This is a genomic window from Sebaldella sp. S0638 (genome assembly GCF_024158605.1).
Lineage (GTDB): Bacteria > Fusobacteriota > Fusobacteriia > Fusobacteriales > Leptotrichiaceae > Sebaldella.
The window spans coordinates 1-57671 of sequence record NZ_JAMZGM010000015.1 but is presented as its reverse complement, the minus strand read 5'-3'; the positions used below and the strand labels follow the sequence as shown (position 1 = coordinate 57671).

Below are 57671 nucleotides of genomic sequence, written 5' to 3'. Positions count from 1 at the left end.
TTATCAGGAATAAATCCAGGATATCTACATAAGCATAATTGAACTGCAAATCCTAATCGATTAGAATTACGCCTTTTAGATAAAATAATTTTCAAATCTTTTTTGCTTAGCATATAAAATGCACCTAATTCATACATATTCATAGTAAATAAAGAATTGATAAATTCTTCCCGTTGAAATTTATTTAATAATTCCCCTGAACGTTTATACATCAGCTTTTTTCCTTTAGAGATTTGAGATTTCTATATAAAACTGATTTACTTACTCCTGTCATCTCTTTTATTTCTTTGATACTATATTCTTTTCCTTCATAAAGTTTAATAGCACGTTTTATTTTTTCCATCTTTGTTTTGGGTCTACCACCAACACGTCCTCTTAAACGTGCAGAAGATAGTCCTGCTTGTGTTCTTTCAATTAAAATATCTCGTTCTAATTCAGCAATACTTGCCATAACGTGAAAGAAGAAACGCCCAGTTGGAGTAGAGGTATCTATAAAATCAGTTATTGATACAAATTGAATTCCATTTTTTTCAAAATATTCCGCTAATTCTATTAAATGCCTTGTTGATCTAGATATTCTGTCTAATTTATATACAACAATCGTATCACTTGAACTTGCCGCTTTTAAAAGTGCAGTTAGCTCAGGTCGGTTTGTATTTTTTCCTGAATTTTTCTCTTCATATATTACTTGTGCACCATAATTTAAAATAGAATCTTTTTGTAAATCTAAATTTTGATCTGTTTTAGAAATTCTAGCGTATCCAAAAATTTTTCCCATAAAAATTTCCTTTCTTTCCCAATACTTAACTATACTATATCATACTGGTACTTTGATTAAAAGAAAAGTTTTGGGAAAATATGTAAAACTAATGACATCAGATTTTATACTATGTTAGTAGAAAGCTAAAATTATTAAGCTTGATGAAGAAAATTTTCCCAAAAACGTTCGTTTCTGGGAAAGCTTAAAGTAGAAAATTTATAAAATTTTTCTTTTACAATTCCTTACCGTATATTTTCGTCAATTTTCTGTTCCTACCCCTATAAAGAGTTGTTACAGGAGCAATTCAAAGCAAGACTGTCCATCGTTCTGCGCAAGAGAGGCGGATACAAGGACGGGGACGGATTTTTCGACCATATGACCGATGATATACGCTCAATGTTTCCTGATACGCCGCTATCCTTTGATTATGACGATATAGATAATAAGTACTATCAAGGTATCAACTTCAAGATTTATATGGTAACAGAAGATGATAAGATTGAAATTGGTGACGGAGGGTTCGTCGATTGGATGGGGCAAATGCTGGGTAGTAAAAAGGAACGCTGTTTAATTAGCGGCATTGGTTTAGACCGATTTCTTATGTTTGGCGAATGAAAGGAGAACAATAATGGAACTTAAAAAATGGTCGTATGACTATACTGGCGGGTTAGCACAATTCGCCAACAACAAAAATATTGCAGATAACCTGCTTAATATTTTCCCACACCCCTATACTGAAGAAAACGCACGTCAGTTTATTGAATTCTGTTTAAACACCTCGGAAGATGAGCAAATCAACCGTGCAATCCTTTATGACAACATGGTAGTTGGGAGTATCAGTCTTACACTCGGCAAGGACGCTTACGCAAAGAGTGCTGAAATTGGCTATTGGTTGTCTGAGGAATACTGGGGTCGAGGAATCATTTCAGAGGCTGTTAAAGAAATCTGCAAGATAGGGTTTGAAGTACATGGTCTTGCAAGAATCTATGGCAATGTCTTTTCTTACAATAAAAGCTCTTGTAAAGTCCTTGAAAAGTGTGGTTTTGAATTAGAAGGCACATTGAGAAAGTCAATATTTAAGAATGGTGAGTTTTTCGATTCTTATAAGTATAGCCTGATAAACTAATTTCCACTTTTTGTACAAACTAAGTGAATAGAGGCACTTTGCAAAATATTTCAACATACAAGCAGGAAAGGTTTATTTAATTTTAGCCTTCTCCTGCTTTGTGTAGTTAGTAGTCATATTTTGAATAAATTATGATTGATATGTTCCCACGAACTACCGAACGTATGAAAATTGTGTTATCTTTTCTGTCTACTCACCCTATCCATAAAATTATGGATTTTTTACCAGTGGATATGTTTCCGAACAATAAAAAAAGCGGCAGGATCAGTTTTCAAACCAATCTTGCCGCTTCGCTATGTTCTCATAAACGCCCTAAAATCAAGACTTTAGGCTATCTTTCTTTGTGAGCAATGCAACACTCTCGACATGAGGAGTATTCGGAAACATATCTACAGCTGTACTTTTTGATATTTTGAATCCGGCATTCATAAGTATTTCCATATCCTGAATAAAAGTTCTCGGATTACACGATACATAAATTATATCATTCATATCAAATTCCAGTATTTTTTCAAGAGCTTTCTGTCCCACTCCCGGTCTCGGCGGATCTAAAATGATTATGTCAGGTTTTATCCCCTCTTCTCTCAGCTCCTCCACTTTCTTAAACACATCTCCTGCGATAAACTTGCAATTCTTAATATTATTAAGCCCGGCATTTTCATTAGCCTTTTCCACAGCTTCCTCTATCAGCTCTATTCCATACACATATCCGGCATTTTTCGCTATTATCTGTCCTATTGTTCCTGTGCCGCTGAAAAGGTCAAATATTACCTTATTTTCAGTGTCCGGTAAAAATTCAAGAACCTTCGAGTACAGCAGCTCTGCCCCTGATGAATTAGTCTGGAAAAACGAATACGGACTTATTTTAAAGTCATAACCCAGAAGTTTTTCGTGAAAATCCTTCTCTCCGTATAGTATTTCTTCTCTTTCAGAATTTACCATATCAGATATATTATCATTAATCGTCCATAAAAGTCCGATAATCTTTTTACTAAGTTTCAAATTTAGAATTCCATTCTTCCATTCAGTAATATCATAGTCTAATTGTGAAGTTGTAATCAGATTTATAAGCAGTTCTCCGGTAAATTCACCTTTTCTTATTACCAGGTTTCTAAGAAAACCTTCATGTTTCATCTTATGGTAAAAATTCAGATTTTCCTTTTTAAAAAATTCAATGGTAAAATTAGTTATTTTATTAAAATCTTCATCCATTAACTTGCATTCACTTATCGTGATTATATCATAAAAGCTTCCTCTCTTATGCAGCCCTAATGTGAGCGGACCGTCTTTTTCCGCATTTCCAAATGTAAGCTCCATTTTATTTCTGTAGCCGAATTGGTGACTGCTAGGAACTATTCCGGTAAAATTCCCGGAATCAATATGATTATCACTAAAAAGCTTTCTAATCTGCCCTTCTTTCAAAGCAAGCTGGTCATTGTATGACAAATGCTGGTAAGTACATCCTCCGCACATCTCAAAATGAATACACTCAGGCTCTGTCTGATTTTCTGCTTTTTTTATTACTTCTATATTTCCGATTTCAATTTTATCTTTTTTCAATCTTTTTATTATCCCAGTTACTATCTGACCTGGTATACAGTTTGATTTTGGATAAACTTTTCTATTTTCAAAAAAACCATACGGCTTATTTGGAAATTTTACGTCAATTATTTCTACTGTGAGTTGATCTCCTTTTCTCATTTTCTCTCCTAATATTTTAATTACTTTCCAATATTTTTTCCAAATCCAGATACGGTTTTATCTCTTCCTCTTTTATCAGATTCAAATCCACATGGCAGTACCCGCCGGGATTCTTTATAAGATAATTCTGATGATATTCTTCTGCATCCCAGAATCTGCTCTCCCTTTTTACATCTACCACTATTGGTCTCTTATAGTCTTTCGCTTTAGACAGAATAAATTTCTCGGTAATTTCTTTATCCTCGTCAGTTTTGTAATATACACCTGTTCTGTATTGTGTTCCTATATCATGTCCCTGTCTGTTTAAAGATGTGGGATCTATTATTCTAAAAAAATGTTCAAGTATCTTTTCCAATGTTATTATATTTTCATCATATATTATTTTACATGCTTCGGCATGATTCGTAGTACCGCTGCAGACTTCCTTATATGTAGGACTTTCGCTGATACCGTCTGTATATCCTACTTCTGTTTTTATAACACCGTTTAATCTTTGGAAATATGCTTCCACACCCCAGAAACATCCCCCTGCCAGTATAATCTCTTTCATCTTTTATCACCTCGTGTAAATAAGATACCATACTTTAAGATATTTTTCCATATTTTATATTTTTTTCTGCTATTTTTGAAAAAATGTATTATAATATATTATAAGAGGTGATATTAGATGATATTAAAAGTTAATTCTTCAGCAAAGAATGAATTTATTGAAGTAACATCCCTGATTAGAGATACCATACTGGAAAATAAGTGGAGAAACGGTGTACTTTTCCTAAATGTACTCCACACTACCGCTGCTCTCACCATTAATGAAAATGCAGACGACGACGTAAAAGCCGACCTTATTAATGCCCTGAATGATCTGGTTCCTGATATCAGATATTACCATAGTGAAGGAAACAGCGATTCACATCTGAAAGCTTCACTTATAGGTTCTGATCTCACGGTACAGGTCGTAAACGGTGTTCCTGTTTTGGGAAGATGGCAGGGAATCTACTTTTGTGAATTTGACGGTCCCAGATCAAACAGAGAGATAAAAATACTCTTTATAGAGAAATAATACTTTATATATGGAAGCAGAAATGCTTCCTTTTATATTTTTCTGAAATTCAGATAAGTTTATATTTCTTCAAAGCATTATATATTCCGTTATTACTCACATTATCAGTTGTCATATAGGCTATGTCCTTGATCTCTGCCACTGCATTTCCCATTGCTGTGCTGTATTTTACCAGTTCCATCATTTCTCTGTCATTTTTACCGTCTCCGAATGCATATGTCTTTTCATATGGTATTCCTAAATATTCATACAGGTATTTCACAGCTGTTCCCTTTGAAAATCCGGGAAGATAGATATCCATATGAGTATTGGGACTTTCATAAATATGATAGACCCAGTCTGACGGCAGATTTTCTATAGTATTGTACAGATCTTTTTTATCATGAAAAAGTGCTGTTACCGCATTAATTTTTTCATTAACGGGAATTCCCGGTCTGTAATCAGGTTTTCCATATATTTTATCATGTTCATGTATAAGAAAATCATTGGCATCACTGACTAATATGTCATGATATCCGCCCATTATATATGCTCCGTTAAACTTTTTTACCATATCCATGAGATTAATCAGCTGTTCCTGTGAAAAAAACCTGCTGTGTATCTCATTTCCAAGAAATTCAATATAATTACCGTTTGATAAAACCATTCCTGAAAAAGGAAGTTTTTTTAGTTCTTCTGTAAGATTGGTTCTTGCAGTGGCAACCACACAATAATTCCCGGTCTTATCCAAAAGGTCTATTGCCTCTTTTGTCTGCTCTGGGATATTATCCATCCCTATTGAGTGATCCAGAAGTGTTCCGTCTACATCAAAAAAAATTATATTTTTCATGGTTATCTCCTTTTCTTATATTTGAATGTTTTTCTAAAATTATTTAATCTATAATATTATTTATATTTATCACTTAAATTTTTTTCACTGCTCTGCGTTTTTTGAATAAATATACTTGTTCTAGTACCACACCTAAAACCGATCCGGCTATCAGCCCGTTTCCTGCAAAAGCCGAAACCACAGAAGGCAGCTTATTTAACGCTGAATGCGGTAAAAATAATATTCCCACACCTGTTAAGAGGCTGATTCCGATTATTGTGTATGAATGCTCTGCATCAATAATCTTTTTCAATTCAAATAACGCCATGCTTATCATTTTCGAAAAAAGTACAAAAGTGACAGAATAGCCAATTGCAGCAGGTAAGGCCGCCATAATGTTTATAAACTTCGGGAATAATGAAACAAAGCTCACAAATATACATCCCAGCAAATAAGGAATCATTGATTTTTCGCCGATTTGAGCTACAAAACCTGCCGAACTGGAAATCGGCACTGTTCCTACAGTATTAAATGTACCGCCCAAAATCTGATTTATTCCTGAGACAAAACCTGATCTTTTATATTTCTTCATTAACTTCTGCTCGTTATCGCCTGTTATGTTTCCCATAATATTTATAGAGGCAAGCATATTCATTATTAATAAAAATGTTATAAAAAAAGCTGTAGACGCCATTCCCATATCAAATTTCGGAATACCGAATGCCAGCGGTCTGGGAATATTCATTATTTTATCCTCAAATATAACTGTTCCGTTTTTATGAAAAATTATGAATATGATCCACCCAATTCCTATACTTAATAAAACTGAAAACTGTCTTATCTTTCTATTCTTTGAACTGCCGAGAATAAATGTCAGCATAATTACCGCTATGCTCAAAACTGCCGTTAATATATCTATTTCCTGATTCTGTGCATTTATTCCCGCAATGCCTTTTACAAATGTTCCGCTCAGCTGTAGTGTAAGTAAAATAAGATATATAAAAGTTACTGTAGGAGTAAAAATAACAGAACTCTTCTCGATTAAACCCGTAGCTGAAAAAATTACAAATAATACTCCGCTGAATATCATACCACCCGAAAAAATCTGTAGAACTTCCACATTTGTAGCATAACCTGCTGCTATAACACCGCTGTAAATACTCAAAACACTCCACCACAAACCGGCCGGACTTTCCGATATGGGCATTTTATGCCCGAAAAACCCCTGTATACACCCCGCTACACCCAGGATAAAAAGTGTATTTTGCATTAATGTAAGTGTTTCCTGCTGATTCAGTGCAAATAAGTCAGATATTGAAATTGGAACTGCTATTGATGCCGCTATTATAAAAAGCATCCATTGCAGTCCCAAAATAAAGTTTTTCATACTTCTCCCCTTTCAAAGCAAATATATCAGTATTTAGTTTCTATTTATAATTTAAACCCAAAAGGGGTTATTGTCAACTTTTTTTATTAGTTTCTTAATCAAAGCAATATTATAATATTTCTAAGACATCAACTGTTTCATGACAAAATTATACCGTCTGAAGAAATTAAATATATTGATCTAGCTTTACTTAATGTGATATAATCTCAATATTTAAATTATAAAATTTATGTCAGGTGATAAAAATGGAATCTATTATAAAATATCTGAAGGAAAGACGAAGTTCTCTTCTTATGGAGATTAAATCAGGGGATAATACTAAAATAAAAGACAAAATAGAAACAGACACAGCAGTTGCATGGCTTGAAAAGATAAATGAATTAGGACTTGAACATCCTAAAGAATATGATTTTATCAAACTGCCGGATATGAAGACCGGCTATTCCGAATATCATATAATGAATGATTGCGAATCCGGTGATGTCAATAATTGGATTGAACTAAAAGATGAAACAGGTTATCCTGTAACATTGATATTTGATGATATTCTGATCAGCCGTAAACCAAAATAATTCTTTTTGTTAAAAATGAAAAGCTGTATCAAAAAATTTTGATACAGCTTATTTTTATCTTATTCTGCTGCCTGCTTTATTATATCAGCAGGATAGTTTCCCAGTTTTTTTATTTAAAGAAAATTTCTAATAACCAAATATCTCTTCAAGCTTTAATTCTTTTAAAGTACCATATTTTTCAAGATCCGATTTCAGAATATTTTCCTTTTTTCCTATAATTATCATATTATATTTTTGATTAGAAATATTCTGCTCAAAGAAAGTCTTAAATTCTTGGTAAGTCATGCTTTTTACCTTGCTGTATACATATTTTCTCGGATCATCTTTAAGTCCAAGTCTTTTATTACCCAGATATGCCTGATATACATCATCTTTTATTATTCTCTGGTTTTCTATATTTTTAAGGATCAGTTCTTTAGCTTCATTAAATTGACCTTCTGTTACTACAAAATTATCAAGAAGCCCCTTAAATGAACTAATCGCATCATCTGTTTTATCAGACTGTGTTCCTATGTAAGATATCAGATAAAATGAATTATCTCTTTTATCCGGTGACTTTATATATGAATAAGCACTGTAAGCAAGGGCTTTTCCTTCTCTCAGTTTCTGAAAAGGTATAGATGAAAGACCTTCAGAATATAATGTGCTGTAAACCATAGAATACGGCAGTGTTTCCAGTGTAAATTTACCTTCTTTACTCAGAATCATAATATCATTCTGGATACTGTCATAATCAGCATAATAAATCTTATTACCTGTTATATTCTGTTCTTTATATTTATCAGGAGCTTTTTCTGTTTTTGGATTTTTCACTTCAAGATTATTATTCAACGGCGTTTTCAGCGTATTCATTTCTCTTGGGCCGAAATAAAAAACCTCATGTTTATAATTAAATAAATCTCTTATTTTTTTAACAAGTTCTTCAGGGTTCATATTTTTTATATCTTCATTCGACGGAACATCATTAAAAGGATTTTTTGCCCCGTACATGATATAGTTGCTTATACCGTTAATTGTTACATTTTTATTTTTCTTTACCTCATTTTTTCCTGTAATAAGGTCATCAGCATAATTTTTGTATATTTCGCTGTCAGCCTTGGCATTCAGCAGATAGTTCTGAAGAATATCCACACCGTTTTCAAATGACTTGTCCAAACCGCTGAGTACAATTATTACATTTTCCGAATTCATGTCCACAGATATATTTAAAGCATTTTTATAAAGCTCTTCCCCGAATTCTTCCGGTGTATATTTATCAGTTCCAAGATAATTCAGATAATCCAATGCTATTTTCAGGTCTCTGTCATTGTAAGAACCCCTGTCAATAACATATGCCAGCTTAAATATATCTGATGTTGTATTTTTTATATAAAAGACATCATTTTTATTTGGAAGCTTGAAACTCTGCATATCTTTTTTGAAATCAAGAAATTTTGGTGAGATATCCGTTGATTTTTCACTCATCAATTCTTTTGCAAATTCTGATCTGTTATTATTATTCAGATCCAGCGGAGTAATCTTCGGTTTATCCACAGAAACTTTCAGCTTATTTTCTCCAGTTCTTTTATAAACCACTACATAATTATCCTTAAATTTTTCATTTGAAAACTTTACCATATCGTCTTTTGTAAGTGAATCAAACTGCGTTTCAGCAGTAATCATTGAATCCATACTTTTATTATTTATAAACAGATTCTTGAATCTTTCCACAAGATAGCCGTTATTGTCCTTTGCCTGTTCACGCCCGAGTTCTACGTTATTTTTTACTGACTGAATTAATTCGTCACTGTAATTCCCTTTTTTCAGATTATCTATCTCTTCCAAAATAATATTTTTCACATCCTCAAGACTTTGTCCTGCTTTCGGAATACCTATAAGCATAAATGTAGTATAATCTTTAGATGATAAAACCACTTTATCCAAAGACAGCACTTTTTGCTTTTGAAGTACATTAAGATCTATCAGCCCGGCTTTATCATTCTGGATCAATTCAGCAAGAAGCCCCAGCTTCACGCTTTCCGGCTGATTTATTTCACCGTCAAATCTGTAAGCTACAGCCACGAAATCTGTCTGTCTTCCCTGCACTGTGTCTACTGCAATTTTGTTAAAATCCTTTGCAGTATACTCTTTATATTCCAGAGAATCATTCTTTCTGAAGTCTCCCCAGTAATTTGTAATAAGCTTTATGGTATTATCATAATCAAAATCACCTGACAGAATTATAGCCATGTTATTAGCTACATAATATTTATTATAAAAATCCATAATCGCAGCCATCGAAGGATTTTTCAAATCCTCTGCACGTCCTATTGTAGTTTTCTCACCATATGGATGCCCGTTATAAAGCCTTTTATTTATATCATTTATTACCCAGAAAAAGTCATTATCCTGATTCTGGTTGAACTCTTCATATACAGTTTCCAGCTCTGTATGAAACAATCTCAGTACCAGTCCGCCGAATCTTGTTCTTTCCAGTTCTACCCATTTTTTCAGTTCATTGGATGGAATCTCAAGTACATAAACAGTTTCATCATTATTAGTAAAAGCATTATATTTCTTCCCGCCCATACTTTTGACTATTACATCCAACTCATTTGGAGCGGCATATTTCGCAGCTTCATATGATAATTTATCAATTTTCGCATATATTTCATTTTTTTCTTTCTGGGTTTTTGCTTTTTTATGCTGTTCATACAGATTAGTTATTTCATCAATATAGGGTTTTTCTGCCTCCCAGTTTACAGTTCCTATTTTTTCATTCCCTTTAAATAACATATGTTCCAGATAATGTGCTAAACCTGTGTTGTCGCTCGGATCATATTTAGAACCTGTTCCTACCACTATTCTCGTCTCTATAACCGGTTTTAGTTTATTTTGTACCATATAAACTTTTAATCCGTTCGGCAGTGTGTAGAAACGTCCCAGATTTTCATTTTCTTTAACTGTTTCATATGTATAGCCGTTCTTATCAGTTTTCAGTTCTACATCAGCTCTTAACAGCGAAAATAAAAAGATATTTAATATTAATCCCAGTAACACCCATGAAAATTTCTTACTTTTTATCAACTTTATTACCTCCTTTTTCTCTTAAGTATTTTACGATATTTTATTTAATAGTTCAAGAATTATAAAAAAATACTTTTCATAAAAAAAATTCATAATGAACTAACAGGATAAAACTGCTTGGTTCAATTATGAATTTTCCAAATTTTAGATATAATATTAATAATTTGTGTTATTTAGTTCAAAGTATCCTTGATCATGCAGGCATGCAGGACATTTAACAGGTGCTTTGTCTCCTGTATGAACATATCCGCATTTAGTACATTTCCACTCTACTACTTCTGATTTTTGGAATACAGTGTTAGTTTCTATGTTTTCAATTAATTTTCTGTAACGCTTCTCATGTCTTGCTTCTACTTCTGAAATTTTGTCAAAAGCTGCTGCAATTGCTCCGAATCCCTCTTCACGAGCTACTTTGGCAAATTCAGGATAAAGATCTGTCCACTCTTCATTTTCTCCTGCTGCTGCCGCTTTTAAGTTCTCCAGTGTTTCTTCAAATAATGCCACAGGATATTCAGCAGTTATTCCTAGCATCTCTCCTTGTAATTCTTTATCTTCATTTAAAAATGAGAAAAAACGCTTTGCGTGCATACTTTCCTGATCTGCTGTTTCCTCAAAAATATCTGCTATTTGAACATATCCTTGCTTTCTTGCTACTTTTGCATAATATGTGTATCTTCTGTTAGCCTGAGATTCCCCGGCAAATGCTTTTAATAAATTTTCCGCTGTTTTAGTTCCTTTTAGTTTCATTATCCTACCTCCGTTTTATATACAATCATATATAAAACAATATACCTTTTCACCAATAAAGTCAAGGAATAATTAACCTTCTATTCACTAAAAAATTTACGCTCATATTATTTGAAAACCTAACTAAAATTCGGTATACAGCCAGCAAAATAAAGCTGTTTGACCAAAAACACCATGTTTTTATACACTATGCACTGAAACAAAGCAGTTATTATTCCAAAATCAGTTGTATAATTTTTAGTTGTCTTCTATTTTTTCAATAATCGCTTTTTTAAAATTTTCAGTTATTAATAAAGTTCTAAATAAATAATTGGCCTGCTCATGAGAAATTGAGCTCAACTCTTTTAATAATTCAAAATCTTCCACTGCTGTGGCATATGTAATATATTTATCTCTTATTATTCTGTAAAATCTATTAAACTCCATTTTCCCTCCTATTACGAACAGTATTTTTACCCCCGAAATATGTCAACAAATTCAATAAAAACAGCACTTCCATAACATTAAAAGTTACGAAGACTGTGTTCGTTATTTTTTATGAAATTCCAGAATTTCTATTACATCTTCCAGATTTTTTATTTCTTTATATATTAGTTCTGATATTTCGTCATTAGATTCAAGAAGATCAGGAATCATAACCGGTATCATATCCGCACTTTTAGCTGCTCTAAGCCCGTTATAAGAATCTTCCAGAACTATTGTATTTCTAACATCAGCTTTTAGTCTTTCTGCTGCTTTCAGGAATATTTCCGGATCCGGTTTCCCTCTCTTTACTTCATCGCTGCATACAAGAAAATCAAATCTATGAAGTATTTCAGCATTTTTCAGCATAAATTCAGCTTTTTCCCTTTTGGAAGATGTAGCTACTACCTTTTTAATATTATTTTTCTCCAGATAATCAGCCAGTTCAAAAAATCCCTTTTTGATTCCTATCTCTTTGTTTATTGATGCTGACAGCAGCTTTTCATCTATTGCCTGAAATACTCCTTCGAAATTAACGGGTTTTCCCAGATATTCCGTGTAATAAGCTTTTGTAGATTCTTCGTTTAGTCCTACAGTGCCCAGAATTGCCTCCTCTGTTACATTATATCCAAAATCTTTGAATACTTCCAGCCCGAATTCCAGATAAAGCTTTTCTGTGTCCAAAATCAGACCATCCATATCAAATATAACTAATTCTATTTTCTGCATTTTTCCACCTATTCCTTATTAAAAATTTTAATTGCATCATCAAGGCTGTCACATTTTTTGTATATAAGTTTAGTAATTTCTTCTGTTGGTTCTATCATATCGGGTATCATCACCGGAAGCATACCTGCTCTGTGTGCTGCTTTTATTCCGTTTAACGAGTCTTCAAAAACAAGACATTTTCCATATTCTGTTTTAAGATTATCGGCAGTTTTCAAAAATATCTCCGGATCCGGCTTTCCGTTCAGGACTTCATCACCATACATTGTAAGGGAAAAATATTTCATTGCCCCTGATTCATTCAGCAGTCTTTCTGCTTTTACCCGACGGCTTGATGTTGCTACCGCCATTTTCATATTAATGCTTTTGAGAAATTCCAGCATATTGAACAGTCCTTTTTTCACAGGAACTCCATATTCATCAAAGTAAGCCGAATATTTTTTATCCAATATTTTCCAAAATTCAACAAACGGAAAATCAGGGAATCCTTCTGCTTTAAAAATCTCATATGCCCATTTATGATTAGTTCCCACTGTTTTTCTCAGAATCTCTTCTTTTACATCATAGCCAAGTTCTTTTGCGGTACCTGGCGCAAATTTCAGGTACATCATTTCAGTATCAAACATAAGTCCGTCCATGTCAAATATTACCAATTCCACACTTTCCATCATTTTTTCGCCCTCTCCTGCTTATTTTTTTTGTAATTATTAGATATATTATACACCATTACTGTAAAAATTCTTACTATTAATTTTTTTAATTTATATATTATATATATTTTGCACCTACTTGTACTTAATAAATGCATATGTTATTATAAAATAAAAAAGAAATTGTGAGGTGTCTATGAACTACAAAAGTACAAGAAATAATGAAAAGACTGTAAAGTCCAGCTATGCAGTTCTTCATGGTCTTGCCGGCGACGGCGGACTTTATATTCCTGATGCCCTTCCTTCGGTTAATCTGGATTATGAAATTCTAAAGGATATGTCTTATCAGGAGACTGCTCTCTATGTGTTAAAAGAATTTTTTCCTGATCTCGGAGAAGAAGAATTAAAAACGTCAATAAATAATGCTTATAGCAGTACCACATTTAATACACCGGAAATAGCCCCTGTAGTTAATCTTAATCAGGGTGTAAGTCTGACGGAACTTTTTCACGGGAGAACACTGGCATTCAAGGACCTTGCTCTTTCACTTTTCCCATACCTGCTCACAGCTTCCAAAAAGGTTGAAAATGAGCAAAAAGATATCCTTATACTTACTGCCACTTCAGGTGATACCGGAAAAGCTGCTCTTGAAGGATTTCGTGATATTGAAGGGATAAAAATTATTGTGTTCTATCCTAAAAACGGTGTTAGTCCCATGCAGGAAGACCAGATGAGAAAACAACTCGGCAATAACGTTGATATTGTTGCCATAGAAGGAAACTTTGATGATGCACAGTCTGCTGTGAAAAATATTTTTTCCAGCGATGATTTCAAAAAATTATGTCAGGAAAATAACATGACTTTTTCAAGTGCAAATTCCATCAATATAGGACGTCTTTTTCCTCAGATAGTTTATTATGTTACTACTTATGTAAATTTGAGAAATAAAGGAATTATAAAAGAAGGTGAAAAGTTCAATGTAGTAGTTCCCACGGGAAACTTCGGGAATATACTGGCCGGCTTTATAGCAAAAAAATTAGGCATCCCTATTAACAGATTTATTTCAGCATCAAATGAAAATAATGTTCTTTCAGATTTTTTCAATACAGGGACATATAATAAAGAGCGTCCGTTTTATACGACTAACTCCCCTTCAATGGACATACTTCTTTCTTCGAATTTTGAAAGATATCTTTATTATGTTACAGGTGAAAATTCTGGACGTTTATCTGAACTAATGGATAATCTCACGAAAAATAATACTCTTTCAGTAACAAAAGAAGAACTGGCAGAAATACAGAAAGAGTTCTGCGGAGATTTTGCCACTGAAGCTGAAACTGTGGCTTCTATTAAAAAAGTTTATTCAGAATCTGCTTACTTAATGGATCCTCATACTGCCGTAGGCTATGCTGTACTGGAAAAATATCTGGAGAAAAGCGGGGATAAGACACACTCAGTTGTTATTTCCACTGCCCATCCTTATAAATTCCCATATGCTGCAGCACAGGCACTGGATATGACAGAAAAAGAAAATCCTTATGAAATGCTGGATGATTTGTCGGCAGTTACAGGGATTAAACTTCCAAAGCAGCTTACCGAGCTGAAAACTCTTCCGTTGAGATTTTCTGTTATTATAGATAAAAGTGAAATTTCTGAATATGTTAAGGATAAAATTACAGGTAAAAAATAATATACGGGGATAAAATTATTAAAATATAATGATTTTATCCCGTTTTTATAATTTTATCATATTTATATTACCTGATTCTTTGTTCTATACTCCCTTTTATGCACTGCAAGCGTACAAAAAAACTAGACTCACATTATGAGCCTAGCACTTAAGGGGGTTTTTAATGAAGAAAACAAAGTTTCTTATAAAAACACTTACAAATTATCACTGTCGACTTATTTTTTACTTTGAATATACTTTGTTTAATCTTAGAGGTATAACACAGAAAGAAAAATATTTTATATTTGTTTCAATTTAGCGTATTATATACTATAATAAATTAAATAATAAATTTAGGAGGAAAGATGAAGAAGCTTTGGGAAGGTCGTTTCAAAAAAGAGACAAACAAACTGCTTGAAAAATTCAATGCATCTATTCTGTTTGACAGCAGAATGTCAGATGAAGATATCAAAGGAAGTATTATACATTCTAGAATGCTGGCAAAGCAGGACATTATTTCCGCAGAAGAGCAAAAAGAAATAGAAAACGGTCTGCTTCAAATAAAAGAAGAAATCCAAAACGGTAATTTTGAATTCAGAATTGAAGATGAAGACATACATATGGCTGTGGAAAAACGCCTCACTGAACTAATCGGTTCTGCTGCGGGAAAGCTTCATACAGCAAGAAGCAGAAATGATCAGGTTGCTCTTGATATAAGAATGTATACACGTAATAAAGCACACTATATCATAGAACTGCTTATTTCTCTTGAAAAAACACTTATTGATCTGGCAGAGAAGAATATCGATGTGATAATACCGGGTTATACTCATCTTCAAAGAGCTCAGCCTATACTATTTTCTCATCATCTCATGGCTTATTTTCAGATGTTCAGAAGAGATATCACAAGACTTCTGGATTATCTTGACAGAAGTGATGAAATGCCGCTGGGAGCCGGTGCTCTCGCAGGGACTACATTTAACATCGACAGACATTATGTGGCACAGGAACTGGGCTTTTCTGGAGTTACGCAAAACAGCCTTGATTCTGTAAGTGACAGAGATTTTATAATAGAATTATCTTCTGCTATTTCTATTATCTCCATGCATTTATCCAGATTTTCCGAAGAAATAATAATCTGGTGTACTTCAGAATTTAATTTTATAAAACTTGATGATGCATTTTCGACAGGTTCCTCTATTATGCCTCAGAAAAAGAATCCTGATATACCAGAGCTGATTCGTGGGAAAACTGGAAGAATATACGGTAATCTTATGGCAATTCTTACTACAATGAAGGCTTTACCTCTGGCATACAATAAAGATATGCAGGAAGATAAAGAAGGAATATTTGACTCTATTGACAATATAGAAATTTCTCTTGAAATTTTTAGTGAAATGCTTGCCACTACCACTATCAATGATGAAGAAATACTAAAATCCATGAAATACGGCTTTCTGAATGCTACTGATGTGGCTGACTATCTTGCCAAAAAAGGAATTCCATTTAGAAATGCACATAAAATTGTCGGCGAGATTGTAAGCAGCTGTGAAGAAAAGAAAATTGCAATTGATGATATGACTCTGGAAGATTTTAGAGAGTTTTCACCTGCATTTGAATCAGATATCACAGAAATAATAAAAACAGAAAACTGTGTTAATGAAAGAAAATCTTTTGGCGGTACATCAAAAGACAATGTTTTAATGCAGATAAAAAATGGAAATGATTTTTTAAACTCACTTTTGCCTTAGTTTTTCTGTTATAACAAGTTATAAATAACTTAAGTATATATATTATTTATTTTTCATAAACTTAATTATATACTTAGGTTATTGACATTATTATAAAATTATGGTAAATTCTATTTATAAATAAGCTATAGGAGGATAACTGATGAAAAAGAATTTTAGGATAATGAATTTAGACAATTTTATTCAATAAATTCCTATTACTGTTTTTCATTATATTTCTGTTAGTTTTAGTTTAATAGTATTTAATCAGTCAATGGGTGTCCATTGATTTTTATTTTTAAAAATTTTTAGGAGGTTAAAATGGCAAAAGATAAGGTAGTACTGGCTTATTCAGGAGGACTTGATACATCTATTATTATCCCGTGGCTCAAAGAAAACTATGATTTGGATGTAATAGCCTGCTGTGTAGATGTCGGTCAGGAGGATGATATGGAAGAAGTAAGAATAAAAGCTGTGGAATCAGGAGCTGCTAAAGTTTATGTAGAAGATAAAAGGGAAGAATTCGTAAGAGACTATGCTTTCAGAGGACTAAAAGCCGGAGCTGTTTATGAACATAAATATCTTTTAGGTACTGCTTTTGCCCGTCCGCTCATTGCTAAAACACTTGTAGATGTGGCTCATAAAGAAAATGCAAAATATATATGTCACGGGGCTACTGGGAAAGGGAACGATCAGGTAAGATTTGAAACAGGCATTGCTTCTTTTGATCCTGATCTGAAAATAATCGCTCCTTGGAGAATGTGGGATATCAGTTCACGTGAAGATGCTATTGATTATGCTAATAAACATGGAATAAGCGTACCGGTTACCAAAGAAAAAATATATTCGCGTGATCAGAATCTGTGGCATATTTCACATGAGGGCGGAGATATTGAAGATCTTACTACAGAACATCAGGAAGATGTTTTATATCTAATGACTACTTCTCCGGAAAAGGCTAAAAATGAACCTTCTTATGTAGAAATTTCATTTGACAAGGGATGGCCTGTTAAAGTAGACGGAAAGGCTCTTCCGCCGGTAGTACTACTTGAAACATTAAATAAAATTGCCGGGGAAAACGGTGTAGGAATTACTGACATTGTAGAAAACAGAGTTGTTGGTATGAAATCACGTGGTATCTATGAAACTCCGGGAGGAACTCTTCTGATGGAAGCTCTGCAGGAATTGGAATGTATTATTTTTGACAAAGATACACTTAATTTCAAAAAACTAATTTCACAAAAATATGCGGATATTACTTATTCAGGTCAGTGGTTTACACCATTAAGAGAAGCTCTTGATGCTTTCGTCGATAAAATACACGAAAATGCTACAGGGACTATAAAATTAAAATTATATAAAGGAAATATAAAAGTAGCTGGAAGATATTCAGACTACGCGCTTTACAGTGAAAAAATCTCATCTTTCGGTGACAGCGGCGAATTATACAGTCACAAAGATGCTGAAGGATTTATAAAACTTTTTTCTCTGCCAAACAAAATAAGAGCATCAAAAAAATAATAAAATTAAAAGAACTGCCTCTCTCTGAAGCAGTTCTTCTTTTATTTTTTTGTACTACGTAATTTTAATAATCTTATTATCTCATTTTTTACTTCTATTGACTTATCTTGCAGTTTATCTCCGCTTACTATTATTTTCCCTTTCTCATCTATGTATCTGATAAGATTTTTATTTGAATCAAAGTAGTATCTTTCCTGATATACTTTCGTTTTTTTCTCATTGAATTTTTTATCAGCTATATGAGCGTTATACTCTGATCTTTCTTTATACACAAATATCGGGTAGTTATCCCCAAAATATACTTCTTCGTGTAATTTTCCCGTTTCTCCGAAATAATCACCCACAATTACCTTTAACCTTTTATTTTCGTAATGATAAACTACTGTACCGCCTTCTGTACTGTTATTATCATCAGTAACAGTCACTTTCTCATATTTAGGCATATCTTTTTGTATAAGCTCATACTCTGCTCTTACATCCTCTACTGTTAAAAATTGCTTTGAATATGATAAAGTAAATAAAAAACACATTGCTATCAAAAAATACTTTTTCATTTTCCCTCCTTCATTTCTTTTATTAATTATTATTCCACATTAAACATTTCATTAGGATCAGAATTACCCTTTTTTGGCTCCTGAGGTACGTTATAGTCCACTTTGACACTCGGATTCTGAGTCTGAGTCTGATTTTGTCCATTTTTAACTATATTAACAGTTGTTTCAGGAGTATTTGTTTTTGATTTTTCAGGTGTTCCTCCTGTTAAACTTGGACGGCTGCTATCAAATTGTGATTGAAATAACGGTGTATTATCAAAATTCGATTTCGAAGTTGTTGAAGAATTAAGTGATGCCAGAGCTTTTTTAGCATCTTTATTTCCATTTGCAGCAGCTATACCATACCATTTTTTCATGCCTTCCATATCTTTCTGTCTTCTGTATGTTTCTACTATAGCCATTGCTGCCTGTTTATCACCGGCATTATAGCCTTTTATAAGATATGATCTGGCTTCTGTATTTTTGTTTTGATCCAGATATATATACCCTATATATGTATTAGCCTTTGTTTCACCACGAGCCACGACTTTTTTGTACCACTTCAGTGCTTCTGACATGTTTTTCTGACTTGCATTTATCTGGGCTATATTTATGTCTACTCTTTTTTCTCCGGCATTATATGCTCTTTCAAACCATTTTTTAGCTTCTGAATAATTTTTTTCATTCATATATGTTCCGCCTATTGCTGCGAGCATATTCTTATCATTCGTGTTTAATGCATATTTTTGTGACCATTTTAGATAATCTTTCTCATTCCCCATCTCTTTACTTATTATCGCAAGATTTCTTATTGCATCGTTATTTCCTTTTTCTGCTGCCATTTCCAGCCATTTTTTAGACTCTTCTTTTTCATTGCTCTGATAGTAAAAAGCTGAAAGAGCCAGCATTGCCTGAACATCACCGTTTTTAGCAGCCTCTTTAGCCTGTTCTATTTTAGCCTGATCAACATTCTGATCAGAATTCATTTTATTATCATCAATCATACTCTGTCCAAGTGCTGTTATTCCAGAAGTATCCTGATTTCCATTATTAATATTTTCTGATGTTTGTGTATCTTTTTTCTCTTCCGTATTATCTATGTTTTTCTTTTCACCGCAAGAAAGTACTAATAATAAAGAAAACAATATTATAATTCTTTTCATACTTACCATCTACCTCTTTTTAATCAAAATATTTAAAATGACCCAATTTCTGTAAATCTTTCTATATGAAATAAAGTATCCCTAAAAAATCCTGTTGTCGGTTCATCTTCATAATTAAGTGTGTATATTCCATCTTCGTTATTCCATAATCTTTTGAAATAATCGTTCATTTCCAAGTTAATCGGAGCTTCTGAATCGGTTACTATTCTCAGATTAGCATCCATTATGAATCCCCTTATGTTTTTTCTTATAAAGTTCGACGAACCTCCATTTACAATTACTGTTCCGTCTTTCTTTTCTATTTTCATATATTTTGTGTGAAATTGTTCTCCATTTGTAAAATACCATTTTATTTGTACTTTATTTTTTGTTTTCTTCATAATTTCTTTAGCCACAGGCTTATTCGGAAGCCCGTTTGTATCCATTCCAAAAGCATCTTTGTTTCTGTCGAGGATCATTTGTATTTCTACTCCTCTGTTAGCTGCATCTATCAGATGTTTTATTACTTCTTTATCAGATAAAAAATACATTCCTATCTGAATTTTATCACCCGCCCTTGTAGCTTTTATGTCCCTGTCCAGTGTCTCTCCTACTTTCAGTTCTGTTATCATCTTCACCTTATATCTGGAGTCTTCATAGTCAGGATACTCATAATCAGGTTCTACATCTATTTTTTTATTTGAAAATTCTCCTACTAATCTTGCATTTTCTATAGATTCATTAATAATATTTCCGTTTACCTCAAAAGATGTATTACTATTATAAAAACTTGCATCGTGTATATTAGCAGAAGTTAATATCAGTGATTTTTCAGTAGTAAAAATTTTTCTGTGATCAGCCTTTACATTTACTGCTCTTAATATATTTCTTATTGCCATATCGGGATACTGTTTTCCGTAAAAATTCGGAATCCATCCTTTTTCTATAGGATTTCCCAATGGTTCTATAAAAGTTCTCCAAATGGGAGAATACCATGGATATATATCCTTAAGTTTGTATATTTCTACCATTGTCACATCAATTCCGTTTTGTTCCAGCTTTTTAAATATAGGATTATCGTAAGAGCCGTACAAACGGTTATTTTCATCAGTAAGAAGATATATTTTAAAATCTTCGTTTTCCTTTTTCTTATCAATCAGCTTTTGGGAAAACTGTTCGGAAAATTCGGGAAATTTCCCAAAATTTCTGTCATATATCTGATTATATAAAAATATATCAATTATCAAAAATTCCTCTGCTTCATCTATATTTTTATATACTTTGTTGAAAATATGTGTATCATATGCAGCATCTCCGTCTTTAGTGAGATATGACAGATCATACCTGAATTCTGCTATATCACTGTGATATTCCTTACTTTCAAAGTCTACTCCCGGAGGAGGCGTCTTAATACTGCTGCATGATAGAAATAATAAACATAATACTGCTATTAGTATGTAGCTATTTTTCTTCATTTATTACCTCTCGTTTATATTCTGTATCATATTGTATCATAAAATTGTTATTAAAAAAAGAATATTCATACTTCTTTTTTTAATTCTCCTTTTGCTTAAATAATTTTATATATAAATATTTCATAAAATAAAAACTACTTTTCTGTAAAATCTTTTTTATTTTATGAGCGAAGTATTTCCTGCATAGAAGTGTTGATCTCTATATAAATAGGAAGATGATCCGATATATATGATTTTATCTCTTCATAATTATTTTTTATATAATTATATACTCCGTATCTTCCTGTAAACTCCTTAGTTTGTTTCCTGCTTATAAAAAAATTATCATATGGATTTACCAGTGATTTTTTACCCAATGTAGTAAGGTCAACATCCGGATTCAAGATATATTCTATCTGCTCTGGATGTCTTAAAAGCTTGCCGAATCCTCTGTTATCCGCAGGCAGATTAAAGTCTCCTGCTATTATTACATCATTTTCTAACGGAACCTTATTCTGAAAAAACTCATATACCAAAATGTATCTCGCTGCCTCAAGAATACGTTCCCTTTCACGTTTTCCATATACTGAATGAGCCAGTACATATATAAAATCAAATTCTCCTGCTTTGAACCATACACCGTAAGGTTCTCTTTCAAAGTCCGCTGACTTTTCTTTTTGGTAATAACCAACGGCTTCCTTTATACTCACTTTTTCTTTCTGCCATATATAGGCAAAATATTCTTTGTATTCACCTCTGCCTGCTGGTTTTTCAGATATATGATATTCCCATTTTTTCCCTGTTATTTTTTCCAGATTACCTTTTATTATTTTCAGACTATTTTCATTCATTACTTCCTGTAGCCCTATCAGTTCAAATTTTGACAGTATCTTTGAAAACTGGTAATAATCTTTTTTGTTTTTCCCCAGTCTCAGTGTATTAAAACTTGCGACTAATATCGTGTCTTCCGGAAATAATAAAGAAAACAAGACGAAAAATAAAACAAAATACCTCATAACTCCCCCTAATGTTTTATTTATTAATCGTTTGCTCTTTCCATATATTCACCGGTTCTTGTATCTATTTTTATTTTATCACCGATTTTTATAAACAGCGGAACCTGTAAAGTATAACCTGTAGATACTGTGGCAGGTTTAGTTGCTTTCCCGATCGTATCTCCTTTTAGTCCCGGTTCAGTGTATGTTACTTCTCTTATTACAGTGTTAGGAAGTTCCACTCCTACCGGAGTCCCTTCATACATAAGCACTTGAATTACCATTTCTTCAACAAGAAAATCCACTGCATCTCCCAAATCATCTTTTGAAAGTGTTATCTGATCAAATGTTTCCTGATCCATAAAAAAATATTCCTCATCCATAGCATATAAAAACTGCATCTGGTTTCTGTCCAGTATAATATCATCCATCATTTCAGTTGATAATACTGTGATTTCCTGTACTTTTCCAGAAATAAGATCTTTTATTTTGAATTTCATCTCAGCTGCTCTTGCTTTTTTCCCAGATGTAGACTGGTGTCTGTCTGCCTTAACAATCAGATAAGGTACATTATCTTTTCTGTATGTACTTCCCTGTCTTAATTCCATTGCCTGTTTCATTTTTTCTCCCTTCATTACTACAGTATCTTGATAAAATATGCCTTAATTACAGACATTCAGAAATCAAAATACTTATGCCTCTTTATAAATTTATTACTGTTTTTAAACTAAGGTGCTGGTACTTTGGTCAAATATTATATAAATACTTCAATACCGAAGTACTCGTACCTCATTTTAATTATCTCACATTTTTCTGATATCAGCACTTTGACTAATGAATATAGTGTTTCTGAACATTCCCTATCAAAGTGCCGTATCATATTTTAATTAATTTATCAATAAAATTTTTGCTGTGAGGTACTAGACGAGTATACAACAAAATCGCGATAAATTCAAGACTTTTTATTAGTTTTGTCTGATAATACAGTTCTATTTTCTAACTTATTATTTTTTACTTTTTAATTTTTACAGTTTATATTTTAGACTCACTGTCTAAATTTATTATAAAAGTCTTTTATTAATTGCTTATTTTGCATCCTCTGTATAACTCGTTTACATACATTCTGTTATCCCAGTTATTTCTGTTATATGTATAAAAATCGCTGTTCCAGTCGGAAAAATATCCGAAAATATTCAAATATGCAGCACCATCAAGTAAGCCGAGTTCATAATTTGTACCGCTGTATATTTCACTGCTTGCATTTTTATCTTTTTTTAGTCTTGCTACATCGTACTCTGTTCGTACTTCTACTGTATCATCATTTATTTTCCTAATCTGAAAAGCTTTCCTGTCATCACAGTTATAAGTAATTACTGGTGATTTTTCTGTTTTCGCAGATAAAAATAAACTAACAGCAAAAAATATAAATAAAGATATTCTTTTCATAATAAACCTCCGTGACCCTATTCAGGAATAATTATAACTGATATATATCCGCTGAAATCAGTTACCGTGAAATGTAACCCGTTTCTTGAGAATTCCGCTTCCTGAACAGAAGGCATATTTTTCTCTGTTACCTTATTTGATATAGGTGTTCCAAGCTGCTTTGTCATGTTTGATATGATCGTATTGTAATTTCCGTCAGGATAATATAGTTCTATACTGCTAAGTGTAGTATTTTCACCGTCAAGATGGTAGACAGTTCTTACAGTCTCTCCAAACCAGTCTTCATCCTTTTCCAGACCTGAGAGCGACTTCCCTGATGCATTTATCATATACACATCTTTGGTACCTCTTACCTGACGTCGTAATTGCTCAGCATTCATACCAAACCAGTTCTTCATAGCCACTTGCCCCAAAACCTGTGTATTAACTGCAGGATTGCTTTTAGCTGCTGCTGTAGATGCAGCCTGTGTATTTCCGCATGACAGCACCAAAGCTGACAAACCTGTTAATACAAATAATTTTCTTAACTTTTTCATCTTTTTCATCTCCTTTTACAGATCGCGGAATCTTACCGCTGTGTACACAGTTAAAATTACCTGAACCGCCAGTATAAAAGGAATACCATACTTAAAATACCAGTGCTTTGTTTTATGTCTGAACAATTTCATGCCAAGTATGGCACCCAGACTTCCACCGATTATAGATAAAAGAAAAAGTGTACTTTCTTTTATTCTCCATTTTTTATTTTTGGCTTTGCTCTTATCCAGAAAAAAAGTATACATTGTAAAAATATTTATCATTAGTAAATACGCCAGTATTATCTCATATAATTTCATCCATTCACTCCAAAGTCTATTTTAAGCGCCAAAAATCAAAGTTTCCTGATAAATGTAATGTCACCGCTAACAAGATTTGCCACTTATCAGATATATTTTATCAGTGTTTCCTTAGAAATATATTTATTTATAGAAAATTTTTTTATTTTTTTTCTATACCTCCGGATATACAGATTATATTATCTGAAAAGTCTATAGCTTCATCCAGATCATGGGATACCATAATAGTTGTCTGACTACGCTTTTTTATTTCTATTTTCAGCTTCTTTATTATTTCTGCTTTATTGATAATATCTATTGATTTAAACGGTTCATCCATAAAGAGAAGATCAGAACTGTAAGATACAGCTCTTGCTATATTTACTCTCTGTTTCATACCACCGCTTAATTTCGCCGGATAATAGTTTTCATATCCGTTCAGATTTACCAGTTTCAGATTTTTTAGGATTATTTCTTCTTTTTCGGCTTTTGAAATTTTTTTGTTTCTTAATATAATATCTATATTTTCGCGAACAGTGAGCCATTCTACCAGACTCTCCTCCTGAAAAACACAGCTCAAATCCTCATATTTCAGAATATCTTTCATAATGTAATTCAAAAGTGTTGTTTTTCCGCATCCTGAACGTCCAAGTATTGTAGTTATTTTATTTTTTTCAAATTCTATTGAAAAATCTTTATATATTACATCTGATCCAAAAGCTATGTTTATATTCTCAAATTTATAATCAGTCATTATTCCTCCAAAACATCACTCTGCTGCGTAAAAAACGAAAAATATAATCCACTATCAGTGAAAAAAATACTGTTATTATTATCCATGCTATTATTCCTGCTGTATTAAGTGTTAATTTTTCATTTAGGATACCGCTTCCCATACCGTATTTCGGCTGACTGTATATTTCACCCGCTATCACAGTTTTCAAAATCAATCCGAAAACTGAACTCATTATATTCATCAGATTAAACAGAAGAGCAGGGAAATATATCTTTATTATGGAATCTTTTCTGCTTATATGAAATACATTTATCAGCCTTTTGGTATCAGGATCAATATTATTTATACTTCCAGTAATATTATCGTAGAATATTGGGAACGAAATTATTGTTCCTATTACAAGCGGTGATATCTCTTTTGGGAACCAGATAAGTATAAGCACTATCATTGCAATAATCGGTGCATATTTTACAAAGCTAATCTGAGGTTTCAAAAATATCCGCACTGATTTTATATTAGCTGATAGAATTCCTAAAATCAGTGAACTTACAAGAGATATAAAAAATGCAGTAAAAATTCTGATAAATGTACTGTATACTTCTCTAAAAAAGACATCTTTGCTGATTATCAGTTTTATTTCACGAAAAATAGAAATCAAACCCGGAAATATCACATCATTTCCTGTATACTTAGACAGCAGTTCCCATACTACTCCTGTTACTATAACTGAAAAAGTAAAGACAAAATACTTATTTTTCATAAAAAATCCCGCTATCAGGAACTTTCCCGCCGATAGCTTTCGCATCAAAGTCCGATAATATTTTGTAATATTCTATATAATCTTTTTCTGTTCCTTTTATTTGTAAAAAATTAATATTTGAGTTTTTTATTATTTCAGGTAAAACTGCTGCTGGTACACTCAGCTCTCCTTTTTTCAAGGATTCTTCTTTATTATCCCCTTCTCTAAGCCATTTTCCCTGTTCTCCAAGTTCTGCTGCGAGCTTTTCGGCAATACCCGGATACTTTTTCAAAAGTTCTTCTTTAATGATCAAAGCAGCCTGCGGAAAACCATTTTCATTTGAGTATAATTTTTTCCACTCATCATTTATGGATAATACTCTCTTTACACTGCTGTCTTTTTTCAGAAGCATGGAAGCAGCCGGTTCAGATAATACAGCTGTCTTTATTTTCCCTGCAGCAATTGCATTTGCCAGTTCTGTTCCCGAGGCAAAATACTCCAGATCCAGGCTTTCAGGATCAATATTATTTTTACTTAATATATTTCTGAAAACAATATCAGGTGTCTGCCCTCTTCCTATTATCCCTGTCTTTTTATCTTTCAGATCTTCAATACTTTTTACATCCTCACTGCTGACCAAATATAGAGAACCCCATGAAACAGTACCTAATATTTTATACCCCATACTTTTGTTATAAAGCTGTGCAGCAAGGCTTGACGGTACTATTGCAATTATATTCTCATCTGCTGTAAGAAGACTCCCCACAAGTGTTTCCACTGTGGCAGATTTCTCATACTCTATATTAATACTGTCCTCGAACTGCTTATTTTCAGAATACATTCCCAAAACAGAAAGCGCCGGAAGACCATCGGGGAAAATAAATTTCACCGTTGCTTTTTCACTGCTGCTATCTTTGGTTTCTTTAACTGTACTCTCCTTCCCGCAACTGAAAACCAGTAATAAACTCAAAAAAATCATTCCTATTCTTTTCACATAATCACCTCTAAATCTTATTTTTATATGAATTACTTTTATTAAACAGATAATACATTATAAACTAAAGTTATTTTGTTAGTCAAACAATAATATTTTTTATTATGATTTTTCGTTTCATTATTTCATCATCGTAAAATAAGAAAATTTGAAATATTTGTTTCAATAGAGTAAAATATAATAAAAAATAAGGAGTAGCATATGAAAAAAATACTTTATCTGGTTTTTACACTAATACTAATTTCATGTTCTGCTGTACCTTCGGGTACTTCAATAGAATCACCCGTGAGAAAAGCAGACGATGTAAAATTTTATTATGATCTTACTTATAAAAAAGATGATGAAATTGTTTATGAAAGTAATATATGGCCCAGAGTCTACGAAATTCTTGATGAAGCTGAAGATTTCTTTATTTTGGATGTATTTCTCTTTAATGACTGGGTTCAGAGGAAGGAAGCCTCTGATAAATTATACCCTCTCGCTGAGAAACTAAGAGATAAAATTGTAGAGAAGAAGCAAAAGAATCCGGATTTGGATGTTTATATTATTCTTGATCCGAATAATAATTTTTACGGCTCTTTTGATAATGAATTATATAAGCCTCTTACTGATCTCGGAGTAAAAATAATCTATATTGATCTTGACCATCTGAATGATCCTGTGTGGGTCTATTCACCAATATGGCGGACATTTATCAGGCCATTCGGCAATAAAAAGAACGGCGGAAAAATCAAAAATCCTATAGATTCCGAGACCGCTCCGAAAGTAACAATGCGAAGCCTTTTAAAAGCTCTGAATCTAAAGGCAAATCACAGAAAAGTAATTATGAATGAAAAAACTGTTTTTCTTCCTTCTGCCAATCCTCATAGAGAAGGTTCGAGACACTCTAATATTGCCTTTGAAACAAACGGTGAAATTATGCAGGATATTTTTCAGGGAGAACAGGATATTGCGAAATTTTCCAAAGAAAATATCCCTAACCATAAGCTGGAAATAATTCCCGCTAAAGAAGGAATCTATTCAGTACAGTATCTTACAGAAGGAAAAATCGGAAAAGGCGTAACAGATGAAATAAAAAATGCGGTTTTTGGAGATAAAATACTTATTGCCCAGTTTTACCTTGCTGATAGAATTGTAGTAAGAGAAATTATAAATGCTACTAAAAGAGGTGTAAATTTCGATATTATTTTGAACAACAGCATTACTTCCAATCAATCAGGAGGAATTCCAAATAAAACAGCTGCTGACGAAATCGTGAAAAAAAGTCTTAATAATCCCGGAGTTATTAATCTCAGATGGTATAACAACGGCGAGGAACAGTTCCATACCAAACTTATGCTGGTTAAAAAAGCTGATTATCTGGTAGCATACGGCGGATCAGGTAACTTTACAAGACGTAATCTTCGGGACTTTAATCTGGAATCTGAACTAAAAGTTATTGCACCTTATGATTCTGAATTTTCAAATGAGGTACTTACTTATTTTGACAGACTGTGGACTAATAAAGACGGTGACTTTACCCTCGATTACGACATGGCAAAAAAAGAATCAGGCTTAAATAATTTTTTATATAAAATGATTGAGAAAAGCGGTTTTTCTGCTTTCTAAGATTTTATGAATAAAATAAAAACGGGTTTACTATGTTAGTTTCACCCGTTTTTTCATATTTAAAAATTTTATTTTTGAAATTATGCAGTTTTTTTCTTTCCAATACTCAGAAAAACTATAACAAAGCCTAAAAATGAAAATACTGTACTTACAATAAGCATTACAGGAACTCCCTGTAGATCCAGTATCCATCCCCCAAGCAGATTTCCTATTGTTATTCCTATTCCCATTGACGCTACAGTTACCAGCGACTGTCCTCTTATTTTTTCGTTTTCCGCCACTATTTCATTCACATAATATACAGATGCCGGTACAAAAAGACCATATCCAAGTATTTGCAGCATTTGAAATGCAAAAATAAAATATATATTATTTGAAAATATAAACAGCACACTTTTTACAAAGAAAAACAGAAATGACAGCATTACCAGTTTACCGCTAGTGGTCTTTTTCATAAAAAAGCTGAAACACACCATAGTGGGAATTTCACTCAAAGCGGCAAGCGACATTGCAGTACCATAATCTCCGCTGTTTCCTCCTACATGTTCCACTATCTGCGGAAGAAAATTAGCCAGCATTCCGTGACTTATAAATGTCAGTATCATTGCCGTGAGAAAATACAGCAGTTTTTTATTAGCAGCAAGCATACGCCATACGCTGTCATTTTTTTCATGATGTTCTTTATGTGTATTTGCTATCCCCGGTATTGAATCCGGTTTATCAAAAATACATATTGATATTATCATTATTATCAAAAATACAGCATGAATAACAAGTATACTCTCAGGCCCTTTTGCTGTAACTACTTTCCCTATAAAAAAACCGCCTACTGCATATGCCAGAGAGCCTAATCCTCTTGCCAGACCAAAATTTACCGGAATCCCCCTGTTTACGAACTGTATTGCCAGAGCATTTATTAAACCTGTCGCAGAATATTCCGTCATTCCTATCATAACAAAAATAAACATAGTGATAAAAAATTCTGACGGTATAAACATAAGAACTGTATTTATAATAAAGCTCAGCACTATTATAACCAGAAGAATCCATTTCAGCGGTATTTTTTTATGTTTATCGGCAAAATTCCCCAGAAAAGTCTGGGAAAAAACAGAGGCCACACACTCTACAGCAAGTATTATTCCTATTTCAGAGCTGTTAAAATTCCTTGATTTCAGCAGTACTACCGAAAAACCAACTATTGCACTAAACGACATCATGAATGAACACTGGATCATGGAAAATTTAGCGTTTATCTTTTTTAAACTTTCAGCATGCATGAATGTACACCTCTTTCTATAAAATAAAATTTATTATTATTTCAACGGCAGAAAAATCAATCCTTTTTCCTTATTGCCGAAATAAAGTTCCGAAGCCAGATTTTTATGTACCAGAAAGAGAGCAAAAGCACATAGAAAAGCATCTATTCTATCTTCAAAGCTCTTATATTCCTTTCGTTTCATATCATCCTCCGGCAGCTTAAAATTCTCCGTAAATCCATTTATTATTTTTTTCTCTTCAAAAACTTTTATTTTCTTATATAATATATCGTAACCCTTTATACTATCAGCTTTTTTTCCCTTTAACTTATATCCTGCCGGGAAAATTTCCGGAAAAATACCAGCAGTTATACCAGTGGGAAATGTCTCTACTACTTCATGACTGTGTGTAAATAGTTTATCAGTATAATTATATTTTTTATTTTCTGCGAGATACCTTGAAATATCTTCACCGCGGCTTTCTCTGTATGTTTTTAGCATATATTCCTTTGAAACCTGAAAACTTGATAAGTGAAACCCGTTTATATCAGCTCTTTTCAATTCTCTTTCAGCAGTTCTGTATTCTTTAACATCCTCAGGGAAGATAAGAGGTGCATCTATTCCTATATATACATTTTTTCCGCAAGTTATATCAGAATCAAGAAACACTTTGCATATTTCAGCATTACTATATACTTCGGAATGAGAAAATAGAATTTCCCCGTGTTCGTTTATCATGCATATACCAGTTTCATTGTTTGATGTCCATGCGAGATCTATCCCGGCAAATATTTTTTCTTCCATAATCCCTTCCTTTTAATAAAACTGTCTCTATTATACTATATTTCAGAAAATATTATAATTTATTTTAGGCTTAAATTTTATAATTTTTTACTTTCTGATCTTAAATAAATTTTGTTGTAAAATAAAAAAGTCAGATGAAATAATTCAGCTTTTCTTGCAATTTACACACATAATATTATTTCCAACTACTCTATATCACATTTTTAGAAACCTGATAAATCGATCCTGTTATTATTTTGTCAGCATAAACAGCGAGGCACTCTTTTCTCCTCTTCTGTATTTCTTCTTGATACAGAGAAGAAACCGGGTCATTTTCACAAAAAAATATACCCCTTTTACAATGTAAAAAAGGTATACTTTATTTTATATTTTTCTCAATCTGATAAGTTTAAAACTCCAGTATTAACATTAACATTTTTTCACTGAGAAAATCTTTTTTAAACAAGAACATACCAAAATTTTTGTTTAAATTATATTTTCTTTTTTAAAATACTGTTTTTAATGTTATACCTACTCTGTAATCATCCTGATTATCATTTCTTGTTCGATAGTCGCCTGTTATGAAGATTCCATATCTGTCTTCTACTTCTACTCCTACTGAAGCTCCGGTTCTTATTTGTCCCTTATCCTTTTCAGGTTTTGCAAGCTTATGGTAATCTGTCTCTACTTTTGTTAATTTTGCATATTCTCTTTCATTCAGATCTCCTAACTCATATTCATAAGCTATGTCCACTGCCCCTTTCAATTTCCAGCTTTCATTGTTTCCTAAAGGTACTTCTCCTTTTAGTTCCACACCTACTTTTGGTTTTATACTCCAAGCATCGTTTCCTTTCACTTCCAGTGATTCCAATCCGCTTTCGCTGAATGTTGGTCTTGTTGTATACATTGCTTTTATTCCGCCGTAAGGAGTTATATTTACTCTTTTCCCAAGTGATATTTCTTTCCCTAATTTATTATCACTTGTTATATTGTATGTTTCATAACTTCCTTTCATAGTTGAATTTTCAGCATTTCCCCAGTTCAAACCTCTGTCTGTATTGTGAAATCCCACTCTTCCTGTCAGATCATTTCTCAGTATCCAGTCATTTGATTTATATTTATTATGCAGTCCTAACTGAATCGAATCCGCATCTTCCTCACTATTGTTCCCATCTTTGAATTCAAAGCTTGTGTGTGTATAACCTAATGAATAACCAAATGTATGCCTGTATGTTCTCTCCACTTCTCTTAATGCAAGAACTCCCACTGCTTCATAATCGTACCCGACCACTCCTTCTGTGTTTTCTTTTACACTTCCTTTTCCAGCTATTACATTTATTTTTACATTTTCTTTTGTATTATTCTTTGAATTCTGAAGTAAATGAAGTGAACTGTCAAATACATCACCTATTGTCTCTTCTCTCTGATTCATATTTGCATATATATCTCCTGCGAGGTTTGATATTATTCTTCTAAAATCATACTCTGTTTCTATTGTATCTATCTTATCAAATATAAGACCTGCATCCCCTGCCGAACCGACATATTTTTTATCCAAAGCCAGCCCGAAATCCTCAAACCATAATCCGCTTGTAAACTCGTCATATGGTATCTTCTGCATCCAGATATCCACATTCCCGTTACTGTTTATTATTGGTGTTGCCGACCATGTCAGTGATTTACTTTTCACTTTTACCAGACCCGAATTTGCTCCTCCTTCTGTTGTAGGATTAAATACATCTTTTAGTTTATATGTTTCGGCATGTGTTCCTGTAGTGAATCCAGCAAGTACGCTTATTGGCTCTGTTGTGCTGAATCCCGGCGCATAAAATTTAACTGCATCTGATACAAAGGCTGCTCCAAGATCTTCCGTTAGTTCTGCTGTTCTCATTGTTAATGGATCTGCTTTTATTGATATATCAAAACCATTTGTCTCAAAGTTTTCATTTACATTTATAATTCCTGCATTTATTATGCTTGGCACAGGATAACTGTTTACTGTTCCATATAATACAGTTTCTGAATTTACAAGCCCCGCCGCAAGATTTATTATACCTGCATTTATTAATCTTCCTTTACCTTTTAAGAGTACTCCCTGACTATCATTTCCATTTATATTTATTGTACCGTGATTCTCCAGAGTTGATTCATTGTTTAGGTACACTCCCTGTGATGAATCTCCATTTATTGTGATTATCCCGTGATTAGTTACTATTGATCCTTTATTTGCATAAATTCCCATAGAACTGTCTCCATCTAATGTAACATTTCCATAGTTATCAAGTTTTCCATTTTCTATGAAAAGTCCTATTGCTCCCTCAGCTTCTGATGTTATATTTCCATGATTTTCTATATTATTTCCTGTACTAAAAATTCCTACTCCGTAATATCCTACTTTTATATTTCCACTGTTATATATCGAAGTATTATCTCCATAAATTCCTACTGCATATCGATTTTTTTGTGTATTTAATTTATCCAGTATTACAGAATCTCCCACAATTATATCGCCAGTATTTTGAATATTTCCTCCCTTAGCATAAACCCCTATATTTGCTGTACCTGTATCAGCTTTTACTACTCCGTTGTTTATTATATTTCCGCCGTTTACTGTATAGAATCCAAATGAATCTGTTCCGGATAACATTATATCTGCATTATTATTCACTGTACCTAAGCCGTCTCCATAAACAAATACTCCATTATCACCTACTGTTACTGGTGAATTATTAATCAAATTTGATCCTGACTTCAGAATATAACCATAACTGTCATTTCCTAATATTACAGTTCCTGAATTTATTACATTACTTCCATTTACTGCATATATTCCTATATCTTCTGCTTTTAGAACTGATTCTGCATTTAGATTTACCATTGCAGCATCTGCATATATCCCTATTCCTGCTGTTTTTATTAGAGAATTTTGATTAACTGTACCTCCCTGACTATATACTCCAATACTGTTTACTCCGGCAATTATTGTCCCTGAGTTATTTATTACATCTCCTGTTGTTTTACTGTATATTCCTATTCCTGCGTTATTAATGTATGATGAATCACCTGTTTTTATAATTCCTGTATTATTTATTATTTTTATTCCTGTTCCTTCTGTATATATTCCTCTTGCTTTATCACCTGATAAATCTATCGTTCCATCATTTGTAACTGTTCCTGTATTTGATGTATTTAGATACATACCTACTGTTTCTCCTAAACCACCTTCAATTATACCACTAGATAAATTACTTAATACTGATGTTTCTTTTCCGTATATCCCCACAGAATTTGCTCCTGTTTTTATCATTCCTGCATTTACCGCTGCTGATTCTGCTCCATCTATTTTCATACCAAGTGAATTATTATTTACAGATATATTTCCTGAATTCAATAATCTTGCACCATTTTTACCATATAATCCTGCCGAATTATCTCCAAGTGCTATATTCCCTCTGTTTTCTCCATCTATTTCGCTTGTAAACCCTGATGGTAAAACTCCTGTATATCGACCATCTATTGCTGCCACTACTATATTACTCTCTGCTGCCGATACATCTGAGTTTATATCCAACAATACTGCTGAATTTTTCCCGCTTATTAGACCTCCTCCATTTGACAATGAGGCTGTTCCATCATATCTGAAAGTACCATTTGATACATTTCCTATGGAATAAGACGAACCTACTGTTGAGTTTACTGTGAAATTATTGTTAAATATTCCATTTGAAGCCACATTAAATAAAGATATATTCTTACCATCCACATTTATGATTCCTAAACCGCTGAAATTTGTCGTACCTTCAAGATAAAATCCAAGTGAATTATTACCATTTATATTTAATATCATATTGCTCAGATTTACATCACTGTCTTTAATATACATTCCTAGTGAATCCGAACCTATTGTCAGTGTTCCTCCGCCTGTTACCGTTGTATTATCTGCATATACACCTATACCGCCTCGTGAACTTGATATATCTATTGTTCCATTTTCTAGATTTATTTTGGAATCTCCCTTTGATGCTGCAATATTAGCTGCGTATATTCCATATACTCTTCCTGTTCCCTCTGATACTATTCTTCCGTTATTTGTTATATCTATTTTATCATTTCCATACCCCAGCACTGATGAACCTGTTCTTCCATCAAGATAATTCGCTCCGTATATTCCTGTGCTGTTATTTCCTCCTGCTATTATATCGCCGTTATTTTCTACTATTGTTCCATTAGCAGAATACACTCCTACTGATTTTTCTCCTGTTGTTTTAATCATATTATTATTTATTATATGACCGTAATCTGTTATTACCCCTATTGATTCTGACCCTTCCAAATCCACTATTCCGTCGTTTATTATTTTTATTGTTTCTATCCCTGATGATTTATCATAATTTTTTTGTGCTATTCCTATCTGATTATTTTGTGTTCCTTTTATTATTTTACCACTTTCAAGGTTCACTGAAACTAATGAAATTTCTGAATTTTTATACAAATCACTGCTATCGTCAAGATTTATATCTCTGTCCAGTATTAATGTCCCTTTAGTCATTGATACCGGTATATAATCTGTGGCACTTGCTGTATTTATATTTATATTATTACTATAAAGTCACTTCTCAGTGTATCTCTTATTACATGATCCAGATCATCTGTAATATAGACTTTCACTTTTCCTCTGTCTACCATATTTTTATATTTTTGATATGAGTCTTTATATTCGCCATATCCTTTGTAAGCTGTATATGCATTGTAATACATTTCTGCTGCTTCTCTGTAATCACTTTTACCTCTTGCACTATATTCTATATTTCTGCCTTCCTGATAATAATCTTCAGCAATTTTCTGTTTGCATAATTTATCGTTACTTACTTTTAATTCGCTACTGTCCTTGTATTTCCCATGATTTTTATATGCCTCGGCAGCTGCGGAAAAACTTTCTGCTGCTTCACAATAATTCTGTTTTGCCTGCTGTGATCTGGCACTTTGATACCATTTTTCTGCGTCCTCTTTATCAGCTTTCTCATTATTTATCTGATAACGTTTCTGTGAATCTTTATAACTGCCGTAATTTTTATAAATATTATAAGCAGCAAGAAAATTCTGTTCGGCATTTCTGTATCTTCCGTTTTTCTCGTCAGAAATACCGCTTGCGTAATATTCTCCGGCTTTAAGCTCTGAATATTTAAATCTGTAATCTTCTGCTTTCTGTTTTATATCTTTATAGTTATAATAGCTGAATCCTGCCTCATATGCCAGTGCTTTATTCTGATAATCCGCTGTAGATACCGCTCTTATACTATCTCCTTTTATATAATACTGCTCAGCTACATTTATCCCCAGTTCTTCCAAAGTATATTTTCCTGTAAAAAAGGCTATTTGTCTGTCATAAGACTTTCTATCCACAAGTTTTCTTATTTCCCAGAATTCAGACATATACTTTATCTTAGTATCTGTAGTTTTTGCTGCTGTTATATTTTTTTCATAATAGTCTACTATATTCTCAAGATTCTCAAGTATTTTTTTACTCTCTTTATTGTTTGGAAATGTTTTTTTCCCGTCGAGATACTTGACACTGTACTCAACAGCAGTTACATAATCTCCTTTTTCGTAAGCTTCCTCTGCTTTTTTCAGGTCACACCCTACAAATACAAACAATAAAGCTGCAAATAAAACTATCTTCCTAAAATTTATCCTAATCATAACGCCTCCTGCTAGTGTTTTCATTTAAAATTGTAATAAAGTTAATATACGCTAGAATTCTTATTCTATATTCTTATTATTACACAGCAATATGAAGTTAATGTGAAGTTATGACCATCTATTTAAAAAATTCCTCTTTCAAAACAATAAGGATTATATTTACCTTCTCCAGTATCCAGACTTTTTATAATTTCTCTTACTTCTTCAGGTTTTTCAAAGGTAAAATCCAGCCGTAGCTCATCTAGCCCCAGTTTTCGTATATCTTCTAATTTTGGTATAAGATTCATAGGTTTATCCATATAAATTTCCATATTATCCAGACCGTTTCTTACTACTCTGTACATATCATTATGATCACCGTGCAGTTCCTTATATTCTTTCTCAAATATAGGATATTCTATATACATACCTTTCAGATACCCATAAATTACCATAGCCTTTTTTACTATTTTACTTTTGATCCCCTTCAGCTGTTCATAGTTCAGCTCAGGAGACAGAAAAATAGTTTCCACGCCGTCAAAGCTCCCAAAAAGGTCTACAGTGTAGTTATTAAATATATTAAGGTTCCAGTCTACACTTTTTTTATCAGTTTTCGATTTCAAAATCTGATAAAGATTTGAAACCAGTTTTGAATTCAGGTCTATTTTATCAAGTTTACTTTCTTTTGCCACATCAAACTGTCTGTAATATATCTTTTCTATTCCGTTTGCCCTGCATTCCGCTTCCTGTTCTTTATTCGACACCATTGCAGAGAAAACCGGACTGTTATTATAATTATTCTCAAAATTTCTTACTTTTACAGTTTTTCCTTCTCTTCTGTATGAATCCAATAATTTTTCCTTTAATTTTTCTGCACACTCTCTTTTCATCTGCTTTAATTCACTGAATGAAAAAAATGCTTTATTATCATAATCAATATTGATATCACCAAGCTCGAATGAAGTATCCCCGAGTTCGGATATTTTTTCATTTATTATATTTATATCTATGGATTTTTTAGCAGTTTCCTTTAATGTCTCCCTTTCACATTCTGCACTTATTACTTCGCCGTTAAGATTTTCCGCAGTAAATGCTAATACCGGATTTTTATCCAAAGCAGCAAAAAATTCTGCATTTATTTTCATTTTTCTTTCTTTTACTTTCATTTCATGATTTATACTGTCGTGCAGTTCTTTTGAATAATTTTTATAAATATACTTTGTATTTTCAGGAATTCTCCCCAGATATACAGTTTCCCCTTTGAAAGCTTTTTCCTTTTTTATATTATCAGCAAGAATTTTATTTATATAAACTCCGCCCAGTCTCTCATAGTCCTCTCCTACGAACTGTATGCCGTCACCAAGGCTAAGTTCGTCTTCAAGCCTGACTTTACCCCCTGATACTTTTTCACCCAGTTTATATCCAAAATTTGAGGAATAATCAAAATTCATAAGTTTATCATCACCATGAAAATACCCTTTTGAATATCCTCTGTTAAATAACTTGTAAGACTGGCTTTTTCTGTCTTTATTATTAAGAATTTCATTATAATAACTCACAGTTTCATATACATACTGTTCTGTTTTCTTTCTGCCTTCCACCTTTATGGCATTTATTCCTATTTCCTTGAGTTTTTTTACTTCCTCTTCAAGAAACTGATCATTAGGGCTGAGAAAATAAGCACTTTTATTATTTTCATCCAGAAATTTCTTTCTGCATGTATAAGCACAAAGACCTCTGTTCCCGCTTCTTCCGCCAATAAAACTGCTTATGTAACAATTTCCCGAATATGCGATACATAAGGCCCCGGAAACAAAAACTTCCAGTTCTATAGTAGTATTCTTTCTGATCTCCTTTATCTCCTCAAATGTAAGCTCTCTGGCAAGTACCACTCTTGAAAGCCCCATTTTTTGCAAAAAATTAGCTTCCTCATGATTGGCTACTGTCATTTGTGTACTCCCGTGCAGAGTAAGACCCGGAAAATTTTCAGATAAAAACTTTAAAAAACCTAAGTCCTGTACTATCACTGCATCAATTCCATGCTCGTATATTCTGGAAAAATTATATATTGTACTCTCTATTTCTATATTTTTCATAATCGTATTTAATGTAAGAAGTGTTTTCCCCCCTCTTGAATGTGCATAATCTATTCCGTCAAGAATTTCCTGTATACCAAAATTCTTATTATTCCTTCTTGCACCGAATCCTCTTAACCCGAAGTATACCTCATCTGCTCCGGCTTTTACCGCTGCTTCCATTTTTTCATAGCTTCCTGCTGGTGCTACTATATTCATTATATTACTCTCCTCATTATAAACATCATAAATTTCTAAATTTTTCTTCCTAAAGTGAAATATTCCCGTTTTAAATATATTTCATTGTTCAAAATATAAACAGGATAAAGTATTAATATTATATCACAAGAATAAAATATTTTATATTATTGTATTTTTTTATACTTATTTTAGTGATATAAAAGTAATATAAAATAAGATATGACTCTTTTGCTATTTACATATCACTGAAATTTTATTATAATTTATATGGTGATTACATGAAAAAAATAATTATGTTACTTATGATATTGTTTTTGGTTTCCTGTGAAAGTATAGACCCGAATTATCAATGGTATACTCCCAGAGAGGTTATCAGTAAAATGGATCAGCTAATGCCGGGAGATATTCTTATTTTGTCTAAAGGCAGCCGATTCAGAGAAATGTGGGGACACTCAGTTATTCTTAATGATGAAAAAAAAGTTGTGGAATTTCCCGGATATTTTTCCGGTTATCAGGAAGTCCCGCTTTTTACATGGGCTGACCTTGACAGAGAAGTCGCTATTTTCAGGTTAAAGGGAATAGATGATAATTTCAGGGCTGAGCTTATGAAAGAGATAGAGCTTACTATTAACAAAAAGTATGGTATTACTTTTGATAAAAACTTTGATAAAAGACTTTACTGTTCACAGTTTGTTTATGATGTATTCAAAAAAGCAGGAAAAACCACAGGAAGGGAAATTGATCTGGACTCTGACGGCGGGAGCTGGGTAATGCCGTTTGATATTATGAGATCTGATTTACTGAACAATATTATACTTGAATAGTTTTATAAAATGCAGAATGTACAGGGATGACTTTTTTATCGTCTTGTAACGGTGGTAGTGGTAATGGTAAATAAAAATTAATTAATCAGGACCACCCCTTCAAGGGGTGGTTTGCTCCTTGGCTATAAGCCAACGGGTCTCTGACTACGCCTCAAGGCGCCTGCTTTCTCTTCGCTCAAGCTACTATTGTCTTTGACTCGTGGCTACCTCTTAAAGAGGTTTCTTATCACTTCGACTTATCCCTAAAGGGATCTTCATATTCCTTCTCACTTACTTTATCTCGTACTATGTCATGCTTTTCTTGCTCTTGAATATACTTTCTTATTGTCGATTCATTTAATCCTACTGTACTTACATAATATCCTTCCGACCAAAAGTGTCTATTTCCAAATTTATATTTTAAATTTGCATGTCTATCGAACATCATCAATGCACTTTTGCCCTTTAAATATCCCATAAAACTTGATACACTTAATTTAGGTGGTATACTTACTAACATATGTACGTGATCCGGCTTTAAATGCCCTTCTAGTAATTCTACTCCCTTATATTTACATAGACTCCTTAATATTTCTCCTACACTTTTTTTATATTGATTATATATTATTTTTCGTCTATACTTAGGGGTGAATACAATATGGTACTTACACATCCACTTTGTATGGGATAGGCTATTACTTTTTTTAGCCATCTTTACACCATCCTCTCTAATAGTAGCTTGAACAACTTCTATTATATTGGATCGGTGTTTTTTTGTACAACTTTGTTTTCCTCACCCGCATAGCGGGTGGTTTTATGTTTCATACGCTTTGCGTACTCAACTGACTTAAGTCTATAATAAAAAAAATTAAGCAGTCAGAAAAGTTATGCTTAATTTTTTTATTTTCTTATTTTTCCGCAAGAGCTTTGTGATAAAGCGGCCCTACGAATTTATTCAGCGGGAAAGATTCTTTTAATGCTTCTGTTATGTATCCTTTTGTAGTATCAACAGCACTTTCAATGCTTTCACCCTTCGCCAGTTCAGCAGTCAGACATGCTGCAAAACTGCACCCTGCACCATGAGTATATGCAGTATCTATTTTTTCAGATTCAAATATTCTAAATTCATTACCATCATAAAGAACGTCTATTGCTTTATCAGGACTAAATGATTTTCCGCCTTTTATAAGCACATATTTCGGTCCGTATGCGTGTATTTTCTTAGCTGCCTCTTTTAGTTCATCAAGAGTAGTTATTGGAGCTACTCCTGCAAGCTGTGCTGCTTCGAACAAATTAGGCGTTACTACAGTGGCATTAGGAAGCAGATATTTCTGCATAGCTACTGTATTTTCAGGAAATAATGCCTGATCTGTCCCTTTACAAACCATAACAGGGTCTATTACAACTATTGGTGAATTTACCTTTTTCAAAGTTTCTCCTACATATTCTATTATTTCCACTGTAGGAAGCATTCCTGTTTTCAGGGCATCTACCCCTATACCTTCGAGAACTGTTTTTGCCTGTGCTTTTATTGTTTCTAAATCTATTGGAAATACCTGATGAGCCCAGTTATTATCAGGATCCATAGCTACTATAACAGTAAGTACGCTCATCCCGTATACTGATCTTTCCTGAAACGTTTTCAGATCTGCCTGTATTCCGGCTCCGCCGCTTGTGTCAGACCCGGCTATTGTAAGCACTTTTTTCGGATTTGCCATTTTATCATTCCTCCTATTTGTTAAATATTCCACATTAATTATATACAGAAACTAAACATAAAATCAATTGATTTATTTTAATTTTTTTTCTTTTATTTCTAATACAGGCTTTCTGTTACTTTTTTTCAACATTCAGAAACAGGCTTGTTTTCTCGCTTACCTTCTTGTTTTCAGGAAGAAATTCAGAGTTGGCATTACTTATATTAAAAACAGCTTCATAATTTTTATTTATTAGTCTTTTGTCTTTATCTTCATAATAGTTTTTTACAGTCTCCACATCATCATCAGAAAAACCTTCTACTTGTAACTCCATTACTTCACCATTTTTATCTTTTATAATATAAACATCTCTGAGACGCATATTAGGATAAACTTCCATTATATCATCAGGGAACTCTTTCGGCATTGTAAAACCGCCCTTTTCTTTAGTCACTCTTAGTGTTGTTCCTCCATATTCATTTTCATACTCCATATATTCGCCGTTCCTGTTATTAAAAGCACCGAATGCTGTTATACCTATTATAAAGATGAAAAGTACCGCTGCGGCAATTCCAAATACTTTCCAGTATTCTTTCGTAAAATATATTCTCATATTATTTCCTCCTTGTGTGTGTTTAATGAATATTCAAATTATTATAACAAATAAATATCGCTAACACAATATAAAACGGACATGAATTAACATATCCGCTTTTTTGGTATCTGTTCTTTATAAAAGGAAATTATTTTTTCTTAAAACTGCATGTTACCAAATGATCGTCTATTATTCCCACAGCTTGTAAAAATGAATAAATAATAGTGGAACCAACAAATTTGAAACCACGTTTTTTCATATCTTTGCTTATTCTGTCTGATAATTCTGTTTTAGCGGGAAGTTCGCTGATTTCTTTCCATTTGTTTACTATCTGCTTATTATCTACAAATCCCCATATGTAATTTGAAAATGAGCCGAATTCTTCCTGTACTTTTATAAAAGACTCTGCATTTATCACAGTTGAGTTAACTTTTAGTTTATTCTTTATAATTCCGTCATTCTTCAGAAGTTCATCCAGTTTATCCTGTTTATAATCCTTTATTTTGTTATAATCAAAATTATCAAGGGCCTTTCTGAAATTTTCTCTTTTATTTAAAATTGTTATCCAGCTTAATCCCGCCTGAAAACCTTCCAGTATAAGCATCTCAAACATATATGAGTCATCATGGGAAGCTACTCCCCACTCTTTATCATGGTATTCTCTTTCAGAATCCTTATTTGCCCATCCGCATCTGACTATTTCTTTCATAAAAATCTCCCTTCTGCTGTCAGTCCCTGTAAAGAACCTGTCTGTTTAGTATCATAAATATTAAAATAACGTTCCTTTTATGCCGTTACTTTTATATTCTCTTATTATATCATGCATTTCATATAGAAGTCCGTATTTTTACACTCTGCCTTAAAAAAACTGTACATATCTTTCATATTTAATATATTACAAAAATATTTATTTCCGTATATGCGTATATATTTACTCTTAAGTCCCGGAAAATGCTCATCAAGCTTTTTGAAGTAATACTCCCTCTGATTCTGTCTTAATGTCACACCGCCGCCAAAGTATACAAATTTTGCTCCGTTTTCATATGACAGTCTTATAATGTCGGAAATATTCTGCATACTGTCTGTTATAAACGGAAGAATGGGCATTAGCAGAATCCCTGTAAATATCCCTATATCCGAAAGTTTTTTTATTGCCTCGAATCTCTTTGAACTCACAGCAACATTAGGCTCTATTATCCGGGCAGTCTCATCGTCAGCAGCAGTAACTGTCATTTTTATACATATAGGTGAAAATATGGAGATTTTCCCTAAAATATCATAATCCCGCATAATAAGGTCGCTCTTTGTGGTCAAATCCACACCCCATCCATATTTATAAAACAGCTCGAGACTCTCTCTGGTTAGTTTCATTTTATCTTCAAGAGGATTATAAGGATCGCTCATCGCCCCTGTAGATACTACTCCTTTTACTCTCTTGCTTTTTAATTCTTTTTCCAAAATGTGAAGCGAATCTTTTTTTACCGTTACTTTATCAAAATTTTCTATTCTGTAGCAGTCACTTCTTGAATCACAATAGATGCAGCCATGACTGCATCCTTTGTATATATTCAGGTTATAATCCGCACCAAACCACTTTTCCTTATATTTATTTTTGGTAAGAAGTGTTTTAGCCTCTATATATTCTATCTCATCTTTTATATCCATATTTCCCCTGTTATCTATTTTATCGGTACATAAATATCAAATTCAGAATTATCGGAATCATCTTCCCATCTCTCATCATAATACTCAAAACTGTATTCTCCCCCGTATTCCAGCTTTTCTTCCGGCATCCATTTCATATAAATATCCTCTATAAACTTACTTACATTCTCTCCGCCTATTTTCCCCTTAAAAGTATAAACTGCATATTTATTCGCAGGAAGAGTTATTTCTTCGAATCCTTCTGGAATTTCTGTATATGACTCTTTTTCCATACCTATAGTATAATCAAACAATTCAGCTTCCATTCTCATATTATCCGAAAGTCCGTAACTGTTCATATGTTCCGGATTATATTTCCCCTTAACTATTTCAAAGAAATCTACCCATTCTTTTATAAGGTTTCCCACTGTTTCAGGACTTACATCTTTTGTTTTTTTTCCGTATATTGTTATCTCCGGCAGTTCTTTTATTACAGCTTTCATAAATATCACTCTCCTGATTTATTTTCTTTAATTATAGTATCTTTATTATGACAATAGTATGTCATATATCTAAAAAACTTTAAAATAAACTTCTGCTGTATCTTTATATAAAAAAATCCCCCGTTTTATGGGGAATTTTTACAAATTATTTTACTAACTCTCCGTTTTCATATTTATCTACCTGCTCCACATTGCCGTTCTCATCATAGTATGTAATGTCTCCGTCAGGTTTTCCAGCCTTATATGTTCCTTTTGAATATATGTTTCCATTTTCATAATACTTTACAAATAATCCCTGTACCACATTATTTTTACCTGTCTGATAGATCAATTCAGGTGTATTTGTAGAGATATAAAAGTCTGCTATTACTTTTACACCATCTTTTTGCTTATATGCTCTTTTATAAGACTTAGCCAGAAGCTTGTCACTTACAGGTGCACCAGTTTCATCTACATAAGTTATAAAAGTTCCTTTTTTATAATTTAATTCATCATAGACTTTTAGACCTGTACTTTCATACGAAAAACCTATTGCTGCTGCAAAAAGAAACAAAAAAACGAGTAGTATTTTTTTCATAAAATCACCTCATAATTATTTTTGTTGTACTACTATAGTATAGTATATCATAGTTTGATTTCCCATATTTTTTATTTATAAATTTATTAATTTTTCATAATTTTTGTTTTAAAAATATTATCTTTCATGTTTTTCCACGAGTTCTTTTGCATCTTTCAAGCCTAAACCTGTTATTTCCCTTACTCTTTTTATTTTCTCAATTATTGACATACTTGAATTAAGGACTTCATTTAATATCAAAGTATTATCTACAGATTCTTTCACGGTTTCTGTATAATTCTTTTCAGCTGGAAATATTCCGTCCTCGCTTCTCTCGACTGTTTCTTTTGCATCTTTCAGACTCATTCCTGTTTTTTCACGTACCAGTTTTATTTTTTCTATTTTATTGTAATTTCCTCTGAGAATTTCATTTAATCCTTCTGTATTAAGAGATATTTTTTCTAAACCTGTAATTTTATTATCCTTAATTTCTGTATAACCGCTGAATTCGCTGTGTCTCATATTTTCTTTTTTCTTTTCTTTCTCTCTTTTTTCATAATATTCTTCCACATCTGTCTTTTTTTTAAAAAAATCAAATATCCCCATTATTTATCCTCTCTCATGTACATCATATACATATTTTTTACTCTCTCCATGATTTCGCTCCGCAGTTCTTCCGGTTCCAATACTTCTACATTATCGCCCAGACTCAGTATAAATTCCAGAAACCATTTGTCTATTCTCCAGTTTAATTTTATAATAATATGTTCCTTTTCGTATACATTATTATATTTCTTTTCCCATTCTTTGATATCCAGCACTTTGTAATTATTCAGAAAAAACTTGGCTATTTCAAAAAAATTCTTTTTATACTTTAGTATTACTTCATCATTCATACAGTCATTAAAAAATTCCTTTTGAGAATATATTTTTTCTGTAATTTCCGGATTTTCAGTAAATTTCCCATTTGTAATTTCTATTTCCAGTATTCTTGATACCCGAAATACTCTCAGTTCCTCTCTGAGAAGACAATTGGCAAATAAATATACCGAGTTGCCTTTAATTAAGATAATATAAGGTTCCAGCTTTCTCTGGCTTATTACATTTTCACCGCTTATATACTTTACATCTATTATATTTTTATTTTCAATGGCTTTCTTTAGAGATGTTATATTTTCCTTTTCTCTTTTATGCATAAGATAGCCTTCTTCTATTTTAAAATAATCCAGCTTTCTCTGTTCTTCCATCTCTTTATCAGAAATTATATTTTTGAATTTTTCTATAAGAAGCTTGGTTTTACTGTCTTTATAATAGTAATTATTTAATATTGATATTATTCTTGTGAGTTCTGATTTTGAAAAATTTATATTTTCCAGCTTAAAATTCTCTATAATACTTATTCCGCCTTCAAATCCCATTTTTCTTTCAATTGGTATTCCCATGCTTTCCAGTATATCAAGATCACGATATATTGTCCTCTGTGATACCTCGAATTCTTCGGCAAGTCTTTTAGCGCTCACTTTCTTATATCTATTCAAATAATATAGTATGTTCAAGATCCTGTCTGTCTTCATATTTCCCCCTGTCTTATTAATCTTCAAAATTTTATAAAGAAAATTAATTTACTTAAATATTTATCTGAAAGAAATTGGTATTGTTTATATTAACTATGTAATCTGAGTATAACAAAAATTCTTTATTATTACAATTGAAAAGAACTGATTTTATTAAAATTACCAATAAATTTATAAAGATACTTTTCCAGTTTCCAACTCCCTATAAACTTATCCCCGTATAATTAAATTTTTTATAAACTACATATATTTATTTTGAAATTTTTCTCTTTAAAATAATACTATGTATAACATTATAAAAAATTCAAATACACTTGGAATAATTCCTGTCTGAATTCAAAACTTTATCAATATATAATTTTCCAAAATATGTTGCCAAATATAAAATGCATAATTACTCTTAGAAATAGTTATGTATAAATTGTCGGATAACTATTACAATAAAAATTAATTCTACGTATAAAAAATTTCTTTTCAAAAAAAAACAGCCGTTAAGCTGTTTTTATAATTAACCAAATATATAAAGTTATCTTATATTATTTTCTGCCTTATACTGCTCGATTCTAAATAGAAGATCTTCTATTTCCTGTATTTCGGCTACTTTTTTATCTATTTGTTTGTCCACCTTAGTTAATTCTTTTTCTAATCTCTGACCGCTGTTTAAATGCTGTCTAAGGTTAGTCCACTTCCCTCTTGCTCCTTCTCTTAACTCTCTTCTATATTCATAAGTAGGAGCTGCACTTGCCATAATCCCTGCAAATACACATAAAGTCATTATAATTCCAAATTTTTTCATAATTTTCTCCTCTTTGTCTTTCTTATCTTTTTCTTCTCATTCTTGCCTGTTCATCCGGCATCAATTCTTCTTCTTCAGCTTTGATTCTGTCAAGCATAGTATACCAGTAACCTCTTTTTTCAGGTAATGTTACATACACTGATTCCTGAGATCTTCTTAATGCTTTTTCATATGATGAGTATACTCCGTCCTGATCATAATCTTTTGTTATGCTATCTTCAACAGCTTTAGTCACCTGAACATCACCTTCTGCACTATACGCCGCAAAAGCCATTGTTCCCACTAAAAAAACTAATAGTATCTTTTTCATAAAATTCTCCTTACTTTCTTGTTTTATTTAAGTACTTAAGTACTTTGTTATATTCAGTTTTATGCCATGCTACATCTTTTTTAGCTCTATAACTTTCGATTTTATCGGCCTTTTCCATCTGTGCCTGTACATCTGGCATTTCCGGTTCAGCTTTTACTTTCTTAGCTCCCAGAGACATAACACTTAACGCCATTAATACAGTAATGATTAACTTTTTCATAATTCTCCTCCTATGTTCATCTGTTAAATTTTATTTTATAAAACTTCAGTATTTTATAAATTCCTCTACTAAATTTTAGCATTTTTTTGGATTTTGTCAACTCTTTTTTCTTTCTTTAATTTTTACTTCTTTAATTACTTAACTTTCATAAGATTGTTTTTCTAAAAATCAACCAGTTTATACGTAAAAATATAATTTATTTTATTATATTTTTAATTTTATCTCTTAGATTTTTAGAATTTTTACAGTTTTTACCGTGGCTGGAAACCAGTATCTGATAGTCTTCGTTTTCCAGTATCGCACCAAAACGTGCATTCATATTCTCCTTGGAAGTTATATTATTTACAAGGATATTATTATTAATACAGAATTCAGCTATTTTTTCATTTAACTCTTTATTATCCGTTGCTGCTACCACAAGCATGTATTCTTTCAGATTCTCACCGGAGAATCTTTTCTCTATTATATTTATATTCTCTATTTCTTTTATTTTTTCTTCTTTTATTTCCTCAGCTATAACTGTTATATCCGGATTATATCTGGACAGGGTTTTTATTTTTTTATAGGCTATTTTTCCGCCGCCTACCACAAGACATTTTTTATTTTCAATATCTATACATACAGGAAAAAACATTTCTCCTCCTTTGGTTTTATGAGTTTTACCAACTTCCGCCACCCCCGCCGCCGTGGCCGCCTCCGCTGCTTCCGCCGCTGTCATCTGAAAAAGTGCTGTTTACAAAATTATCTATTATCTTTTTGCTGTTCATTGAAAAATAACTTTTTGATAAAGCTCTGCTTACAGAGTATACAGCATAGTAAACCCCTAAAATCGACACAGCTTTAGAGATTGCATTTCTCTCGTCATTGTTTTTTTTCATAATATCAATATAATTTTCCTCAAGCCCGAATGACAAAACATAAGGAAATTCTTGTATCGCTTCCTTTTCATGGGAACCTGTATCCCCAAAGGTATTTATTGTATCTTCATTTCTTCTTTTTATATATTTTTTGAATCCAGCTGTTTTCTCCATTATTTTTTTGCCATACTCGCTGTACCTTTCAATATAAGGCATAAAAAAACGCAAATATACTCCTAATAATACAAGCATTATCATTAAAAACAGAATTTCAGGATAAGCAAATATAACTACTATTGCTACAAATATTACAACTCCCAATGATTTTTCAAAGCCCTCAAAAGTAATATTCTTTAACACTAATACTAAAAGCGGGCCTGCTATCACTGCTATAAATATATCCGGCATCAGATTAGGCTGGAGCATCGTCTTGGCTGTAAATATGTATATTGATATCGGAAATGAAATATAATATATATGCGGGTTATAAATTTTTTTATATTCTGTTTTTAGTATTTCTTTTATCCTTTTATATGTCTCATATAATTTTTCTCTGTCTATACTGCTTATGTTTTCTATTTGCCCGTCTTGCTCATCTGCAAGAAGATTTTTCAGTATGATTTCCTCTTTATTTAGGAATTCTTCCGATGATTCCATTGAATATATCATTTTGTTTTCATCATCATATTTCAAAGACAAATATCCTTTGGAAAACAGCATTAATATTCCTGTAGTAAAAATTTTATCAAATTTCTGATTCTTGGTTATATAAGATATCATCATAGAAGACATGTCATTCGGCGGACTCCTGACTTCTTCACAGTTTGAATATTTGTTTATCTTGCCGATTATCAGCCTTACAATCAAGGTATAACAGCTCAATAGCAAAAACATTATTCCCAGAACAGAAAATTCCCAGTTCAAATTGAAAAAAAGCTTTGATTTGTCTAATAGTGACATTTTTACATTTTCAGGTATCAAATCCATTCTGACTGTGATACCTTCACCTTTTTTCAGCTTTTTCTGTGTATTTATCTCTATATTATCCTGATTTATTTTATAAATAAAATTATTACCTCTTTCACCATTTTTCCCTGTGAAAATTTTTAATGTTTCTGTTTCTTCAGCAAGAAAATTTCTGTTATCTTCATAATGGATTTTTACCTTTGCCTGTAATATATCCATGTTCCATTCTTGACCAATAACATTATAATAAAGTTCTGCTTTTTTTCTGTTATTACTCACTGCATTTTCTACTATATAATTTATTTCATATTTATGAATTCCCGGTTTCAGATATTTATCTTTTGACCCTATCTTAAATACAATCTCATTATACTTTCTGTTTACTTCATAATCTTCGGATTTCTCATTACGCAAAATAGCTTCTTCATTTATAAGTATCTTTTTTCCAAAAGCATTTCTATTTTTCTGCTTGAGCGGAATATTTCTATAAATCCCGTGTTTATCAGTGCTGGAAATATAGTACTCTATTTCTTCTTTTATAAAAAGTGAACCGTTATCCATAATGGAAATATCTACATTATAATCATTTATTACTTCATAATATCCCGTTATCTCTTTGGAAATATCAGTTTCACCGACAATAAACGCAGAAATAAACATGAAAAAACTTATAAATATCATATTTTTAGCAAAAAACTGGTAAAATCCATTCTTCTTTACCAACTTCCGCCACCCCCGCCGCCGTGACCGCCGCCTGAAGAACCTCCGGAAGAATGACTGCTGCTTCCGCCTCCGCTGTCAGAAGTAGCTGAATGATGGTTTACAGAACTGTTATATGATCTTAATACATAACTCTTTACAGTATTATGTCTGTATGTATTTCTAAAATTATTATTGACTTCATCATATGATACATAATTATTTTCTTTTATTACATCAGCTAGTTTTTCCATACTGTACGTCATATCTGCTGCTGCCATATAAGGATATATTTTACCTATATATCTGTTCATTTCTTCTGAGCTGAAAATATCCTTTACATCTGATTTATAATTATTTATCTCAGACTCTATATACTCCATCTCATAATTTATACCAGTTCCGTATTCGGTATAACGGCGTTTCAGATTTACATATTTATTATATAAATACCCGAATATACACCATATTACAAGGATAAATACATTCTGAGTAGCAATAAACATTAATACTCCTATCGCTACACCCCATATCCAGATTCTTTTTGGCGGATCTCCGAGAACGTACATTGTCAAACCTACCATTGTCCATATGGCAATATTTACACCTATTCCAATTCCTCCGCCTATATCTTTTGTTAACATATACCCTATTTTATATGAAGAAAATCCTATAAGACCAGTTATAAATATCAGGAAAATAATAGCGGAATTATCTTTTTTTATCATTGCTGTTTTTTTCTCTCTCAGCATTCTTTTAAGATTATTCTGAAAATTATAGAAATATTCTTCAGGAATATTTGAAAATTTATTTATTTTTCTGTTTTTCCCCTCATTTTCCAGTGTTTTTTTCAGTTTTTCCAGTTTTTCATTATCAAGGTTAAGGTCGCTCTCTTTCAAAAGAGTATTTATTTTATCCTCAAATATGATTTCTATATCTTTCTGACCAAATTTCTGTCTTTCCAATGCACTTTTCAAAGCCCGTTCTTCTTCTGTAAGCTTTTCTCCTGAATCAAGCAGCTCATATGCATCATCACTTACTTCCGGATGCAGTACAAGGTGTTTTTTTGATATTAATGAAAAAACTCCTACACTTATTATATTTTCAATTTTTTCATTATTTTTCAAAAATGACATAAGCATTGGCGAAAGTTCCTTTGGTACTTTTCCATATGTAGTTTCATCTGCTTCAAGCTTTCTCCCCAGAGTCAGAAGCCTCAGAGGTATAAACAGCAGAAACAGCAATAAAAATCCCAGTGAAAAAGATAAAAGCTCATTTCTATACATAAAGCCCTCTAAATTTTTCAAAAGACTTATATGAATTTTATCTGTCTCAAAGTTCAAAAAAAACGAGAGACCGTTATTACTTTTCAATATTTTCGTTGTTGATATTTTTATAAGATCAGGTTCCGTTATATAACGGTAATCCATTTCTTTTGCGCCAAAAACACCTGTATATATCAGGATATCTGTTCCTTTAGAAAATATTTTTTCATTATCTTCAAAAAAAATATTTACCTCGCCGTCTAATATATCATAAGACCAGCTCTGCCCTATTGCATTCCAGTCTATCTCATATATATTATTCCCTTTTCGGGTTACAGCGTCAAATACGGTATAATTCAATACATATTTATTCATGCCCGAAACATATGATCCGGCATTACCCACTTTGAATCTCATAATACCTTTTTCATATGTCTTTTTATATTTTTCCTGCTGACCATTTCTTGTTATAAAATTCATTTTTACAGAAATATCTCCTTTTGCTCCTCCTAGATAGAAAACGGGTATATCTCTGTAAATCCCGTGCTTTCTCGATGAGAAAAAATAATCTATTTCTTCGTTTACTGTAATAGTACCGTCTTTATTAATCTGAATATTTACGGCCATATTCTTTATATGTTCTTTGTATTGATAATTTCTCTCATATTCTTCTTCTGTATAATTATGCGAACTCTCTCTTGTCCCGCTGTTTTGTGTATCTGAATTACGAACTTCCGAAACTGCCGTTGTAAATACAAAAAGAAATATACATGCTAATAGTAAAAAGAATCTTTTCTTCATTTCCCACTCCTGTTTTCTAATCTAACGTCCTCTTCAATCCCGTCTTTCCTGCTTTTTTTCTTTCATCAAAAATAAATTCTTCCAGTTCTTCACGCCCTGTGTTTTTTAGGGCTGAATAGAAAAATACATCATTATTATTAAATTCCAGTTTTCTTTTTATCTCTTTCAGCTGCTTAAATTTCTGGTTATTTGAAAGCTTATCTGTTTTTGTGAATATAATATAATAATTAATATCATAATGCTCCAGCCATTTCAGCATCTCTATGTCATCACCAGAAGGTACTCTTCTTATATCCAAAAGAAGAAAAACTATTTTCTCCCTGTCACTGTTCAGATAATCCGAAATTAACTTCCCCCAGTTTTTCTTCACAGCTTCTGGAACTTTCGCGAACCCGTATCCCGGAAGATCCACAAAGTAAAAATCCTCATTTACGTCAAAAAAGTTTATAAGCTGGGTACGTCCCGGCGTTTTACTGGTTCTTGCCAGATTTCTTCTGTTTGTTAGTGAATTAATCAAAGATGACTTCCCTACATTGGATCTGCCTATGAATGCAAACTCTATTTCTGTGGACTCTGGATAATCATTTATCACAACTGCTGATTTTATAAAATCCGTCTTTTTTATTCTCATTTATTCTCCTATCTAATTTATACCGCATATTAAATGTTTAGTTTTTATAAAAATTTCTTTTATATTATATCATACACTGAAATTAAAATCACATAGTTTATATATTGTTTTCGGACAATTGCCGTAAACAGACAATAAAAAAGACAGGTACCATTGTTTTCCCTGTCTCTTTCTTTATTTGAAAAATATTTTACTTTTATTTATTCAGCATACGCGATAAAAATTCCTGTGTTCTTTTATGCTGAGGATTGTTAAATATAACTTCAGGTTTATCGTCTTCCACTATAACACCCTGATCCATAAATACCACACGGTCTGAAACTTCCTGTGCAAATCCCATTTCATGTGTCACCACAAGCATTGTAAGTCCGCTTTGTGCAAGATCTTTCATTACTTTCAGAACTTCCCCGACCATTTCCGGATCAAGTGCCGATGTAGGCTCGTCAAACAGAAGAACTTCCGGTTCCATGGCCAATGCTCTTGCTATGGCAACTCTCTGTTTCTGACCTCCTGATATCTGACTCGGCTTTGCATTTATGAATTTTTCCATTCCTACTTTAGTAAGGAACTCCATTGCTACCTTTTCACTTGTTTTTCTGCTTTTTTTCAAAACTTTCATTTGTCCTATTACACAATTTTCCAAAACACTAAGGTTATTAAAAAGGTTAAACTGCTGAAAAACCATTCCCACTTTTGATCTTAATTTAGCAAGTGACATTTTTCCTGTTGTTATATCTTTATCATGATAAAGAATTTCACCGCTTGTAGGTCTCTCAAGAAGATTTATGCAGCGAAGCAGTGTAGACTTACCGCTTCCCGAAGAACCGATTATACATACCACTTCTTTCGGTTTTACGGTAAAGTTAATATCTTTCAGGACACAACGGCTTCCGAAATCTTTTCTCAAATGTTCTATTTTTATAATTTCATTACCCACACTATTACCTCTCTTCCAACAAATTGCTCTCAAGCTCTTTTTCAATAGTTTCCGCTATTTCAAAGTTCTTCGGACCATCTATTTTCTTCTCTACGAATCTTAGTATCATACTAATTGTAAATGTAAGGAAGAAATATATCACACTTGTTATTATAAACACTTCATAATAACGTGTGTATGTCCCGGCAAGTGATTTTGAAGTAAAAAAGAGTTCGGTAACACTGATAACGTTTAGAACCGATGTATCTTTTATATTTATGATAAACTCATTTCCTATAGACGGCAGTACATTACGTATTGCCTGAGGAAATATGATAGATTTCATAGTCTGAAAATGGCTCATTCCTATTGCCTGTGCGCCTTCCAGCTGACCTTTGTCCACAGAGTCGATTCCGCCTCTGATAATCTCTGCCATATAAGATCCGGTATTTATCGATACTATTAATAATGCTGCAGGTATAGGATCTAGATTAATCTTCATAAGCTGCGGAAGCCCGTAATATATGACCATTGCCTGTACTATCATTGGTGTTCCCCGAAAGACAGCCACATATATCTTTATTATAATCTGAAAAAACTTAGTAAAAAATTTCTTCGCTGCAGGTGTTTTTTCATCAATATATGCTTCTCTTACAAGAGCTACACATAATCCGATAAAAAATCCCACAATAGTCCCTGTTAATGAAATATAAAGTGTAGTCATAGTTCCGCTTACGAACTGACTGCCGTTTTTTTCTATAAAGAAAGCAACCCAGCCTAAAAAAGTCCTGGTACCATCTGCTGCTAAAAACATACTCTCCCTCTTTCCAGTACCCTTATCCCCAAAAATACTGTCTTTGGGAATATTAATTTTTCAGGGTACGCTTAACTTGTTTAATGTTAAATAATAAAATTTCACTGTTAGTGCCGAAGCTTTTATATCTGTCCGAAGTTATTACGGTTCTATATATAAGCAGTTTATAATACTAATTTCCCAACGGCTGATTCTTAATAGCATCTTCCATTATTTTCTGACGCTGGTCTTCAGGAATTCCTGCAAGAATTTTGTCTATCTTTTCTTTAAGCTCTGTATTTCCTTTTTTCAGTCCCACAGCTACGTCCACTTCTTCATTTGAATATTCAAAACCTTTTCCTTTTTCAAAAGTAATATATTTCAAATTAGGATTTGCTGTTTCTGCTGCCATCGCTCCCGGTCTTTCAGAAACATAACCGTCTATTTTTCCTGAATTAAGAGCTACTATCATAGCAGGGAAATTTTCCATTGCTGTTTGTTTCTTTACGCCTTTCAGCTGGTCTATTACAGTATAGTGAAGTGTGTTCAGCTGTCCTGTAATTTTGGCACCGTCAAAATCATCGAGTGTTTTTGCATTTGCATATTTTCCGTCTTTAGCTACTACTACTACAAGATCAGACTTATAATAAGGTGAAGTAAAATCAAGACTTTCTTTACGCTCTGCAGTAGGTGACATTCCTGCTATTACCGCATCTATCTTACCTGACTGTAATGCCGGTCCAAGAAGTCCGTCCCAGTCAGTCTGTACTATTACAAGATCTTTTCCTAATTCTTTTGCTATTAGCTTAGCTATTTCCACATCATATCCGCCGCAGTATCCGTTACTTGAATTCTTTACTGCGCCATTGCTGTCATCACTCTGAAACCAGTTAAAAGGGGCATAACCGCATTCCATTCCCACTCTGAATTCATTGCTTTCTTTTTTTGCTCCCCCTTCGCTTCCGCCTTTTCCGCAGGCAGTTAATATCATCAGCATAAATATTAGAGCAAGTAAATTGATTTTCTTTATCATATTTTCCTCCTTGATTATATAAAAAAAGGTTGTTCACTATTATGACAACCTGTTTATATATAGTTGTTTAATAGTGCCATCCAAGCGGATGAGTGACAAAGATATTCTCTTTGACCCCACATTGTACTCATGCCCTTGTACAACGTTCGGCGATGGTTACCTTTCATATGTTTCCCAGCCTGCCAGCTCCGCATATTACTGATTTTCACCGCTACCTCTATAAAAACCTAATTTTATTCTATTGTTATTAAATAATGATAGCTGATATTTTCGTAAATGTCAAGTATTAATCAATATATAATATATAATTTGCTATTTTACACTTTATGTAGTAATATTATAATGAATTTAATTTTTAGAGAGGAGAAAGAATGGGAAATAATTTTTTTAGTTTCATGGAAAAAACCCTTATGGGGCCTATGTCAAAGCTGGCAAATCAAAAGCACTTATTAGCAGTAAGAAACGGTATGATATCTACTATTCCTCTTACTATAGTGGGAAGTTTCTTTCTGATACTTGCTTCTCCGCCGCTTAGCCCTGCATTTTTAAAATCAATAGACTATGCCAATAAATATGGAATGAACTTTGCACTGGTATTCAGACTGAGTATGGGGATTATAGCTGTTTTTGCTACATATAATATTGCTTATTATCTGGCAAAATCTTATAATCTGGACGGAGTATCAGCAGGAACACTTGCTCTTGTTGCGTTTATGATGACGCAGATACCTTTATTTCTGGAATTCACATTGAAGAATGCCGCAGAACCTACAAAAGGATGGGTAATTCCTATGAGTAATCTTGGTTCGGCCGGATTATTCGGAGGTATTATAATTGCCTTTTTTGCTGTGGAGACACTTCGGTTTTTTAAGGAACACAGGCTTGTAATAAGAATGCCTGACGGAGTGCCGGAAGCAGTGGGAAGATCATTTGAATCATTATTCCCTACTATCTTTGTAGTTGTGGTTGTTTATATTATTTCGATACATTTTGGATTTGATATTCATAAATTTCTTTATGGATTCTTCAAACCGCTTATAAGCCTTGTTAATCACCCTGCAGGAGTTATAGTAATAGTTTTCCTTGTTACTCTTTTATGGGCATGCGGTATTCACGGAGTTGCAATTATAGGTTCCGTTGCAAGACCAATATGGCTTATTCTTCTGGATCAAAACGGAGCAGCTCTTGAAGCAGGTGCGAAAGTTCTGCCTAATATAGGAGCAGAGCCTTTTTATCAGTGGTTTATCTGGATAGGCGGTTCAGGATGTACTATAGGTCTGCTTATTCTTATGGTTTTTTCCAAGTCCAAACAGTTAAAAAGTCTTGGGAGAATTGCTTTGCTTCCGGGAATCTTTAACATAAACGAGCCTATTATATTCGGAACGCCAATTATGTTGAACCCGTTTCTGATTATACCATTTATGCTTGCACCAATAACTACGGCACTTTTGAGTTATTTTGCCATGGCTGCGAATATGGTATCAAGAGTTTCTACTCTTGCGCCGTGGACATTTCCGGGGCCTATAGGTGCTTATCTAGCTACAAACGGAGATTTCAGAGCAGTAATACTGGTATTTATAAATATAGCAATTTCCACAATTATTTATTTTCCTTTTTTCAAACTTTATGAAAAGAAATTAATTGCTGAAGAAAAAATAAATTCAGAAGTAAAAACAGCAGATTAAAATTATTTATATTAAAGTAAACGAATAAATATTACAGGCTGTATATTAAATTTTAGCATACAGCAAAAAGGGCCGGATTTTTATCCAGTCCTTTTTTATAATATAATTCGTTAATATTAGGCGAATTCTGGATTTTCATTACTCTCATCTAAACTGTTGTTCTTAATTTCCAAGTCAAAAAGTATCCAAGTTGTGAAAAAGCTTTAATGAGATCAATTTCAGACTTTGCAGCTCCTCACTTTCAAAATTTGAAAAAAGCTGCTCATATTTTTCATAATAACCGGGAAGAAAATCATCAAGAAATGAGTAACCTTCTTTAGTTATGGATATCTTAGATATTCTCTGGTCATTTTCATCTTTTATTTTTTTTATAAACTTCTTCTGACTTAAAGTTTTCAAGACATTACTAATCGTAGGGCCTGATAAACCTAATTTTTTGGAAAGACTGCCGGGAGTTTCAGGTTCATTATTATTCAGATATAAAATGAGAAGTATAGATATCTGGGCAGTTGTTGTTTTGAACCGGCTCAAATAACTTTCGATTCTCCCATTGGTTTTCTGCACTGTCACCATAAAACCAAAGAATGCTTTCATAATATCCGGATTAACAATCTCATATTTCTCATTTAAAATATTAAGTTTTTCTAAATCAGGAAATTTTTTCATTTATAGACCTCTATTTCTACTATATACATTATATATCTAACTAAAAAACAAACATTAAATACAATAAATTATTGTACTTATGTCAATAATGTGGACACATTTATCTTGTCTATTATGAAATTTTTTTCAAATATTCTTTAGGAGATAAATATCCTAATCTTTTTTGTGTTCTCCTTGTATTATAAAAACCTTCTATGTATTCAAATAATATCCGCTTTAA

At 32.6% G+C, this 57671-nt stretch carries 58 protein-coding genes (1 of these 58 running past the window's edge); 10 read left to right on the top strand and 48 right to left on the bottom strand.

The features are described from left to right. Positions 1–212, bottom strand: partial view of a DUF4158 domain-containing protein gene (locus NK213_RS06525; RefSeq protein WP_253348012.1) — the 5' portion only. The gene continues 655 nt to the left of window position 1, outside the view; 212 of the gene's 867 nt are visible here — the first part of the coding sequence; its start codon is at positions 210–212; its stop codon lies beyond the left edge, outside the window. Continuing rightward, a complete protein-coding gene (locus tag NK213_RS06520) occupies positions 212–778 on the bottom strand; it encodes a recombinase family protein (RefSeq protein WP_253348010.1) in 567 nt (188 codons plus the stop codon). Before NK213_RS06520 ends, NK213_RS06525 begins: the two co-directional genes overlap by 1 nt. Positions 779–1135: 357 nt before the next feature. Between NK213_RS06520 and NK213_RS06515 the strand changes: the two genes are divergently transcribed. Together NK213_RS06515 and NK213_RS06510 are read left to right on the top strand one after the other, a co-directional pair. Next, positions 1136–1375: a hypothetical protein gene (locus tag NK213_RS06515; protein ID WP_253348008.1), complete on the top strand. Its 240-nt coding sequence runs from the start codon at positions 1136–1138 to the stop codon at positions 1373–1375. Positions 1376–1388: 13 nt separating this feature from the next. Then, positions 1389–1886 carry a GNAT family N-acetyltransferase gene (locus NK213_RS06510; RefSeq protein ID WP_253348006.1) on the top strand — a complete coding sequence of 166 codons (498 nt, stop codon included), beginning with the start codon at positions 1389–1391 and terminating at the stop codon, positions 1884–1886. A 318-nt stretch (positions 1887–2204) separates the two neighbouring features. Here the strand turns inward: NK213_RS06510 and rlmD are convergent, their stop codons facing one another. Further along, on the bottom strand, positions 2205–3587 hold the full coding sequence (gene rlmD, locus NK213_RS06505; protein ID WP_253348005.1) for a 23S rRNA (uracil(1939)-C(5))-methyltransferase RlmD: 1383 nt from the start codon (positions 3585–3587) through the stop codon (positions 2205–2207). A gap of 16 nt (positions 3588–3603) precedes the next feature. Beyond that, positions 3604–4137 (bottom strand): peptide-methionine (S)-S-oxide reductase MsrA, encoded by a 534-nt coding sequence (msrA, locus tag NK213_RS06500; protein WP_253348003.1) that lies wholly within the window; start codon positions 4135–4137, stop codon positions 3604–3606. 117 nt (positions 4138–4254) lie between these two features. On the opposite strand from msrA, the gene NK213_RS06495 reads away from it, so the two are divergent. Further along, entirely contained in the window at positions 4255–4647 is a 393-nt protein-coding gene (locus tag NK213_RS06495; RefSeq protein ID WP_253348001.1) for a secondary thiamine-phosphate synthase enzyme YjbQ, read from the top strand. Between the two features lie 49 nt (positions 4648–4696). Here the strand turns inward: NK213_RS06495 and NK213_RS06490 are convergent, their stop codons facing one another. Then, positions 4697–5476 (bottom strand): Cof-type HAD-IIB family hydrolase, encoded by a 780-nt coding sequence (locus NK213_RS06490; protein ID WP_253347999.1) that lies wholly within the window; start codon positions 5474–5476, stop codon positions 4697–4699. A gap of 73 nt (positions 5477–5549) precedes the next feature. Continuing rightward, positions 5550–6842, bottom strand: a complete 1293-nt coding sequence (locus tag NK213_RS06485; RefSeq protein ID WP_253347998.1) for a purine/pyrimidine permease — start codon at positions 6840–6842, stop codon at positions 5550–5552. A 245-nt stretch (positions 6843–7087) separates the two neighbouring features. Between NK213_RS06485 and NK213_RS06480 the strand changes: the two genes are divergently transcribed. Continuing rightward, positions 7088–7414, top strand: coding sequence for a hypothetical protein (locus NK213_RS06480; RefSeq protein ID WP_253347996.1), 327 nt, complete (start codon positions 7088–7090; stop codon positions 7412–7414). 126 nt (positions 7415–7540) lie between these two features. Here NK213_RS06480 and NK213_RS06475 read toward each other — a convergent pair whose 3' ends face one another. The 5 genes from NK213_RS06475 to NK213_RS06455 all read right to left on the bottom strand — a co-directional run bounded on the left by NK213_RS06475 (position 7541) and on the right by NK213_RS06455 (position 13086). Further along, positions 7541–10480: a pitrilysin family protein gene (locus NK213_RS06475; protein WP_253347994.1), complete on the bottom strand. Its 2940-nt coding sequence runs from the start codon at positions 10478–10480 to the stop codon at positions 7541–7543. Between the two features lie 156 nt (positions 10481–10636). Then, entirely contained in the window at positions 10637–11227 is a 591-nt protein-coding gene (gene rbr / locus NK213_RS06470; protein ID WP_256478664.1) for a rubrerythrin, read from the bottom strand. Between the two features lie 237 nt (positions 11228–11464). Further along, positions 11465–11653 (bottom strand): hypothetical protein, encoded by a 189-nt coding sequence (locus NK213_RS06465; RefSeq protein ID WP_253347991.1) that lies wholly within the window; start codon positions 11651–11653, stop codon positions 11465–11467. Between the two features lie 102 nt (positions 11654–11755). Continuing rightward, positions 11756–12418: an HAD family phosphatase gene (locus NK213_RS06460; RefSeq protein ID WP_253347989.1), complete on the bottom strand. Its 663-nt coding sequence runs from the start codon at positions 12416–12418 to the stop codon at positions 11756–11758. Between the two features lie 8 nt (positions 12419–12426). Next, entirely contained in the window at positions 12427–13086 is a 660-nt protein-coding gene (locus NK213_RS06455; protein WP_253347987.1) for an HAD family phosphatase, read from the bottom strand. Between the two features lie 175 nt (positions 13087–13261). Here NK213_RS06455 and thrC point away from each other — a divergent pair, with 175 nt between their 5' ends. The 3 genes from thrC to NK213_RS06440 all read left to right on the top strand — a co-directional run bounded on the left by thrC (position 13262) and on the right by NK213_RS06440 (position 17985). Further along, entirely contained in the window at positions 13262–14755 is a 1494-nt protein-coding gene (thrC, locus tag NK213_RS06450; protein WP_253347985.1) for a threonine synthase, read from the top strand. A 344-nt stretch (positions 14756–15099) separates the two neighbouring features. After that, entirely contained in the window at positions 15100–16485 is a 1386-nt protein-coding gene (gene argH / locus NK213_RS06445; protein WP_253347983.1) for an argininosuccinate lyase, read from the top strand. A gap of 300 nt (positions 16486–16785) precedes the next feature. Next, positions 16786–17985: an argininosuccinate synthase gene (locus NK213_RS06440; RefSeq protein ID WP_253347982.1), complete on the top strand. Its 1200-nt coding sequence runs from the start codon at positions 16786–16788 to the stop codon at positions 17983–17985. A 41-nt stretch (positions 17986–18026) separates the two neighbouring features. On the opposite strand, the gene NK213_RS06435 is transcribed toward NK213_RS06440, so the two are convergent. From NK213_RS06435 to NK213_RS06385, 11 genes are all read right to left on the bottom strand, one after another. Next, on the bottom strand, positions 18027–18539 hold the full coding sequence (locus NK213_RS06435; RefSeq protein ID WP_253347981.1) for a hypothetical protein: 513 nt from the start codon (positions 18537–18539) through the stop codon (positions 18027–18029). A gap of 29 nt (positions 18540–18568) precedes the next feature. After that, positions 18569–19681, bottom strand: a complete 1113-nt coding sequence (locus tag NK213_RS06430) for a tetratricopeptide repeat protein (RefSeq protein ID WP_253347980.1) — start codon at positions 19679–19681, stop codon at positions 18569–18571. A 32-nt stretch (positions 19682–19713) separates the two neighbouring features. Further along, the gene (locus NK213_RS06425; RefSeq protein ID WP_253347979.1) at positions 19714–21135 is read right to left on the bottom strand and encodes a phospholipase D family protein; all 1422 of its coding nucleotides are present in this window, start codon (positions 21133–21135) and stop codon (positions 19714–19716) included. Positions 21136–21296: 161 nt separating this feature from the next. Beyond that, the gene (locus NK213_RS06420) at positions 21297–22130 is read right to left on the bottom strand and encodes an endonuclease/exonuclease/phosphatase family protein (protein ID WP_253347978.1); all 834 of its coding nucleotides are present in this window, start codon (positions 22128–22130) and stop codon (positions 21297–21299) included. 23 nt (positions 22131–22153) lie between these two features. Continuing rightward, entirely contained in the window at positions 22154–22729 is a 576-nt protein-coding gene (gene efp, locus NK213_RS06415; RefSeq protein WP_253347977.1) for an elongation factor P, read from the bottom strand. A 457-nt stretch (positions 22730–23186) separates the two neighbouring features. Beyond that, the gene (locus NK213_RS06410) at positions 23187–23555 is read right to left on the bottom strand and encodes a hypothetical protein (RefSeq protein WP_253347976.1); all 369 of its coding nucleotides are present in this window, start codon (positions 23553–23555) and stop codon (positions 23187–23189) included. 17 nt (positions 23556–23572) lie between these two features. After that, complete coding sequence (locus NK213_RS06405; RefSeq protein ID WP_253347975.1) at positions 23573–24091, bottom strand: hypothetical protein; 519 nt, start codon at positions 24089–24091, stop codon at positions 23573–23575. Positions 24092–24106: 15 nt separating this feature from the next. Beyond that, positions 24107–24391, bottom strand: coding sequence for a DUF1294 domain-containing protein (locus NK213_RS06400; protein ID WP_253347974.1), 285 nt, complete (start codon positions 24389–24391; stop codon positions 24107–24109). A 142-nt stretch (positions 24392–24533) separates the two neighbouring features. Beyond that, positions 24534–25124, bottom strand: coding sequence for an ATP-binding cassette domain-containing protein (locus tag NK213_RS06395; protein ID WP_253347973.1), 591 nt, complete (start codon positions 25122–25124; stop codon positions 24534–24536). Next, positions 25117–25866: an ABC transporter permease gene (locus NK213_RS06390; RefSeq protein WP_253347972.1), complete on the bottom strand. Its 750-nt coding sequence runs from the start codon at positions 25864–25866 to the stop codon at positions 25117–25119. Before NK213_RS06390 ends, NK213_RS06395 begins: the two co-directional genes overlap by 8 nt. After that, entirely contained in the window at positions 25856–26839 is a 984-nt protein-coding gene (locus tag NK213_RS06385) for an ABC transporter substrate-binding protein (protein WP_253347971.1), read from the bottom strand. The genes NK213_RS06390 and NK213_RS06385 overlap by 11 nt, the downstream gene beginning before the upstream one ends. A gap of 201 nt (positions 26840–27040) precedes the next feature. Between NK213_RS06385 and NK213_RS06380 the strand changes: the two genes are divergently transcribed. Then, positions 27041–28447 (top strand): phospholipase D family protein, encoded by a 1407-nt coding sequence (locus NK213_RS06380; protein WP_253347970.1) that lies wholly within the window; start codon positions 27041–27043, stop codon positions 28445–28447. Between the two features lie 80 nt (positions 28448–28527). On the opposite strand, the gene NK213_RS06375 is transcribed toward NK213_RS06380, so the two are convergent. From NK213_RS06375 to NK213_RS06355, 5 genes are all read right to left on the bottom strand, one after another. Next, positions 28528–29724: an MFS transporter gene (locus tag NK213_RS06375; protein WP_253347969.1), complete on the bottom strand. Its 1197-nt coding sequence runs from the start codon at positions 29722–29724 to the stop codon at positions 28528–28530. Positions 29725–29760: 36 nt separating this feature from the next. After that, entirely contained in the window at positions 29761–30507 is a 747-nt protein-coding gene (locus tag NK213_RS06370) for a DUF429 domain-containing protein (protein WP_253347968.1), read from the bottom strand. Between the two features lie 484 nt (positions 30508–30991). Then, positions 30992–35035, bottom strand: coding sequence for an autotransporter domain-containing protein (locus tag NK213_RS06365; protein WP_253347967.1), 4044 nt, complete (start codon positions 35033–35035; stop codon positions 30992–30994). A gap of 41 nt (positions 35036–35076) precedes the next feature. Continuing rightward, complete coding sequence (locus NK213_RS06360) at positions 35077–36186, bottom strand: hypothetical protein (protein ID WP_253347966.1); 1110 nt, start codon at positions 36184–36186, stop codon at positions 35077–35079. A 122-nt stretch (positions 36187–36308) separates the two neighbouring features. After that, a complete protein-coding gene (locus NK213_RS06355; protein ID WP_253347965.1) occupies positions 36309–38459 on the bottom strand; it encodes a U32 family peptidase in 2151 nt (716 codons plus the stop codon). Between the two features lie 260 nt (positions 38460–38719). Here NK213_RS06355 and NK213_RS06350 point away from each other — a divergent pair, with 260 nt between their 5' ends. Next, the gene (locus NK213_RS06350; RefSeq protein ID WP_253347964.1) at positions 38720–39265 is read left to right on the top strand and encodes a YiiX/YebB-like N1pC/P60 family cysteine hydrolase; all 546 of its coding nucleotides are present in this window, start codon (positions 38720–38722) and stop codon (positions 39263–39265) included. A 226-nt stretch (positions 39266–39491) separates the two neighbouring features. Here NK213_RS06350 and tnpA read toward each other — a convergent pair whose 3' ends face one another. From tnpA to NK213_RS06255, 19 genes are all read right to left on the bottom strand, one after another. Next, entirely contained in the window at positions 39492–39956 is a 465-nt protein-coding gene (gene tnpA / locus NK213_RS06345; protein ID WP_253347963.1) for an IS200/IS605 family transposase, read from the bottom strand. 196 nt (positions 39957–40152) lie between these two features. Then, on the bottom strand, positions 40153–40962 hold the full coding sequence (gene pdxK, locus NK213_RS06340; RefSeq protein WP_253347962.1) for a pyridoxine/pyridoxal/pyridoxamine kinase: 810 nt from the start codon (positions 40960–40962) through the stop codon (positions 40153–40155). 115 nt (positions 40963–41077) lie between these two features. Then, positions 41078–41554: a hypothetical protein gene (locus NK213_RS06335; RefSeq protein WP_253347961.1), complete on the bottom strand. Its 477-nt coding sequence runs from the start codon at positions 41552–41554 to the stop codon at positions 41078–41080. Between the two features lie 130 nt (positions 41555–41684). Then, a complete protein-coding gene (locus NK213_RS06330; RefSeq protein ID WP_253347960.1) occupies positions 41685–42245 on the bottom strand; it encodes a DNA-3-methyladenine glycosylase I in 561 nt (186 codons plus the stop codon). A gap of 104 nt (positions 42246–42349) precedes the next feature. Further along, complete coding sequence (locus tag NK213_RS06325) at positions 42350–43201, bottom strand: radical SAM protein (RefSeq protein ID WP_253347959.1); 852 nt, start codon at positions 43199–43201, stop codon at positions 42350–42352. Positions 43202–43215: 14 nt separating this feature from the next. Beyond that, the gene (locus NK213_RS06320; protein WP_253347958.1) at positions 43216–43683 is read right to left on the bottom strand and encodes a GyrI-like domain-containing protein; all 468 of its coding nucleotides are present in this window, start codon (positions 43681–43683) and stop codon (positions 43216–43218) included. Positions 43684–43828: 145 nt separating this feature from the next. Beyond that, complete coding sequence (locus NK213_RS06315) at positions 43829–44260, bottom strand: toxin-antitoxin system YwqK family antitoxin (RefSeq protein ID WP_253347957.1); 432 nt, start codon at positions 44258–44260, stop codon at positions 43829–43831. 117 nt (positions 44261–44377) lie between these two features. Next, the gene (locus tag NK213_RS06310; protein WP_253347956.1) at positions 44378–44845 is read right to left on the bottom strand and encodes a ribosomal protein L7/L12; all 468 of its coding nucleotides are present in this window, start codon (positions 44843–44845) and stop codon (positions 44378–44380) included. Further along, complete coding sequence (locus tag NK213_RS06305) at positions 44845–45813, bottom strand: YafY family protein (protein ID WP_253347955.1); 969 nt, start codon at positions 45811–45813, stop codon at positions 44845–44847. Before NK213_RS06305 ends, NK213_RS06310 begins: the two co-directional genes overlap by 1 nt. Positions 45814–46339: 526 nt before the next feature. Beyond that, positions 46340–46609, bottom strand: coding sequence for a hypothetical protein (locus tag NK213_RS06300; protein ID WP_253347954.1), 270 nt, complete (start codon positions 46607–46609; stop codon positions 46340–46342). Positions 46610–46631: 22 nt separating this feature from the next. Then, positions 46632–46919, bottom strand: a complete 288-nt coding sequence (locus NK213_RS06295) for a hypothetical protein (RefSeq protein WP_253347953.1) — start codon at positions 46917–46919, stop codon at positions 46632–46634. A gap of 10 nt (positions 46920–46929) precedes the next feature. Continuing rightward, a complete protein-coding gene (locus tag NK213_RS06290) occupies positions 46930–47139 on the bottom strand; it encodes a hypothetical protein (RefSeq protein ID WP_253347952.1) in 210 nt (69 codons plus the stop codon). A gap of 196 nt (positions 47140–47335) precedes the next feature. Further along, positions 47336–47773: a bifunctional precorrin-2 dehydrogenase/sirohydrochlorin ferrochelatase gene (locus NK213_RS06285; protein ID WP_253347951.1), complete on the bottom strand. Its 438-nt coding sequence runs from the start codon at positions 47771–47773 to the stop codon at positions 47336–47338. A 25-nt stretch (positions 47774–47798) separates the two neighbouring features. Further along, complete coding sequence (locus NK213_RS06280; RefSeq protein WP_253347950.1) at positions 47799–49685, bottom strand: DUF2207 domain-containing protein; 1887 nt, start codon at positions 49683–49685, stop codon at positions 47799–47801. Continuing rightward, the gene (locus NK213_RS06275; RefSeq protein ID WP_253347949.1) at positions 49679–51727 is read right to left on the bottom strand and encodes a DUF2207 domain-containing protein; all 2049 of its coding nucleotides are present in this window, start codon (positions 51725–51727) and stop codon (positions 49679–49681) included. The genes NK213_RS06280 and NK213_RS06275 overlap by 7 nt, the downstream gene beginning before the upstream one ends. 16 nt (positions 51728–51743) lie before the next feature. Next, positions 51744–52358 (bottom strand): ribosome biogenesis GTP-binding protein YihA/YsxC, encoded by a 615-nt coding sequence (yihA, locus tag NK213_RS06270; RefSeq protein ID WP_253347948.1) that lies wholly within the window; start codon positions 52356–52358, stop codon positions 51744–51746. A 196-nt stretch (positions 52359–52554) separates the two neighbouring features. Continuing rightward, positions 52555–53295: an amino acid ABC transporter ATP-binding protein gene (locus tag NK213_RS06265; protein ID WP_371926380.1), complete on the bottom strand. Its 741-nt coding sequence runs from the start codon at positions 53293–53295 to the stop codon at positions 52555–52557. Positions 53296–53299: 4 nt separating this feature from the next. After that, positions 53300–54088, bottom strand: a complete 789-nt coding sequence (locus NK213_RS06260; RefSeq protein ID WP_253347947.1) for an amino acid ABC transporter permease — start codon at positions 54086–54088, stop codon at positions 53300–53302. Positions 54089–54260: 172 nt separating this feature from the next. Next, positions 54261–55100 (bottom strand): transporter substrate-binding domain-containing protein, encoded by an 840-nt coding sequence (locus NK213_RS06255; RefSeq protein WP_253347946.1) that lies wholly within the window; start codon positions 55098–55100, stop codon positions 54261–54263. Positions 55101–55471: 371 nt separating this feature from the next. On the opposite strand from NK213_RS06255, the gene NK213_RS06250 reads away from it, so the two are divergent. Further along, entirely contained in the window at positions 55472–56785 is a 1314-nt protein-coding gene (locus NK213_RS06250; RefSeq protein ID WP_253347945.1) for a PTS sugar transporter subunit IIC, read from the top strand. 174 nt (positions 56786–56959) lie between these two features. Here NK213_RS06250 and NK213_RS06245 read toward each other — a convergent pair whose 3' ends face one another. Beyond that, on the bottom strand, positions 56960–57451 hold the full coding sequence (locus tag NK213_RS06245) for a MarR family transcriptional regulator (RefSeq protein WP_253347943.1): 492 nt from the start codon (positions 57449–57451) through the stop codon (positions 56960–56962). A 112-nt stretch (positions 57452–57563) separates the two neighbouring features. After that, positions 57564–57662 (bottom strand): IS3 family transposase, encoded by a 99-nt coding sequence (locus NK213_RS20625; RefSeq protein WP_371926382.1) that lies wholly within the window; start codon positions 57660–57662, stop codon positions 57564–57566. Positions 57663–57671: the final 9 nt, after the last annotated feature.

What these genes read in the sequence shown, in the direction of transcription:
- thrC (WP_253347985.1), top strand. Translation starts at nt 13,262, where the DNA reads ATGAACTACAAAAGTACAAGAAATAATGAAAAGACTGTAAAGTCCAGC.
- NK213_RS06335 (WP_253347961.1), bottom strand. Translation starts at nt 41,554, where the DNA reads ATGAGAATATATTTTACGAAAGAATACTGGAAAGTATTTGGAATTGCC.
- NK213_RS06390 (WP_253347972.1), bottom strand. Translation starts at nt 25,866, where the DNA reads ATGAAAAATAAGTATTTTGTCTTTACTTTTTCAGTTATAGTAACAGGA.
- NK213_RS06290 (WP_253347952.1), bottom strand. Translation starts at nt 47,139, where the DNA reads ATGAAAAAGTTAATCATTACTGTATTAATGGCGTTAAGTGTTATGTCT.
- NK213_RS06515 (WP_253348008.1), top strand. Translation starts at nt 1,136, where the DNA reads ATGACCGATGATATACGCTCAATGTTTCCTGATACGCCGCTATCCTTT.
- NK213_RS06425 (WP_253347979.1), bottom strand. Translation starts at nt 21,135, where the DNA reads ATGAAGAAAAATAGCTACATACTAATAGCAGTATTATGTTTATTATTT.
- NK213_RS06295 (WP_253347953.1), bottom strand. Translation starts at nt 46,919, where the DNA reads ATGAAAAAGATACTATTAGTTTTTTTAGTGGGAACAATGGCTTTTGCG.
- NK213_RS06510 (WP_253348006.1), top strand. Translation starts at nt 1,389, where the DNA reads ATGGAACTTAAAAAATGGTCGTATGACTATACTGGCGGGTTAGCACAA.
- NK213_RS06360 (WP_253347966.1), bottom strand. Translation starts at nt 36,186, where the DNA reads ATGATTAGGATAAATTTTAGGAAGATAGTTTTATTTGCAGCTTTATTG.
- NK213_RS06310 (WP_253347956.1), bottom strand. Translation starts at nt 44,845, where the DNA reads ATGGGGATATTTGATTTTTTTAAAAAAAAGACAGATGTGGAAGAATAT.
- NK213_RS06440 (WP_253347982.1), top strand. Translation starts at nt 16,786, where the DNA reads ATGGCAAAAGATAAGGTAGTACTGGCTTATTCAGGAGGACTTGATACA.
- yihA (WP_253347948.1), bottom strand. Translation starts at nt 52,358, where the DNA reads ATGAGAATAAAAAAGACGGATTTTATAAAATCAGCAGTTGTGATAAAT.
- NK213_RS06355 (WP_253347965.1), bottom strand. Translation starts at nt 38,459, where the DNA reads ATGAATATAGTAGCACCAGCAGGAAGCTATGAAAAAATGGAAGCAGCG.
- NK213_RS06380 (WP_253347970.1), top strand. Translation starts at nt 27,041, where the DNA reads ATGAAAAAAATACTTTATCTGGTTTTTACACTAATACTAATTTCATGT.
- NK213_RS06330 (WP_253347960.1), bottom strand. Translation starts at nt 42,245, where the DNA reads ATGAAAGAAATAGTCAGATGCGGATGGGCAAATAAGGATTCTGAAAGA.
- NK213_RS06435 (WP_253347981.1), bottom strand. Translation starts at nt 18,539, where the DNA reads ATGAAAAAGTATTTTTTGATAGCAATGTGTTTTTTATTTACTTTATCA.
- NK213_RS06245 (WP_253347943.1), bottom strand. Translation starts at nt 57,451, where the DNA reads ATGAAAAAATTTCCTGATTTAGAAAAACTTAATATTTTAAATGAGAAA.
- NK213_RS06430 (WP_253347980.1), bottom strand. Translation starts at nt 19,681, where the DNA reads ATGAAAAGAATTATAATATTGTTTTCTTTATTATTAGTACTTTCTTGC.
- NK213_RS06315 (WP_253347957.1), bottom strand. Translation starts at nt 44,260, where the DNA reads ATGAAAAAAATACTACTCGTTTTTTTGTTTCTTTTTGCAGCAGCAATA.
- NK213_RS06490 (WP_253347999.1), bottom strand. Translation starts at nt 5,476, where the DNA reads ATGAAAAATATAATTTTTTTTGATGTAGACGGAACACTTCTGGATCAC.
- NK213_RS06420 (WP_253347978.1), bottom strand. Translation starts at nt 22,130, where the DNA reads ATGAGGTATTTTGTTTTATTTTTCGTCTTGTTTTCTTTATTATTTCCG.
- NK213_RS06320 (WP_253347958.1), bottom strand. Translation starts at nt 43,683, where the DNA reads ATGAAAGCTGTAATAAAAGAACTGCCGGAGATAACAATATACGGAAAA.
- NK213_RS06400 (WP_253347974.1), bottom strand. Translation starts at nt 24,391, where the DNA reads ATGAAATTATATGAGATAATACTGGCGTATTTACTAATGATAAATATT.
- NK213_RS06255 (WP_253347946.1), bottom strand. Translation starts at nt 55,100, where the DNA reads ATGATAAAGAAAATCAATTTACTTGCTCTAATATTTATGCTGATGATA.
- efp (WP_253347977.1), bottom strand. Translation starts at nt 22,729, where the DNA reads ATGAAACAGGCAATGGAATTAAGACAGGGAAGTACATACAGAAAAGAT.
- NK213_RS06455 (WP_253347987.1), bottom strand. Translation starts at nt 13,086, where the DNA reads ATGATGGAAAGTGTGGAATTGGTAATATTTGACATGGACGGACTTATG.
- NK213_RS06465 (WP_253347991.1), bottom strand. Translation starts at nt 11,653, where the DNA reads ATGGAGTTTAATAGATTTTACAGAATAATAAGAGATAAATATATTACA.
- NK213_RS06520 (WP_253348010.1), bottom strand. Translation starts at nt 778, where the DNA reads ATGGGAAAAATTTTTGGATACGCTAGAATTTCTAAAACAGATCAAAAT.
- NK213_RS06370 (WP_253347968.1), bottom strand. Translation starts at nt 30,507, where the DNA reads ATGGAAGAAAAAATATTTGCCGGGATAGATCTCGCATGGACATCAAAC.
- NK213_RS06410 (WP_253347976.1), bottom strand. Translation starts at nt 23,555, where the DNA reads ATGAAAAGAATATCTTTATTTATATTTTTTGCTGTTAGTTTATTTTTA.
- NK213_RS06350 (WP_253347964.1), top strand. Translation starts at nt 38,720, where the DNA reads ATGAAAAAAATAATTATGTTACTTATGATATTGTTTTTGGTTTCCTGT.
- NK213_RS06260 (WP_253347947.1), bottom strand. Translation starts at nt 54,088, where the DNA reads ATGTTTTTAGCAGCAGATGGTACCAGGACTTTTTTAGGCTGGGTTGCT.
- NK213_RS06300 (WP_253347954.1), bottom strand. Translation starts at nt 46,609, where the DNA reads ATGAAAAAATTTGGAATTATAATGACTTTATGTGTATTTGCAGGGATT.
- NK213_RS06375 (WP_253347969.1), bottom strand. Translation starts at nt 29,724, where the DNA reads ATGCATGCTGAAAGTTTAAAAAAGATAAACGCTAAATTTTCCATGATC.
- msrA (WP_253348003.1), bottom strand. Translation starts at nt 4,137, where the DNA reads ATGAAAGAGATTATACTGGCAGGGGGATGTTTCTGGGGTGTGGAAGCA.
- pdxK (WP_253347962.1), bottom strand. Translation starts at nt 40,962, where the DNA reads ATGGCAAATCCGAAAAAAGTGCTTACAATAGCCGGGTCTGACACAAGC.
- NK213_RS06250 (WP_253347945.1), top strand. Translation starts at nt 55,472, where the DNA reads ATGGGAAATAATTTTTTTAGTTTCATGGAAAAAACCCTTATGGGGCCT.
- rbr (WP_256478664.1), bottom strand. Translation starts at nt 11,227, where the DNA reads ATGAAACTAAAAGGAACTAAAACAGCGGAAAATTTATTAAAAGCATTT.
- NK213_RS06495 (WP_253348001.1), top strand. Translation starts at nt 4,255, where the DNA reads ATGATATTAAAAGTTAATTCTTCAGCAAAGAATGAATTTATTGAAGTA.
- NK213_RS06405 (WP_253347975.1), bottom strand. Translation starts at nt 24,091, where the DNA reads ATGAAAAAGTTAAGAAAATTATTTGTATTAACAGGTTTGTCAGCTTTG.
- NK213_RS06480 (WP_253347996.1), top strand. Translation starts at nt 7,088, where the DNA reads ATGGAATCTATTATAAAATATCTGAAGGAAAGACGAAGTTCTCTTCTT.
- NK213_RS06305 (WP_253347955.1), bottom strand. Translation starts at nt 45,813, where the DNA reads ATGAAGACAGACAGGATCTTGAACATACTATATTATTTGAATAGATAT.
- NK213_RS06395 (WP_253347973.1), bottom strand. Translation starts at nt 25,124, where the DNA reads ATGACTGATTATAAATTTGAGAATATAAACATAGCTTTTGGATCAGAT.
- NK213_RS06325 (WP_253347959.1), bottom strand. Translation starts at nt 43,201, where the DNA reads ATGGATATAAAAGATGAGATAGAATATATAGAGGCTAAAACACTTCTT.
- tnpA (WP_253347963.1), bottom strand. Translation starts at nt 39,956, where the DNA reads ATGGCTAAAAAAAGTAATAGCCTATCCCATACAAAGTGGATGTGTAAG.
- NK213_RS06485 (WP_253347998.1), bottom strand. Translation starts at nt 6,842, where the DNA reads ATGAAAAACTTTATTTTGGGACTGCAATGGATGCTTTTTATAATAGCG.
- NK213_RS06460 (WP_253347989.1), bottom strand. Translation starts at nt 12,418, where the DNA reads ATGCAGAAAATAGAATTAGTTATATTTGATATGGATGGTCTGATTTTG.
- argH (WP_253347983.1), top strand. Translation starts at nt 15,100, where the DNA reads ATGAAGAAGCTTTGGGAAGGTCGTTTCAAAAAAGAGACAAACAAACTG.
- NK213_RS06365 (WP_253347967.1), bottom strand. Translation starts at nt 35,035, where the DNA reads ATGACTAAAGGGACATTAATACTGGACAGAGATATAAATCTTGACGAT.
- NK213_RS06275 (WP_253347949.1), bottom strand. Translation starts at nt 51,727, where the DNA reads ATGAAGAAAAGATTCTTTTTACTATTAGCATGTATATTTCTTTTTGTA.
- NK213_RS06285 (WP_253347951.1), bottom strand. Translation starts at nt 47,773, where the DNA reads ATGTTTTTTCCTGTATGTATAGATATTGAAAATAAAAAATGTCTTGTG.
- rlmD (WP_253348005.1), bottom strand. Translation starts at nt 3,587, where the DNA reads ATGAGAAAAGGAGATCAACTCACAGTAGAAATAATTGACGTAAAATTT.